The 56,255-nt window shown below is 71.0% G+C and carries 50 protein-coding genes and 1 pseudogene (1 of these 51 running past the window's edge); 21 read left to right on the top strand and 30 right to left on the bottom strand.

Going from position 1 to position 56,255, the window contains the following annotated elements; translation table 11 throughout:
• Positions 1-1,116: 1,116 nt before the first annotated feature.
• Genes miv_RS26040 through miv_RS26030 form a run of 3 tightly spaced genes read left to right on the top strand, consistent with a single transcriptional unit; the run spans position 1,117 to position 7,177 of the window.
• Positions 1,117-2,310, top strand: coding sequence for a DUF6361 family protein (locus miv_RS26040; RefSeq protein ID WP_207179731.1), 1,194 nt, complete (start codon positions 1,117-1,119; stop codon positions 2,308-2,310).
• Entirely contained in the window at positions 2,307-4,115 is a 1,809-nt protein-coding gene (locus miv_RS26035; RefSeq protein WP_207179729.1) for a phospholipase D family protein, read from the top strand. The genes miv_RS26040 and miv_RS26035 overlap by 4 nt, the downstream gene beginning before the upstream one ends.
• Positions 4,112-7,177 carry a DEAD/DEAH box helicase family protein gene (locus miv_RS26030; RefSeq protein ID WP_207179727.1) on the top strand — a complete coding sequence of 1,022 codons (3,066 nt, stop codon included), beginning with the start codon at positions 4,112-4,114 and terminating at the stop codon, positions 7,175-7,177. The genes miv_RS26035 and miv_RS26030 overlap by 4 nt, the downstream gene beginning before the upstream one ends.
• Before the next feature lie 966 nt (positions 7,178-8,143).
• Here miv_RS26030 and miv_RS26025 read toward each other — a convergent pair.
• On the bottom strand, positions 8,144-8,533 hold the full coding sequence (locus miv_RS26025; protein ID WP_207183692.1) for a hypothetical protein: 390 nt from the start codon (positions 8,531-8,533) through the stop codon (positions 8,144-8,146).
• Here miv_RS26025 and miv_RS26020 point away from each other — a divergent pair.
• From miv_RS26020 to miv_RS26010, 3 genes are all read left to right on the top strand, one after another.
• A complete protein-coding gene (locus miv_RS26020; RefSeq protein ID WP_244749084.1) occupies positions 8,523-9,185 on the top strand; it encodes an ABC transporter transmembrane domain-containing protein in 663 nt (220 codons plus the stop codon). The genes miv_RS26025 and miv_RS26020 overlap by 11 nt on opposite strands.
• Before the next feature lie 55 nt (positions 9,186-9,240).
• Complete coding sequence (locus miv_RS26015; protein ID WP_207179724.1) at positions 9,241-9,678, top strand: biotin/lipoyl-binding protein; 438 nt, start codon at positions 9,241-9,243, stop codon at positions 9,676-9,678.
• A gap of 72 nt (positions 9,679-9,750) precedes the next feature.
• Positions 9,751-10,695 (top strand): HlyD family type I secretion periplasmic adaptor subunit, encoded by a 945-nt coding sequence (locus miv_RS26010; protein ID WP_207183636.1) that lies wholly within the window; start codon positions 9,751-9,753, stop codon positions 10,693-10,695.
• A 72-nt stretch (positions 10,696-10,767) separates the two neighbouring features.
• Here the strand turns inward: miv_RS26010 and miv_RS26005 are convergent.
• A protein-coding gene (locus tag miv_RS26005) for an IS5 family transposase (protein WP_207179723.1) occupies positions 10,768-11,573 on the bottom strand; the annotation gives its coding sequence in 2 pieces (ribosomal slippage) (positions 10,768-11,231 and positions 11,231-11,573; 807 coding nt in all).
• A 47-nt stretch (positions 11,574-11,620) separates the two neighbouring features.
• A complete protein-coding gene (gene mtnA / locus miv_RS26000) occupies positions 11,621-12,718 on the bottom strand; it encodes an S-methyl-5-thioribose-1-phosphate isomerase (RefSeq protein ID WP_207179722.1) in 1,098 nt (365 codons plus the stop codon).
• 227 nt (positions 12,719-12,945) lie between these two features.
• Between mtnA and miv_RS25995 the strand changes: the two genes are divergently transcribed.
• Both miv_RS25995 and miv_RS25990 read left to right on the top strand, forming a co-directional pair.
• Positions 12,946-13,188, top strand: a complete 243-nt coding sequence (locus miv_RS25995) for an AbrB/MazE/SpoVT family DNA-binding domain-containing protein (RefSeq protein WP_048461746.1) — start codon at positions 12,946-12,948, stop codon at positions 13,186-13,188.
• Positions 13,185-13,469, top strand: a complete 285-nt coding sequence (locus miv_RS25990; protein WP_244748706.1) for a PIN domain-containing protein — start codon at positions 13,185-13,187, stop codon at positions 13,467-13,469. Before miv_RS25995 ends, miv_RS25990 begins: the two co-directional genes overlap by 4 nt.
• A 146-nt stretch (positions 13,470-13,615) precedes the next feature.
• Here the strand turns inward: miv_RS25990 and serA are convergent, their stop codons facing one another.
• Both serA and miv_RS25980 read right to left on the bottom strand, forming a co-directional pair.
• Positions 13,616-15,214: a phosphoglycerate dehydrogenase gene (serA, locus tag miv_RS25985; RefSeq protein WP_207179721.1), complete on the bottom strand. Its 1,599-nt coding sequence runs from the start codon at positions 15,212-15,214 to the stop codon at positions 13,616-13,618.
• A gap of 387 nt (positions 15,215-15,601) precedes the next feature.
• Entirely contained in the window at positions 15,602-16,777 is a 1,176-nt protein-coding gene (locus miv_RS25980) for a phosphoserine transaminase (protein ID WP_207179720.1), read from the bottom strand.
• A 158-nt stretch (positions 16,778-16,935) separates the two neighbouring features.
• On the opposite strand from miv_RS25980, the gene miv_RS25975 reads away from it, so the two are divergent.
• Complete coding sequence (locus tag miv_RS25975) at positions 16,936-17,640, top strand: ABC transporter permease (protein ID WP_207179718.1); 705 nt, start codon at positions 16,936-16,938, stop codon at positions 17,638-17,640.
• Here miv_RS25975 and miv_RS25970 read toward each other — a convergent pair whose 3' ends face one another.
• The 5 genes from miv_RS25970 to miv_RS25950 all read right to left on the bottom strand — a co-directional run bounded on the left by miv_RS25970 (position 17,641) and on the right by miv_RS25950 (position 21,889).
• Positions 17,641-18,474: an ABC transporter substrate-binding protein gene (locus tag miv_RS25970; RefSeq protein ID WP_425312941.1), complete on the bottom strand. Its 834-nt coding sequence runs from the start codon at positions 18,472-18,474 to the stop codon at positions 17,641-17,643.
• Between the two features lie 80 nt (positions 18,475-18,554).
• Positions 18,555-18,836, bottom strand: coding sequence for a hypothetical protein (locus miv_RS25965; protein ID WP_207179717.1), 282 nt, complete (start codon positions 18,834-18,836; stop codon positions 18,555-18,557).
• The gene (locus miv_RS25960) at positions 18,823-19,614 is read right to left on the bottom strand and encodes a Crp/Fnr family transcriptional regulator (protein ID WP_207179715.1); all 792 of its coding nucleotides are present in this window, start codon (positions 19,612-19,614) and stop codon (positions 18,823-18,825) included. Before miv_RS25960 ends, miv_RS25965 begins: the two co-directional genes overlap by 14 nt.
• Positions 19,615-19,747: 133 nt before the next feature.
• A complete protein-coding gene (trmD, locus tag miv_RS25955; RefSeq protein WP_207179713.1) occupies positions 19,748-20,452 on the bottom strand; it encodes a tRNA (guanosine(37)-N1)-methyltransferase TrmD in 705 nt (234 codons plus the stop codon).
• A 48-nt stretch (positions 20,453-20,500) separates the two neighbouring features.
• Entirely contained in the window at positions 20,501-21,889 is a 1,389-nt protein-coding gene (locus miv_RS25950) for a deoxyribodipyrimidine photo-lyase (protein ID WP_207179711.1), read from the bottom strand.
• 370 nt (positions 21,890-22,259) lie between these two features.
• Here miv_RS25950 and miv_RS25945 point away from each other — a divergent pair, with 370 nt between their 5' ends.
• The 3 genes and pseudogenes from miv_RS25945 (at position 22,260) to miv_RS25940 (ending at position 23,198) form a co-directional block, all read left to right on the top strand.
• Positions 22,260-22,451, top strand: a complete 192-nt coding sequence (locus tag miv_RS25945; protein WP_048429329.1) for a hypothetical protein — start codon at positions 22,260-22,262, stop codon at positions 22,449-22,451.
• Positions 22,452-22,559: 108 nt separating this feature from the next.
• A pseudogene (locus miv_RS33835) lies at positions 22,560-22,706 on the top strand (nucleotidyltransferase domain-containing protein); the annotation flags it as partial.
• Positions 22,707-23,198, top strand: a complete 492-nt coding sequence (locus miv_RS25940; RefSeq protein ID WP_342345238.1) for an amino acid transporter — start codon at positions 22,707-22,709, stop codon at positions 23,196-23,198. It abuts the pseudogene before it with no gap.
• 191 nt (positions 23,199-23,389) lie between these two features.
• Here miv_RS25940 and miv_RS25935 read toward each other — a convergent pair whose 3' ends face one another.
• On the bottom strand, positions 23,390-24,475 hold the full coding sequence (locus tag miv_RS25935) for a TRAP transporter substrate-binding protein (protein WP_207179708.1): 1,086 nt from the start codon (positions 24,473-24,475) through the stop codon (positions 23,390-23,392).
• Between the two features lie 204 nt (positions 24,476-24,679).
• On the opposite strand from miv_RS25935, the gene miv_RS25930 reads away from it, so the two are divergent.
• Positions 24,680-25,258, top strand: coding sequence for a tyrosine phosphatase family protein (locus tag miv_RS25930; RefSeq protein WP_207179706.1), 579 nt, complete (start codon positions 24,680-24,682; stop codon positions 25,256-25,258).
• Between the two features lie 697 nt (positions 25,259-25,955).
• Here miv_RS25930 and miv_RS25925 read toward each other — a convergent pair.
• Together miv_RS25925 and miv_RS25920 are read right to left on the bottom strand one after the other, a co-directional pair.
• Positions 25,956-26,780: a Cof-type HAD-IIB family hydrolase gene (locus miv_RS25925; protein ID WP_207179705.1), complete on the bottom strand. Its 825-nt coding sequence runs from the start codon at positions 26,778-26,780 to the stop codon at positions 25,956-25,958.
• 15 nt (positions 26,781-26,795) lie between these two features.
• Complete coding sequence (locus miv_RS25920) at positions 26,796-28,064, bottom strand: alpha/beta hydrolase (protein ID WP_207179704.1); 1,269 nt, start codon at positions 28,062-28,064, stop codon at positions 26,796-26,798.
• Positions 28,065-28,317: 253 nt separating this feature from the next.
• Here miv_RS25920 and miv_RS25915 point away from each other — a divergent pair, with 253 nt between their 5' ends.
• Entirely contained in the window at positions 28,318-29,487 is a 1,170-nt protein-coding gene (locus miv_RS25915; protein WP_207179703.1) for a polysaccharide biosynthesis/export family protein, read from the top strand.
• Positions 29,488-29,525: 38 nt separating this feature from the next.
• Here miv_RS25915 and miv_RS25910 read toward each other — a convergent pair whose 3' ends face one another.
• A complete protein-coding gene (locus tag miv_RS25910; RefSeq protein ID WP_207179702.1) occupies positions 29,526-30,494 on the bottom strand; it encodes a D-2-hydroxyacid dehydrogenase family protein in 969 nt (322 codons plus the stop codon).
• A gap of 325 nt (positions 30,495-30,819) precedes the next feature.
• On the opposite strand from miv_RS25910, the gene miv_RS25905 reads away from it, so the two are divergent.
• On the top strand, positions 30,820-31,929 hold the full coding sequence (locus miv_RS25905) for a branched-chain amino acid ABC transporter substrate-binding protein (RefSeq protein ID WP_048429320.1): 1,110 nt from the start codon (positions 30,820-30,822) through the stop codon (positions 31,927-31,929).
• Here miv_RS25905 and miv_RS25900 read toward each other — a convergent pair.
• The 6 genes from miv_RS25900 to dctP all read right to left on the bottom strand — a co-directional run bounded on the left by miv_RS25900 (position 31,913) and on the right by dctP (position 39,391).
• Positions 31,913-32,764, bottom strand: a complete 852-nt coding sequence (locus tag miv_RS25900) for a PhzF family phenazine biosynthesis protein (RefSeq protein WP_207179701.1) — start codon at positions 32,762-32,764, stop codon at positions 31,913-31,915. The two genes, miv_RS25905 and miv_RS25900, sit on opposite strands and share 17 nt — an antisense overlap.
• A 279-nt stretch (positions 32,765-33,043) precedes the next feature.
• Positions 33,044-34,567, bottom strand: coding sequence for a malonate--CoA ligase (locus tag miv_RS25895; RefSeq protein ID WP_207179700.1), 1,524 nt, complete (start codon positions 34,565-34,567; stop codon positions 33,044-33,046).
• A 253-nt stretch (positions 34,568-34,820) separates the two neighbouring features.
• Positions 34,821-36,227 (bottom strand): malonyl-CoA decarboxylase, encoded by a 1,407-nt coding sequence (locus miv_RS25890; protein WP_048429318.1) that lies wholly within the window; start codon positions 36,225-36,227, stop codon positions 34,821-34,823.
• A 148-nt stretch (positions 36,228-36,375) separates the two neighbouring features.
• Complete coding sequence (locus miv_RS25885; RefSeq protein WP_048429317.1) at positions 36,376-37,728, bottom strand: TRAP transporter large permease; 1,353 nt, start codon at positions 37,726-37,728, stop codon at positions 36,376-36,378.
• Positions 37,725-38,375, bottom strand: coding sequence for a TRAP transporter small permease (locus miv_RS25880; protein ID WP_207179699.1), 651 nt, complete (start codon positions 38,373-38,375; stop codon positions 37,725-37,727). Before miv_RS25880 ends, miv_RS25885 begins: the two co-directional genes overlap by 4 nt.
• On the bottom strand, positions 38,372-39,391 hold the full coding sequence (gene dctP, locus miv_RS25875) for a TRAP transporter substrate-binding protein DctP (RefSeq protein WP_207179697.1): 1,020 nt from the start codon (positions 39,389-39,391) through the stop codon (positions 38,372-38,374). The genes miv_RS25880 and dctP overlap by 4 nt, the downstream gene beginning before the upstream one ends.
• Positions 39,392-39,599: 208 nt before the next feature.
• Here dctP and miv_RS25870 point away from each other — a divergent pair, with 208 nt between their 5' ends.
• The 3 genes from miv_RS25870 (at position 39,600) to msrB (ending at position 42,077) form a co-directional block, all read left to right on the top strand.
• Positions 39,600-40,280: a GntR family transcriptional regulator gene (locus tag miv_RS25870; RefSeq protein WP_207179694.1), complete on the top strand. Its 681-nt coding sequence runs from the start codon at positions 39,600-39,602 to the stop codon at positions 40,278-40,280.
• A gap of 107 nt (positions 40,281-40,387) precedes the next feature.
• Entirely contained in the window at positions 40,388-41,548 is a 1,161-nt protein-coding gene (locus tag miv_RS25865; RefSeq protein WP_207183634.1) for a YihY/virulence factor BrkB family protein, read from the top strand.
• Between the two features lie 130 nt (positions 41,549-41,678).
• Positions 41,679-42,077, top strand: a complete 399-nt coding sequence (msrB, locus tag miv_RS25860; RefSeq protein ID WP_048429313.1) for a peptide-methionine (R)-S-oxide reductase MsrB — start codon at positions 41,679-41,681, stop codon at positions 42,075-42,077.
• A gap of 48 nt (positions 42,078-42,125) precedes the next feature.
• Here msrB and miv_RS25855 read toward each other — a convergent pair whose 3' ends face one another.
• The 7 genes from miv_RS25855 to miv_RS25825 form a co-directional block, all read right to left on the bottom strand.
• The gene (locus tag miv_RS25855) at positions 42,126-43,268 is read right to left on the bottom strand and encodes an iron-containing alcohol dehydrogenase (protein WP_207179693.1); all 1,143 of its coding nucleotides are present in this window, start codon (positions 43,266-43,268) and stop codon (positions 42,126-42,128) included.
• Between the two features lie 190 nt (positions 43,269-43,458).
• Positions 43,459-44,124, bottom strand: a complete 666-nt coding sequence (locus miv_RS25850) for an aspartate racemase/maleate isomerase family protein (protein ID WP_207179691.1) — start codon at positions 44,122-44,124, stop codon at positions 43,459-43,461.
• The gene (locus miv_RS25845; RefSeq protein ID WP_207179689.1) at positions 44,121-44,819 is read right to left on the bottom strand and encodes a GntR family transcriptional regulator; all 699 of its coding nucleotides are present in this window, start codon (positions 44,817-44,819) and stop codon (positions 44,121-44,123) included. Before miv_RS25845 ends, miv_RS25850 begins: the two co-directional genes overlap by 4 nt.
• A 34-nt stretch (positions 44,820-44,853) precedes the next feature.
• Positions 44,854-45,666, bottom strand: a complete 813-nt coding sequence (locus tag miv_RS25840; RefSeq protein WP_207179687.1) for an ABC transporter permease — start codon at positions 45,664-45,666, stop codon at positions 44,854-44,856.
• An 11-nt stretch (positions 45,667-45,677) separates the two neighbouring features.
• Positions 45,678-46,493: an ABC transporter permease gene (locus tag miv_RS25835; RefSeq protein WP_207183633.1), complete on the bottom strand. Its 816-nt coding sequence runs from the start codon at positions 46,491-46,493 to the stop codon at positions 45,678-45,680.
• A 295-nt stretch (positions 46,494-46,788) separates the two neighbouring features.
• A complete protein-coding gene (locus miv_RS25830) occupies positions 46,789-47,832 on the bottom strand; it encodes an ABC transporter substrate-binding protein (RefSeq protein WP_048430299.1) in 1,044 nt (347 codons plus the stop codon).
• Positions 47,833-47,858: 26 nt separating this feature from the next.
• Positions 47,859-48,989: an ABC transporter ATP-binding protein gene (locus miv_RS25825; RefSeq protein ID WP_207179685.1), complete on the bottom strand. Its 1,131-nt coding sequence runs from the start codon at positions 48,987-48,989 to the stop codon at positions 47,859-47,861.
• An 87-nt stretch (positions 48,990-49,076) separates the two neighbouring features.
• On the opposite strand from miv_RS25825, the gene miv_RS25820 reads away from it, so the two are divergent.
• Both miv_RS25820 and miv_RS25815 read left to right on the top strand, forming a co-directional pair.
• Positions 49,077-50,480 (top strand): amidase, encoded by a 1,404-nt coding sequence (locus tag miv_RS25820; protein ID WP_207179683.1) that lies wholly within the window; start codon positions 49,077-49,079, stop codon positions 50,478-50,480.
• Positions 50,477-50,827 carry a hydroxyisourate hydrolase gene (locus miv_RS25815; RefSeq protein ID WP_048430296.1) on the top strand — a complete coding sequence of 117 codons (351 nt, stop codon included), beginning with the start codon at positions 50,477-50,479 and terminating at the stop codon, positions 50,825-50,827. Before miv_RS25820 ends, miv_RS25815 begins: the two co-directional genes overlap by 4 nt.
• Here miv_RS25815 and miv_RS25810 read toward each other — a convergent pair.
• The 3 genes from miv_RS25810 to miv_RS25800 all read right to left on the bottom strand — a co-directional run bounded on the left by miv_RS25810 (position 50,790) and on the right by miv_RS25800 (position 55,597).
• Positions 50,790-53,387 carry a sensor domain-containing phosphodiesterase gene (locus miv_RS25810; RefSeq protein WP_207179680.1) on the bottom strand — a complete coding sequence of 866 codons (2,598 nt, stop codon included), beginning with the start codon at positions 53,385-53,387 and terminating at the stop codon, positions 50,790-50,792. The two genes, miv_RS25815 and miv_RS25810, sit on opposite strands and share 38 nt — an antisense overlap.
• 297 nt (positions 53,388-53,684) lie before the next feature.
• Positions 53,685-54,824, bottom strand: a complete 1,140-nt coding sequence (locus miv_RS25805; RefSeq protein WP_207179678.1) for an acyl-CoA dehydrogenase family protein — start codon at positions 54,822-54,824, stop codon at positions 53,685-53,687.
• Between the two features lie 11 nt (positions 54,825-54,835).
• Complete coding sequence (locus tag miv_RS25800) at positions 54,836-55,597, bottom strand: SDR family NAD(P)-dependent oxidoreductase (RefSeq protein ID WP_207179676.1); 762 nt, start codon at positions 55,595-55,597, stop codon at positions 54,836-54,838.
• A gap of 216 nt (positions 55,598-55,813) precedes the next feature.
• Between miv_RS25800 and miv_RS25795 the strand changes: the two genes are divergently transcribed.
• Positions 55,814-56,255, top strand: partial view of a CaiB/BaiF CoA transferase family protein gene (locus tag miv_RS25795; RefSeq protein WP_207179673.1) — the start only. It continues 680 nt past the right edge of the window; 442 of the gene's 1,122 nt are visible here — the first part of the coding sequence; it begins with the start codon at positions 55,814-55,816; its stop codon lies beyond the right edge, outside the window.

Raw genomic sequence — 56,255 nt, 5'->3', positions numbered from 1 at the left:
CAATGCGCGTGACGCGAGCATAGAGGCAGCGTCTTGGGAAATCCGGTGGCTCCGGCGGTGGGTAGAAGAAAAAATAGAAGACGACCTCCTCTCACTCAGCGCTATTCCACCGAAGTGGTAACGGATTTTGTCAGGCGAGGGGAGGGGACTGAATGCGGCGACGAAAGTGCCCACCCCGCTGCCTCATCGGATGAATTTCGTTTGCAGGCTTCGCCGAAACTTTTAGTAATATTTTACGATCTAAAATATTAACACAAGCGATTGCGCCAATAAAAAGCGCTAATTTTATAATACAAAGTATGCCCATTGGAACTGCAGGCGCCGGATCAGAATTTCCTACCAGAGCCAAGCAGGAATGGTCCCCTCCCCGTTACGCGAGACGCGGGAGGTTGCTATGAGACAAATCCTGATGAACGGCAAGGCTTCGCGCGAGTTGGCCGTGAGCTGCGTGCGGGAGCGCGACGTGGATTTCGGCACGCCCCGGTCGCCAAGATGCTGCGGGAGCCTCGTCAGATGGGGGTGTTGCGCGGGACGCTGAGGGGCTGAATGGCAGACCTCGATGTCGGACTCCCATTGTGCCAGTACGATCTGCGCCACGCAGCCGCAGCTCGTGCTCGGCGTATTTCATCAACCTTGATGCGGTCATCGTCAGTATCGAGTAGGCGGCTGGATTGGAGCACGATTGATCGAGAGGTATTTTCGGTAATTTAATTCCAGTGATATATTGTATGATCGCTGCGCGCCGCCACAAGTCGGGGACTCCAGTGCCTGTCTTGTAGTTTGGATCTTATCGAGGGCGGGTACGGGAACATCCCTTGACTGCGTCGGTCATAGCTCCAGTGTTCGTTGCGCTGCCAGTAGGCATGCGGTGCGGAGTCCGCTCGAAGCGGCAATGATTCAAATGCGGCCACAACTCCGCTTTTCAACTCGGCGAACCGATGATATCAGCCAGATTTGTTTATCGATCCCATAGCGCAGCCTGAGGCAATGATTGATCCGGCTGAAGGGAAAAGCATCGTATGAAGTGGTTGGTCTGGAAGATCGGGGCTTTCCTTGTGACGCCTGAATGATAACATTTTTAGTGGACATGAATTTTGGCGGCCGGAGCTTGCGCCATTGCCCTCGTTCGGACTGACCTTCCTCTCTCGTTCAGCCCTGCGCGAAGCCGAACAACTCATGCTCGGCGAGACCGCCGGCGTACGGGATGAGGTCGGTTTTCTCATCGTCCACCAGCGCTATGCGGATCGCTTCTTTCCGGGCACCTCTGTGCTCCATACTCGGCTGCGCTACTCCCTGTTTATCCCGTGGATCCTCGAACGCCTGAAGGCACGCGGTGCCGGCGGCGCCACGTTCACGGATGCGTTGCGCCGGGAGGAAACCGCACTGGCCGAGCGGCTGAAGGGGGAGAAATACGGGGTGATCGGCCGCCTGACCCTGCCGGAGGCCAGCAGCCAGCCGCCTTCCTATGCCTACTGGACGGCACTCTCGACCTGGGGGCTCGTCGACCTCAAGCCGAGCGGCCGCGTCTGGAGCCGTGTCGAGCTCGGCGCGCTCGCCGCCGCTTCTCGCGGGCGTACCCTGAAGGACGACGACGGCAGGCCGCTCGCGGAAGCGGTCTGGCCCGTGGCCGAACTTCCGCCCACTCCCGACGGCTGGGACTCCGACGCACCGCTCGGGTTCGGTCTGCTGCCGCGCGAGAAGCACCACCTCGCCAAGCTGCTCCGCGCGGTTCGCTGCCCGACGACCGACACACCCTCCCTGCTCGCGAGGCTGGTCGGGCATTCCATCTCTGATGCCGGTTCGTGCTGGGAACAGGCAATCCTCGACCTCGCCGGCGAACACCGTCCCGCCCTCCTGCGGGCCGGGCGGGCCGCCTCGCTCGCCGCGATCGGGCGAGGGGCCTACGCCGCCCTGGTGGAGATCCAGAAGGAGTGCGACGGTCGCGCCGCAGGCCATCGCCACCGCGACGCGCTCGCGGAGGTCCTAACGCGTCACGCCGATTGGGCCTCGGGGCTCGACCCGGACGATCTCGTCGCCGATCTGCAACCCGACCTGCCCAGCCGGGTCGAGGAAGTGCTGCGTCGAACGCTGGCCTGGATTCGCGGCGGCGGGACGCAGGTCTCGGACCTGCTCGAGGCCTATCGCCGGGCGGAAATCCAGCGCAAGGGCCCGAGGGCGCGGCTGGCCGAGGAGCAGCGCGGTGTCGACCGGCGCATCGAATGGGACGCCGCCAAGCACCCGTCGCCTGAGCCGCTCCACTATCGCTGGGATCGCGTGCGGCTGATGATGCGGGACCTCGAGGCCGCATGAGCACGTCCCGCCCGTGGAGGGGACAGCCCTACCTGGACGAGCTGAGGCCGGCACCGGGCTGGGACGTCGACCTCGCGCTGTTCGCGACCTACTCGCTCGATCTTTCGGCCCTCGGCGCGGCGCTGCTGACGCTCTGCGGACGCAACGACGGCGACGGCAGCGGATCCATCGCGGATTTCGCACAGGCCGTCGAGGCGCTCCGCGGCCGGGCCCGATTCATGGTTCAGCGCGGCAGGATCGCCCGCCCGTCGAGGCTGCCCGTGCTCGCCGGCATCCTCGACCAGTTCGTCGTCGAGATCCCTTACGACGAGGAGCATCGGAGCTGGCATCCGAAGGCGGCGCTCGTTCGCTACGCCTGCGATCGGGGCACGATGTGGCGTCTCTGGCTCGGCAGCCGCAACCTGACGCGTTCGACCGACCTCGATGTGGGGCTGCTCCTGGAGAGCACGACGGGGCGGCGCAAGGGCGGGCGCCGCGTCGCGGGCATCGGCACGGTCGGGCGATTGCTCGCGGGACGATCCGGCCTCCCCGACCTGGACGTCGATGCGATCGTCGTGGAACTCGAGGCCGCGCGCTGGCTCTCGCCGGATGGCGTGGAGGTAACCCGGATCGACGTCGCCGACGAGGGTACCGGGATGCGGCAGGCGCCCGCGCAAGGGCCCCTCGACGCGATCACCGTGGTGTCGCCCTTCCTCGACGCGACGTTCCTGCGACGGGCCGGCGCGTGGGGCGATGAGGGGACGCGACGGACGCTGGTGTCGACCCGGCAGGCGCTGACCGCCGCCGCGCAGGCGCGGAGTTCGCCGCTCCACCGGTTCGATCGCATCCTCGCCCTCGACGCGCCGATACCGCCGCTCGACGTCGCGGACGCCGCCGACGCTGCATCGCCCGCTCCCCTCGACGATGCGGATCCTCAGACACCGTCGCTTCACGCCAAGCTCTTCTGTTTCGAGCGGAACGGCAAGGCCACGCTCCTTGTCGGCAGTGCCAACGCGACCTCGCGGGCCTGGGAGGGACGCAATGCCGAGCTGCTCGCGGAACTGACGGGCGGAGCGGCCGTCACCGAGGGGCTCGGCCATCTCACCGGATCGGCGTCGCCCGTCGCGTTCGCGGACCTGAAAGAGGCCCCGCCTGCGGAGCCGGGCCCCCGCGAGGCGCTCGAACTCCTCCGTCGGCGGCTCGTCGGCGCGTGGTCGCCGAGGCTCGTTCGCGACGGCCCGGCATTCGCCGTCGAGACCGACGCTCCGATCCCGCGGCTGCCGGACGGCGCACGCCTGCTGGCCGGTCTCGCCACGACGGACCTGTCGCCTTGGCCGGAGGGCGCGACGCGCCTCCCGCTGGGTGACATCCCGGCAAGCCGACATACCGACCTGCTGCGGTGCGAGTTGCGCACCGACGCCGCCGCCGTCGGCTGGATGCAGCGGGCGCCCGTCTCGCCGCCGCTGGACTCGGACCGCGACGCCGTGGCGCTGTCGAGCCTGATGGGCTTCAGCGCGTTCCAAGCATGGATGCGCCAGCTCCTGTCCGGCGACCTCGTGCGGGACGGCGGCGGACGGTGGGACCGGCATGACGGGCAGGCCGACGAACCCGCCGATCGCCTCGGCGACCTCGAACTGCTGACCCTCGAGGACATCGTCGGGGCATGGGGGACGGACAAGGCCCGATTCCGCCGTGCGGATGCTCAATTCGATCGGTACTGCGATGCACTGTCCGCACAGGATGGCTTGCTCAGCGACGAGGAACTCGGAGCGCTCGGCGAATTGCGGGCGATCTGGCGATTGGCCCGGGAGCGCCTGCCGGCATGAGCGCGACCGCCAAGGCGTTCCAGGCCGCCACGGTACGCGCCGCTGTCGCGGCGCTGCGGCGAGAGGACGGGACGCGCCGGTTCCTGATCGCCGACGAGGTGGGGCTGGGCAAGACGCTGGTCGCCCGCGACGTCGTGGCCGCCCTGTCCGCGCGTCGCCGTCGACCGCTGGTCGTCTTCTACGTGACGAGCGGCAGCAGGGTCGGCGACCAGAACAAGCGCGACCTGCTCGCCTTTCTTCCCTCCGACGAGCGCAAGGCCGCACTCTCCGGGGCCGATCGTCTGGGACTGATCCCGTTCACGAAGCGCCCCGAGGGCAAAGTCCATCTCTATGCCTTCGCACCGGAGACGTCATTCCCCGCTGCGGGCGCCCGCAGCAGCCCGGGACGTGTCGTCGAGCGCGCCTTCGTGTCCAAGCTGCTCAAGGCCGCTCTGCCGCAGGTCCACCGCTCGTTGGGGACGGCGTTCTTCCAGCTGGCTGCGACAAGGAGCTGGCCGTCCGCGCTCAGGATGGCGAACGCGACGATGCGCGCGGGTGTCGGCCGGCTCCCGCAGGCCTTCCGCAAAGCCCTCGAGGCGGAGTTCGCGCCGCTCGACGTCCGGGAGGCGGTGGTCGCCGCGAAGGGCAAGCCCCACGCGCTGATCGCGCGGTTCCGTCGCGCGCTCGCCGAGGCGAGCCTCGCGGCCAACCCGCCCGACCTCGTCATCCTCGATGAATTCCAGCGCTACTCCCGGCTACTGTGGCCGGCGAAGGAGGATCGGATCGCGGCGCGGCTGCTCGGAGGCGCGACGGCGCCGAACCGCCGGCCTGCCGCGCTGCTGCTGTCGGCGACGCCCTACCGCTCCTATGCCGAACGCTGGGAGGTGGGTCCGCAGGCGCAGCCGCACCGAGAACTCTTCGACGTCGTCTCGTTCCTGGGCGGAGACGAGGCGGGGCGCGCGACCGCCGCGGCCTTCGAGCGGTTCGGTGGGCAGCTGAACGCGCTGGGGCGCCTGCCAGCGGGCGCGGACCATGGAAGGCCGCTCGCCGAGGCGAGGAACACCAAGGTCGAGATCGAGGCGCTGCTGCGGCCGTACATGTCGCGAACGGAACGGGCCGTGCACGACGATGGGGCAGAGGGCCCGCAGGACGCGACCGGCGTCGCCCTCGACGGACCCGATCTCGACGTCTACCGCCATTTTGCCGACCGGGTCGGCGACCGGTTCAAGACGAGCGCCATGGCCTACTGGCTGTCGGTCCCGCTGCCGGCGCAGGCCCTCGGGCAGAGCTACCAGATCTCCTGCAACGTGCACTTCGGCGTCCGAGCCGGGGTGCCGAAGGTGGTCTCCGGTCGCCTCTACTCGCCGTCGGCCGGTGGCTGGGGGAGCGCCAAGCTGCGCCGCCTCCACGAGATCGCCGATCCGGACGACCTCGCGCTGCCGTGGGTCCGGCCCTCTCTGCCCTGGTGGAGACCTGCCGGGCCCTGGACCGGGCTCGCCGCGCGCAAGCTGCTCATCTTCAGCCGTTTTCGCGCGACGCCGCCGGCGCTGGCGTCGCTTACCAGCCTCGAGGTGGAGCGGCGCCGATTCGGCCGGTCCGCGGAAAGCTACCGGAAGGCCTGGAGGACGCGCCGGCTCCAGCCCAAGCGTGGACAGGGCGCCACCGTCGCGCTGTTCCATCCCTCGCCGTTCCTGATCGGCGCGACCGACGTTCTCCTCGCGCCTGACGCAACGACGCCCGGTCGGGTCCGTGCCGCCGTGCGCCGCCAGCTCGTTCGCGCCCTCAGCGGGTTGAAGATCACGATCGATGGCGGGGGACGTCGCGGTGCCGGACGGCACCGGCCGGGATGGGAGATCCTTGCGGCGATCGAACGGCTGGCCGGTCACGACGTGGCCGTCGGCAAGGCCTGGAGTCCCCTGGCCGGCTGCGACAGCGCGCTCAAGGAACTCCTTGCCGAGCGCTCGTGCGCCCGGCCTCTCACCTGGGTAAGCCGCCGCGAACTCGACGACCTGGTCGCGATGGCGATGTCCGGACCGGCCGTCGCCCTCGGCCGCGCCTTGCTGCGCCACTATCCGGACGCACTTGGCCGGGGCCTGCCCGCGTTGACGAAGCTGTGCTGGTCCGGGCTGCGGACCTATCTCGACAACCCCGTGTTCTGGGCGCGCCTCGGCGAGGGAAAGCCGACGGAGACGCTGCAGCGGGCCGTTCTCGACGGTTGCTTCGAGAGCGTGATGGACGAGCATTTCTGGACGCGCAGCGCCAAGAAGGCCGGAGAGGAACTCGCCGACGACCTCCGGGCGACGTTCGCGGCCCAGATCGGCTGGTTCACCTTCCGCAGCCTGAGCAATCGCGATGACGGTGTCCGCGTCCGATGCCATGCCGCGGTGCCCTTCGGTGGAGCCGAGGCCGAGCCGGCCGCCGGCGAACCTGCCTCCAACGAGGGTCCTCCCCGGAGCGAGGGCATACGGGCAGCGTTCAACACGCCCTTCTGGCCGCACGTGCTCGCCACCACCTCGGTCGGCCAGGAGGGTCTGGACTTCCATACGTGGTGCGAGCGGATCGGCCACTGGGACCTGTGCTCCAGCCCCGTGGACCTGGAGCAGCGCGAGGGCCGCATCCAACGCTTTGCGGGTCTGGTCGTACGCAAACGACTGGGAGCGCAACTCGCGGCGGAGGGACGACGGGGCGGGGCCGCTGGAAAGTCACCGTGGACAGCGATCGCCGCCGAGGCCGAGCGCCAATTCGCGGACGCGTCCGGCCTCAGACCCTGGTGGACGCTTCCCGGCGCACAGATCGAACGCCACCTGTTCGCACTGAAACGGAGCCGCGACATCCATCGCTACGCGCGGCTCTGCCGTCAGCGCTCGCTGTACAGGCTCGCGCTCGGCCAGCCCAGACAGCAGGAACTCGTCGAGATGCTCGACGCCAAGGATCCAAAGGTAGTCGCCGAACTTGGCCGTCTCGCGCTCGACCTGTCAGCCTATAATGCGGAGCGTGCGTTCGCTTCGTCAGTGGCTGGGGACGCCATGAGCCGGCCTGTCTTTGAGTGCGAGGTTCGCGCGCCCGAAGATCGTCGACGATAGGCTCCGTTGCTCTGCCGGGCGAGGGCACTTCCTTGTTCGGGACACCCAGTTTCCGGCGATGCCGCGGAACTCTGGATTTCAGGTCGCGCCCGCTGATGCATGCAAACCATCCTTTGTTAAAAATCTGAATTGCGCCTGGAATGAGCATCAAATTCCATAATTAAACTTATGCGAATTGAAGTGTGTGGACCTTCGTGAGGAGTTCACTTCTCCTGTCCGGTACCGCCCACGTCTCAGGCGTGGCGAGCGCCGCGACGAACCGCTGCCCTGTCGCGAAGGTCCGCAGCTTGCGGGCGCCGGATGCGGGGCACCACGGCGAAGTCGAGCGACTACACTCGTCCGTCATAACAATACGACACAACACCAATTCTGGTGGAAATCAGCCATGCAGACCACTGTAAATTTAGTGATCAGGTGATACCTAAGGTCATTTGACGGCGAATTCATGCTAGCAAGGACCATGACACTCCGCCCCGCGACAGGCGCGGCCCGCGTCAGGGTCGTTTGGGGGCCGCGCTGCCGGCTGGACGAAATCCCGGTCGGCGCCCCCTGAAGGATCGGCTCCGACCACTCCCCCTCGACCGCTCGCATCCGCCGTCACGGCTCTTTCCTGCCGGGCCGTCGGCGTTACGCCGGGACCGGAGCCTGGAACCGGGTGCCCAGCCAACCGCCTCCATCGGGACGAGAACGGGATGCGGGAGTGGGACGACACCGGTGACGCGTGCACCGGACCGGCGACGGGCGGCCGCGGCGCGGCGCGGGCGGATGGATCGGGCGAGCCATGCCGCCTCCGCTGACCCCGCGATCCTCGTCGCTGACGCGCCCACCGGATCCGACGCGCTGCAGGCCTTCGTCCTGGTGGCGAAGTTTCTTGGCGTGCCGGCCGATCCGGGCCAGATCGCCCACGACCCCGGCACGCCGGGCGGCCGCTACCGGCTGGAGGATCTCGCCCGGATCGCCCGGCGCTTAGGGATCGGCGCGCGGATCAAGGCGGTCGGCCTGTCGACCCTGCCGAGGGTGCCGCTGCCGGCGCTCGCCGAGACGCAGCACGGCGAGGCGGTGATCCTGCTCAAGGTCGACCCCCAACCCGACGGGACGTGCGACCTCGTCCAGGGCGGCGGCGGGCGGCCGGAGGTCTGGACGCAGGACACCTTCGCGGCGCGCTTCTCCGGCCGCCTCCTCCTGATGACGACCCGCGAGCTGATGACCGGAATCGCCCGGCCCTTCGACGTCAGCTGGTTCATACCGGCGCTGGTGAAGTACCGCAGCCCCCCTGCGCGACGTGCTGATCGGCTCGTTCTTCCTCCAACTGATGGGCCTGGTCTCGCCGATCTTCTTCCAGTTGGTGATCGACAAGGTGCCGGTGCACCGGTCGCTGACGACACTCGACGTGCTGGCGATCGGGCTGATTGCCATCCTGACCTTCGAAACCAGCCTCTCGGCCCTGCGCAACTGGCTGCTCGCTCACACCACCAACCGGGTCGACAGCGAGCTGTCGGCGCGGCTGTTTCGCCCCCTGCTCAACCTGCCGCTCTCCTACTTCGAGGCGCGGCGGGTCGGCGACAGCGTCGCCCGGGTGCGCGAGCTCGAGCGAATCCGCGAGTTCTTGACCTCGAGCGCCGTCACGGTGGTGATCGACCTGTTCTTCACGGTCGTGTTCTTCGCGGTGATGTACGCCGACAGCCCGCTCCTCACCCTGATCGTCACACTGTCGATCCTACTCTACGTCGCGATCTCGGTCGTGGTGACGCCACCGCTGCGAGCGCGCCTCGACGAGAAGTTCCGGTGCGGCGTCGAGAACCAGGCCGTCCTGGTCGAGAGCGTCGCCGGCATCGGCATCGGCACGCTCATGGCGATGGCGGTCGAGCCGCAGATCAAGCAGAACCCCGCTGGCATCGCGCGAGGCCGCACGGTCCTCATCATCGCCTGTCGGCGGTGCGGCAATGCCGCCGGATCGTTACCGTCGAGGCCGGCGAGATCACGGAGGCCGGCGATCACGACGCGCTGATGCGCAGCGGCGGCCGCGACGCCAAGCTCTACGCCCAGCAGATGGGACACCGGACATGACCGCCTGGGTGGCAGACCGCTTCCCGGGCTTCGCCCGGCACCTCGCCGTGCTGCGCGCGGCCTGGGCGGCGCAGGACCGGACCGAGCACGCGCGGCGACCGATCTCCGACCACGAGGTCCTGCCCGCCGCCCTTGAGATCATGGAGCGGCCGCCGAGCCCTGGCCTGCGGGCGCTCCTGGAGATGATCCGCACCGTCTTCGCCGCGGCACTGCTGTGGTCGGTGCTCGGCACCGTCGACGTGGTGGCGGCCGGCAAGATCATCCCTTCGACCGAGGTCGAGGTGATCCAGCCGATGGAGATCGGCGCGGTGCGGGCGATCCCCGTCGCCAACGGCCAGCACGTCGCCGAGGGCGACCTCCTCGTCCAGCTCGACCCGACCTCGCCACCGCCGACGACGCGCAGGCCCGCCAGGCGCTGCTCGCCGCCCGGGTGACCGAGGCGCGCAGCGCCGCGCTCCTGGTCCTCTCTCGCGGGCAAGCCCGCCGCCTTCGCGGGCCCCGGGGGCCTGCCGGCGGCGACCGCGACGATCGAGGAGCAGTTCCTGCGCGCAAGCATCGCCGGGTACGAGGCCCTGGCCGCGAGCCTGCACCAGCAGACCGCGCAGCGCGCCGCCGAGTTCACCTCGGCCGAGGCCGAGGTCACCAAGCTGCGACGCACGCAGCCGCTGATCGACGAGCAGCTCGAGGCCCGCCGCCACCTGACCAACCAGGGCAGCTTCGCGCGCCTCAAGTTGCTCGAATACGAGCAGCAGCGCATCGAGCACATCCGGAACGTCGAGGTGCAGCTCGCCAACGCGACGCGGACGCGTCTCGCGTACACCGCGCTCGAGGCCGAGAGCCGCCGCCTGCGCGAGACCCTGGCGAAGACGGCCGTGACCGAGTTGCCGCAGGCCCGCGACAAGGCCCAGATCGCCGGCGAGGACCTGCGCAAGGCGGTGCGCCGGCGCGAAATGCTGCAACTGCGCGCCCCGGTCGCCGGGACGGTGCAGCAACTCGCGGTGGCGACGATCGGCGGCGTGGTGCAGCCGGCCCGACCCCTGATGGTCATCGTCCCCGACGGCGCCGAGATCGAGGTCGAAGCCCACCTCCTCGACAAGGAGGTCGGCTTCGTGCGCGTGGGCCAGCCGGTGCGGGTCAAGCTCGAGGCCTTCCCGTTCACCGAGTACGGCCTCGTGCCGGGCCTCGTCGAGGGCATCAGCCGCGACGCGATCGACCTCGCCCAGTCCGCCACGCCCCAGCAAGACGACAAGGGCCGCCCGCTCCAGTCCGGCCTCGTCTATGCCGCCCGCATCCGCCTGCTCCAGACCAGCTTCCGCGTCCGCGGACGCGACCAGCCCTTCGGCCCCGGCCTCTCGGTCCAGGCCGAGATCAAGACCGGCGAGCGGCCAATCATCCAATACCTGCTCTCGCCGATCACGCGGTCGCTGGATGAGGCGGGACCGGAGCGGTAGGCGCCCGTCGCGGTGGCATGCGCCTCGGTGTGGTCGATCGGTATGCCCGCCACGCGCAGGGCCTTAGAGCGCCTAACAGAACCGCTCGATCTGGCGGATGGTGATGAGGCTGGCCTGGAGGAATGTGAAGGCCTCGTAGATGTCGGCGCGGCGTTCGTAGCGGACGGGCAAGCGGCGGGCGCGGTTGAACCAGGCATGGCTGCGCTCGACCACCCAGCGATGCCGCCCGAGCCTGTCGCTCCGCTCGATGCCGCGCCGGGCAATCCGCGGCCTTATCCCACGCGCCAGGCACTCCAGCCGCCGCGCTTTGGCATCGTAGGCCTTGTCGGCGTGCAGCTTGTCGGGGCGCTGGCGCGGGCGTCCCCGCTGCCCGCTGCGCAAGGGCGGGATCGCGTCCAGCGTCGGGGCCATCAGCGGGCTGTCGTGGCGGTTGGCGCCGGTCAGAACGAGGCCGAGCGGCGTGCCACGCGCGTCGGTGACGAGGTGGCGCTTGGTCCCCGCCTTGCCCCGGTCCGTCGGGTTCGGGCCGGTGTCAGACCCCCTTTTTTTGCCGGCACGCTCGCGCTGTCGACGCTCGCCCGGCTCCAGTCGATCTCGCCCGCCGCGTGCAGGCGCTCAAGCAGGACCTGATGCAGTCGCCGCCACACGCCGGCGGCCTGCCAGTCGCGTAGCCGGCGCCAGCAGCTCATCCCGCAACCGCAATTCATCTCGGTCGGCAGCATCTCCCACGGGATGCCCGAGCGCAGCACGAACAGGATGCCCGTCAGGGCGGCGCGGTCGTCCAGCCGACGACGCCCACCCTTGGGGCGAGGTGGATGTGGCGGCAGAAGCGGGGCAATTGCAGCCCAGAGATCGTCGGGAAGAAGCGGGCGAGCCATACCAGACAACGCTCAACCGCCCCGATCGTACCGTTCTGTTAGGCGCTCTAAGCCGCCGCCCGGCGCTCCGGATAGAGCCCGAGCAGCCCCTCGGGCGTCGCTTCCGCCACGCCGCGCTCGGTGATGATCCCGGTGACGAGGCGCGCCGGCGTCACGTCGAAGGCCGGATTCGCCACCGGGCTGCCCGGCGAGACCACCGCGACCGTCGCGAAGGCGCCCTCGTCGGTGCGGCCGGTGAGATGGGTCACCTCGCGGGCGTCGCGCTCCTCGATCGGAATGCCGGCGACGCCGTCGGTGAGCGTCCAGTCGATGGTCGAGAACGGGAGGGCGGCGTAGAACGGCACGCCGCAATCGCGGGCGGCCAGCGCCTTCAGGTAGGTGCCGATCTTGTTGCAGACGTCGCCGGTCGAGGTCGTCCGGTCCGAGCCGACGATGCAGAGATCGACCTCTCCGTGCTGCATCAGGTGGCCGCCGGCATTGTCGGCGATGACGGTGTGGGGCACGCCGTGGGCGTTGAGCTCGTAGGCGGTGAGCGCCGCGCCCTGGTTGCGGGGCCGCGTCTCGTCGACCCAGACATGGACCGGTACGCCGGCATCGTGCGCCACGTAGATCGGCGCCAGCGCGGTGCCCCAATCGACCGTGGCGAGCCAGCCGGCATTGCAATGGGTCAGCACGTTGACCGGCCCGGATTTTTTGCGCGCGATCGCGGCGATCAGCGCCGCCCCGTGCTCGCCGATCGCCCGGCAGCTCGCCACGTCCTCGTCGGCGATGCGGGCGGCCTCCGCGAAGGCCGCGGTCTCGCGCTCGCCCGGCGACAGCGGTTGCAGCACCCCTGCCACCCGGTCGAGGGCCCAAGCCAGGTTGATCGCCGTCGGCCGCGTCGCCGCGAGGCGGGCCCGCGCCCCGTCGAGGTTGGCGTCGGACGGGTCCTCCCGCATCGCCAGCGCCAGGCCGTAGGCCGCGGTGGCGCCGATGAGCGGCGCGCCGCGCACGATCATGGTGCGGATCGCGATCGCAGCCTCCGCCTCGCTCTTCAGCGTCTTCGTCTCGAAGGCGAAGGGCAGGCGGGTCTGGTCGATGACGCAGATCCCCTCGCCGTCGGGCGCGGGGAAGATGGTGCGGTAGTGGCGGCCGTCGATCTTCATGGGCGGGGTTTAGCACGAATGGCGGGGGCGGGGAGGCCCGTCCCGTGGGTCGCCGCCATCCAGTGCAGACGATTCGCTCCTCGACACCGCGTCGAGCCAAAGCCCTGGCGGCGTGCGGATCGCCTGCGAATGGCCCGAACGGCTGATCGGCACTCTCCTCTCTCCAACGAGGCGATCACGGCACGCCCATTCGTGCTAGACTGGAAGGCGTGATCGGAGGATCGACCATGAAGGCTCTCGTCCTGCCTGATGGAAGCCTCAACCTTCCCGAGGCCTTGCGCGAGCGGCACGGCCTGACTCGGGGGGGAGAGGTGCTGGTGGAGGATACCGGCGAAGCCATCGTGCTCCGCACGCTCGACCAAGCCGTCGCCAGGGCGCAGGCCCTGAGCCGACGCCTCGTCGCGGGCCGGTCCGGGGCATCGGTCGACGATTTTCTTGCGGCGCGCATGGGTGACACGGGCGCCGAATGAGCGCCTTCGTTCTCGACGCATCGGCGTTGCTCGCGCTCCTGCTCGACGAACCGGGCGCCGATCGCGTCAAGGCCGTCCTCGACGGCGCCGCGATGGGTGCCGTCAACTGGGCCGAGGTCGTCAGCCATGACGCCAAGCTCGGTGCGGCGCGCACGGGCATCGAGGCGATGTTACGGCCGCTCCCGATCCGTGTCGTACCGGCCGATCGGGATCTGTCCGTCTCCGCCGGCATGCTACGGCCGATCACACTGCCGCTCGGGTTGTCGCTCGGCGACCGTTAATGCCTGGCTTTGACGAGACGAGAGGCCGCGACGGCGCTGTCGGGCCGAGCGGCGCTGGTGCGACATCGCCGCAGCCGTCGCCGTCGAGGTCGAGACCATCCGCTGACGGGGCGAGACGCCGACCGGGCATCCCGCCCCACGCGCCCTCAGAACCGCACCGCCCGCGCCCGCTTCACCTGGGGGATCGCCTCGATCGCCTCCAGCAGGTCGCCCGAGACCGGCTCGTCGACGGCGGCAAAGCAGATCGCGTCGCCGCCCGGCCGGTCGCGGCCGAGATGGAAGGTGGCGACGTTGACGCCGGCCTCGCCCATCAGCGTGCCGAAGCGGCCGATGAAGCCGGGCTGGTCGGCGTTGCGGATGTAGAGCATGTGCGGCGCCACCGCGGCCTCGAGCGCGATGCCGCGGATCTCGACGAAGCGCGGGCGACCGTCGCCGAACACCGTGCCGGCGGCGTCGCGGGGCATGTCCTCGGCCTCGACCGTCAGGTGGAGGCGCGACGCGTAGGGGCCCTCGACGGCGGTGCGGGTCGCGGTCTCGACCTGGATGCCGCGGGCCCGCGCCACCTCGATCGCCGAGACCATGTTGACGCCCTCCAGGAACGGCCGCAGCGCGCCCGTCACCGCGGCGGCGGTGAGCGCCTTGGTGTTCAGCTCCGCCGCCTCGCCCTCGTAGACGATGCGGATGCCGCGGATCGGCGCCTCGGTGAGCTGGCCGAGGAACGAACCGAGCTGCTCGGCGAGCGTCACGTAGGGCCGCAGCCGCGGCGCCTCCTCGGCGGAGATCGACGGGAAGTTGACCGCGTTGCGGATCGCCCCGTGGAGCAGGTAGTCGCTCATCTGCTCGGCGACCTGGAGCGCCACGTTCTCCTGCGCCTCGGTGGTCGAGGCGCCGAGATGCGGCGTGCAGACCATGTTGGGATGGCCGAACAGCACGTTGTCCTTGGCCGGCTCCTCGGTGAACACGTCGAAGGCCGCGCCCGCGACGTGGCCGGATTCGAGAGCGGCGCGCAACGCCACCTCGTCGACGAGGCCGCCGCGGGCGCAGTTGACGATCCGCACCCCGGGCTTCGTCCGCGCCAGCGCCTCGGCCGACAGGATGTTGCGGGTCTTGTCCGTCAGCGGGACGTGCAGGGTGATGACGTCGGCCCGGCGCAGGAGGTCGTCGAGCTCGACCTTCTCGACGCCGAGCGCCACGGCGCGCTCGGGCGTCAGGAACGGGTCGTAGGCGATGACCCGCATCCGCAGGCCGATGCCGCGATCGGCGACGATCGCCCCGATATTGCCGCAGCCGATCACCCCGAGCGTCTTGGCGGTCAGCTCGATGCCGAGGAAGCGGTTCTTCTCCCAGCGCCCGGCTTGCGTCGAGGCGTCGGCCTGCGGGATCTGGCGGGCGAGCGAGAGCATCAGCGCGATGGCGTGCTCGGCGGTGGTCACGGCGTTGCCGTGCGGCGTGTTCATCACGATCACGCCGCGGGCGGTCGCGGCGGGCACGTCGATCGTGTCGACGCCGATGCCGGCCCGGCCGATCACCGTGAGGTTGCCGGCGCGCTCCAGGAGGGCGGCGGAGACCTTCGTGGTCGAGCGGACGGCGAGGCCGTCATACTCGCCGATGGCCGCGGCGAGGGCTTCCTTGTCCTTGCCGAGCTCGGGGCGGAGATCGGCCTGGATGCCGCGCTCGCGGAAGATCGCGATCGCCGCGGGCGAGAGGGTGTCCGAGATCAGGACTTTTTTGATGGGGGTGGGCATGGCGAGCCTCGATAGGGGTCGCGCCATCGCCCCGCTGAGGGAGCGGGTCGGCCGGGGGCTCGCGTGGTCACACCGGGTTGTACGCATCCTCCTCTCCCCGCGGGCGGGGAGAGGGCTGTTGACCCCTTGTCGGGTCAACAGCGAGGCGGCAGCCGAGGGTGAGGGGGTGGTGCCGGAAGAGTCTCATCCGGAGACACCGCCTCACCCTCGCTCCGGCTGCGCCTGCGCTCGTCGCTTGCACACCAAGGTGCAAGCGACCCTCTCCCCGCCCGCGGGGAGAGGAGAGAGCCCGCGCTTCATTCGGCAATGTGTGATCGTCGTGGGCCACGCCCGGCCGACGCCGGCTCCCGCGGGGCTCCGGCGCCGAGAATACGGCGATGGTGGGTGTCAGGCCGCCTGCGTCAGGCGGGCCTTCTCCTGGGCGAAGGCCCAGTCGAGCCACGGCGTCAGGGCTTCGAGGTCGGACGCCTCGACGGTGGCGCCGCACCAGATCCGCAGGCCGGGAGGCGCATCGCGGTAGGAGCCGATGTCGAGGGCGACGCCCTCGCGGTCGAGCGCCGTGGTGATGCCCTTGGCCACCGCGGCCACGGCCTCCGGCCCGCGTCCGACCACGTCGGGATCGCTCACCACGAGGCAGACGCTGGTGTTGGACGCCGTCGCCGGGTCCTCAGCGAGGTTGGCGATCCAGGGCGTGCGGGCGACCCAGTCGGCGATGACGCCGGCATTGCGGTCGGCGCGGGCGCGCAGGGCCGGCAGCCCCCCGAGCTTGTCGGCCCACAGGAGCGCGTCGGTATAGTCCTCGACCGCCAGCATCGAGGGCGTGTTGATGGTCTCGCCCTGGAAGATGCCCTCGATCAGCTTGCCGCCCTTGGTCATGCGAAAGATCTTCGGCATCGGCCAGGCCGGGACGTGGCTCTCCAGCCGCGCGACGGCGCGGGGCGAGAGGATCAGCATCCCGTGCGCCGCCTCGCCGCCGAGCACCTTCTGCCAGGAGAAGGTCACGACATCGAGCTTTGGCCAGTCGAGGTCCTGCGCGAAGGCCGCCGAGGTGGCGTCGCAGATCGTCAGCCCCTCGCGGTCGGCGGCGATCCAGTCGGCATTCGGTACGCGAACGCCCGAGGTGGTTCCGTTCCAGGTGAACACCACGTCGCGGGTGCGGGTGTCGACGGTGGAGAGATCGGGCAGGCGGCCGTAGGGCGCCTTGATCACGCGGGCATCGAGCTTGAGCTGCTTGATCGCGTCGGTGACCCAGGTCTCGCCAAAAGATTCCCAGGCCAGCATGTCGACCGGGCGGGCGCCGAGGAGCGACCACATCGCCATCTCGACGGCGCCGGTGTCGGAGGCCGGCACGATGCCGATGCGATAGTCGGCCGGCACCTGCAGCACGCTGCGGGTCAGGTCGATCGCCTGTTTGAGCTTGGCCTTGCCGAGCTTCGCCCGGTGCGAGCGGCCGAGCGCCGCATCGGAGAGGGCCTCGGGGGTCCAGCCGGGGCGCTTGGCGCAGGGGCCGGAGGAGAAGAAGGGCGCGCGCGGGCGCACCTCGGGGAGGCGGGTCGTCGTCATGCTGTGTCCATCCTTCCAGATGGGCGCCTCTCGGTGGGGAGAGGTGTCCCGCCGCCGGGGATGCGCCGCGCCGGCCCCCGCGTCAAGCCTGTCGTCACCGCACCCTGGCCGGCCGGCGCCCGGCCGGATACGAGGGGAGCCGGTGACACGAGGGTGACATGGACGAGTTCGGGCGCGCCCTCGGGCTGGCGGTGGCGATGATCCTGCGGGGGGATGCCGACCTCGTCGCCATCGTCGGCCTGTCGCTGCGGGTGAGCCTGACGGCAGCGGCCCTCGGCTTCGTCCTCGGCGCGCCGCTCGGCGCGCTCCTCGCCGCGACGCGGTTTCCCGGCCGCGGCGCGGTGCTCGTCCTCATCAACGCGCTCCTCGGCCTGCCGCCGGTGGTGGTGGGGCTGGTGCTGTACCTGCTGGTCTCGCGCTCGGGGCCGCTGGGGAGCCTCGGCCTGCTGTTCACGCCGGGCGCCATGGTGATCGCGCAAGGGGCGCTCGCCCTGCCGATCGTCGCGGCCCTTTCGCACCGCACCTGCGAGGCCCTGTGGGCCGAATACGGCGACGCCCTGCGCGTCGACGGGGTCGGACCGGGACACGCGGCGCGGATCCTCCTCGCCATGGCGCCCGCGCCCCTCGTCACCGCCTTCCTGGCGGCGTTCGGGCGGGCCATCGCGGAGGTCGGTGCCATCCTGATGGTGGGGGGCAACATCCGCGGCTACACCCGCACCATGACGACCAGCATCGCGCTCGAGACGAGCCGCGGCGACCTGGCGCTGGCGCTGGGCCTCGGGCTCGTCCTCGTCAGCCTGACGCTGGTGGTGAGCGCCGCCGCCTTCGGGATCAGCCGGGTGGCGGCGGCGCCCCGCGGGTGATCACTGCGTCGGCATCGTGCCGGTCGGGAAGAACAGCTGCTCGCCGTTGATCGTGAACGAGGCGATGGCTGCGCGGCCGCGCTCGGAGGTCAGCCACTCGTGCCAGATCTTGGCGTCGGCCGCGTGGATCTGCGGGTTCTTCGACGGGTTCACCAGGATCGAGCCGTAGGGGTTGAACAGCGCAGGGTCGCCCTGGACCAGGATCACGAGGTTCTGGCGGTTCTTGAAGTTCGCCCAGGTCGCCCGGTCGGTCAGGGTGTAGGCATCCATCGCGGCAGCGGCGTTCAGCGTCGGGCCCATGCCCTGGCCGAGCTCGCGGTAGCCGCTCCCCAGGCCCCGGGCCTCGATGCCGGCCTTCTTCCACAGGCGCAGTTCGGTGCGGTTGGTGCCGCTGTCGTCGCCGCGGCTGGCGAAGGGCGCCTTGGCCTTGGCGATGCGGGCGAGCGCGTCCGTCGCGTCGCGTCCGCCCTTGATGCCGGCCGGGTCGGCGGCGGGGCCGACGATCACGAAGTCGTTCGCCATCACGTCCCGGCGGTCGAGGCCGTGGCCATCAGCGACGAACTTGTCCTCGCCGGCCCGGTCGTGGACGAGGAGCGCGTCGGCATCGCCCTTGGCGCCGATGGCCAAGGCCTGGCCGGTGCCGACCGCGACGACGCGGACCGCGATGCCGGTCTCGCGCTGGAAGATCGGCAGCAGATGGCCGAACAGGCCCGATTGCTCGGTCGAGGTGGTGGAGGCGAGCGTGATCGCCCGCTCCTGTGCGGTCGCGGGCAGGACGGGCGCAAGCGCGAGGAGCGCGGCGAGCGCGAGGCGGCGTGAGATCGGGAGGCTCAAGGGCGGGTCTCCGGTGGCGGTGTCGGCCAGCGATAGCCCGCGGCCCGGCCGCGGCGCCAGGACGATTCGCGCCCGGGGGATCACCTCTTCGCGGGCGGTGCCGCCGCCGCGAGGCTGTTGGCGATCGTCGTCAGCAGAGCGGCGGCCTGGGTCGCGACCGCGGGCTCCCGCCCGTCCGCCGCCAGCCGGCGCTTGGTCTCGATCACGGTCTCGACCGCCTCGACGAGGTCCGCCGCCGGGATCACCCGGCGCTCGACGAGGACCAGCATCAGGCTCTCGACCAGCATCAGGGCCGCCTGGGCCTCGGCGGCGTAGACCCGGTCCGACCCGGTCGGCGTCCCGTCGCGCTCAGGCTCCGGCATCGTCGTTACCCATCCGCTCGCCGCCGCCGGCCTCCCGCATGCCGACGAATTCCGGCCGGCCGCGCTCGGAGATGTCGAGAAGCGGCCCGGCGATCCGCACCAGGCCGTCGAGGTCGCCGATCGTCACCCGGCGCCCCCGCATCGCGACGACGCCGCTTTCCCGGAACGAGCGCAGCACCCGGTTCACATGGACGTTGGAGATGCCGAGATGGTCGCCGATCTGCTCCTGGGTCATCGGCAGGTCGAAGGCCATCGCCTCGGGGGCGAGGGTGCCCGAGAGGATCAGGCGGCCGCGGAAATCGACCAGCAGCATCGCCAAGCGCTCGTCGGCGCTGCCGCGGCCGAGGCCGACCACCCAGTTGTGCAACCGGCGCTCCTCCTCGATCACCTGCCACATGCAGCGGGTGGCGAGGTCGGGGTCGCGCTCGTAGGCCTCGCGCAGGGTCCGGTGGTCGACCTGCTCGACCAGGATCTCGGACAGGGCCTGCACGGCATCCGGACTGTGGGTCGCAAACAGGCTTTTGACCGCGAACAGGTCGCCCGGCAGGAAGATGAGGATGAACTGGCTGCGTCCGTCCTCCAGGGTGCGCAGGCGGCCGACCCAGCCCTTGCGCAGGCGGAAGACCGTGTCGTTCGGGCTGCCCGCCTCCACCAGCAGGCGGCCGGCCGGGTAGATCCGCCCGGACCCGGCCATCACCCGGTCGAGCGCCGCCTCGCCGCGTTGCAGGGCCCCCAGGATCTCGGGCCGGTGCAGCATGTAGCCGGCGGAATCGGGCATGGCGGCGGTGCGGTCCGGGGTGCGTCGCGACAGGACGGCGCCCGGAAGGACAGCGCCGATCACTGGGCTCTAGGGAGCCTCGGCGGCGGCGGCATTCACCTGCGTTGTGTTCCCGACAGAGTCCGGTGGACGATCAGCCGATCAGGTCCGGCCGGCGCTCGCGGGTGATCCGGGCCGCTTCCGCCGCGCGCCAGCGGGCGATGGCCGCGTGGTTGCCGCCGGTGAGCACCTCCGGGATCTCCCGCCCCTCCCAGTCCCGCGGGCGGGTGTAGTGCGGGTATTCGAGGCCGCCGCTCTCGAAGCTCTCTTCGACGCCGGACGCGTGCTTGCCCATCGTGCCGGGCAGGAGGCGCACGCAGGCATCGAGCACCACCAGCGCGGCGGGTTCGCCGCCCGACAGGATGTAGTCGCCGATCGAGACCTCCTCCAGGCCGCGCCCGGCGATCACCCGCTCGTCGACGCCCTCGAACCGGCCGCAGACCACGACCACCCCCGGCCCCTCGCTCAGCGCCCGGACGCGGGCTTGCGTGAGCGGGCGGCCCCGGGGGCTCATCAGCAGGCGCGGGCGGAGATCGTCGGGGGGGCAGGCGGCATCGATCGCCGCCGCGAGCACGTCGCAGCGCAGCACCATCCCGGCGCCGCCGCCGGCGGGCGTGTCGTCCACCGCCCGGTGCCGGCCGATCCCGTGGTCGCGGATGTTGCGCGCCTCCAGGCTCCAGGTGCCCCGCGCCAGCGCATCGCCAGCGAGCGACACGCCGAGATGGCCGGGAAACATCTCGGGGTAGAGGGTCAGGATCGTGGCGCGCCAGGGCGCGGCGGAGGATGCGTCGGAGATCATGCGGGTTGATGGCGCCGGAGGGGCGGGGCGGTCAACCGGCCCGGGCCCTCACGCCTCCTCGGCCCGGCACAACGCGTCGACGGTCTTCAGGTAGGCCTTGGCGTCGAACTTCTTCAGGGTGTTCGGGCCGAGATAGCGTACCGTACCGAAGACCTTGCGCCGGCCCCAGGGCCGGTCGTGCAGACCGAACAGCCAGGCGACGTTGGTGAAGGAGTTCGCATCGCGGCCGTCGAGGAAGTAGCGGTTGTTGAGACGCAGTGCCACCGCAAAGGCCTCCTCCGGCGAGGGCGACCATTCGAGGATCTTCTTGCCCCAGTACATGCGCAGATGGTTGTGCATGTAGCCGGTGACGCGCATCTCGCGCATCGCGGCGTTCCAGTACTCGTCGTGGGTGCGGCCCTCGGCGAGAGCCGCCTCGTCGTAGAGGTGGGGGCGCGGGTCGTCCGCGTGCTCGGCCAAAGCCTTGCGCGACCAGTCCGGCAGGGCCGTGGCGTAGGCCCCGTAACCCGGGTTGGTGTGGACGTGATTCATCGCCAGTTCGCGCCGGACGATCAGCTCCTCGAGATAGGCCGCCCGGTCCTCCGGGCCGCCGGTCTTGGCCGCCTGCACCTTGAGGGCGATCGCCACCGGCGAGATCTGGCCGAAATGCAGGTAGGGGCTCATGTGCGAGGCGGCTCCCGCCTCGGGCTTGTTGCGCACCGTGCCGTACTCGTCGAACGGCCCGGCAAGGTAGGCGGCGAGGCGACGATGCGCCTCGACCTCGCCGCCGCGGAAGCGCCGCACCGGCGGCACGTCGCGGTCGAGGGTCATCGCGGCGAGCGCGGCGTCGGAATCCGAGACGTCGAGGTCGCTCGTCAGGGACAGGTCGTCGGCCTTGTGCTTGACCCTGCGGGCCCGCAGGGGCGCGAGATAGGGCTCCCAGGTCCGGTGCAGCTTCGGCCGCAGGGTGCGGGCGGCGAATTCGTGCTTGCCCGAGGCGACCTCGAGCGGCACCACCACGTCGCCCTCGACCTGGACCAGGCGGCCGTCGAATCCCTTCTCGATCTCGGCGTACCACTGCTTCTGGATCGTCAGGTAGCCGCGGTCGAGGACCAGCATCGCCGCCTGCCTGCCCAAAGTCAGGGCAGCCTTGGCCGGGGTCGCCCGGCGCAGCACGAAGGCGATGCCGCGGTGCTCCAGGCCCGCCCTGGCATCGGCGAGGCCCTGGAGCAGGAAGGCGTAGTGCCGGGCATTGGCCTCGGGGAAATGCGCGCCGCCGTCGAGGAGGCCGAACCCCGCGACGACCGGAAGACCGAGGCGGTTGGCCTCCTCGACGGCGTATTCGAGGGCCGGGTTGTCGCGACTGCGCATTCCCTGCTGCATCAGGTAGAGCACGTAGGCGCCGTCCCTCGGCTCCACGTCCTTGAGAACCCGGATGCGCCCCGCCTGAATCGCCATGTCCATCCCCCGTCGGCCCAGCGAAACTAGGCCGTGGCGGGAGAGGGACCAGGGCGGCGCGCGGTCGCTGCCCGGAAAAGCGGCAGCGCTGCCACCAATGTCGTCTTGCCTTCCGGCAGGGCATCCCTATCTTGTTGCAATGCGGGAACGCGATGGCGTCGCGCTCCCGCTGCCCTCCTTGGGCGTTTCCTCCCTAGACTTCGGGCCACTCTCGCGAGTGGCCTTTTTTCTTGGGACATGTGCTGGCCCGACGGCTTTCGATTGCCGCGCGGCGGAGCTTATGGCCGCGCTCCGCGTTGACCCTCCGGTACTGGCCCGTCTCGTGCATCGCGGGACGATCGGAGCCGAACGTCAGGGGAGCGGTCGAGCGATGCGGCAATTCACGTTGCGGGTCGAGGAGAGCGGCGAAGGCCTCGTCTGCATCACCAGCCCGGAGATCAAGAGCCTGTTCGTGGCCGACGAGACCCTGGCCGGCGCGCTGGAAGCGGTGCCGAGCGTGGTCCGCGCCCTGATGCGCGAAGAGGGCCGCGGCACCCTGCCGGGCGAGGAGGCCGCCGAATAGGCGGCCCGCCGGGCCGAGCTGGAACGCCGCACGATCTCTTGGCGATCTCTTGGCGATCTCTTGGCGATCGGGCGTCGTTCTTCGCACGCGCTCGCTCCGGGGATTGCGATGGGCCCTCTCGACGACGATGCCTGGGACGCATGGTCTCCCGACGAACTCGGCCGGCGTCTTCGAGAGGCAGGACGCCCTTGGTACGTCGCAGGCGGATGGGCTCTCGACGTTTGGCATGGAAGGCCAACGCGCGAGCACGACGACTTGGAGTTCGTCGTCCTGCGCGATGATGCCGACCATTTCCGCGCCATCCTGAACGACCTTGAATTCTTTACCGTGCGAGACGGGATCCTCGAACATCTCCCCCCATCCGCCCACTTGCCCGGCGACGTCTGGCAGGTTTGGGGCGCAGACATGCAGCGCGGTCGCTGGCGGGTGGATATGATGAGGGAGCCGGGGACGCCGGACCGATGGATCTACAAGCGGGATCCAACGATTCAGATGGCCCGTTCCGCCGCTGTCCGCGTGAGCGAAACGGGTATCCCGTACCTGGCACCCATCAATGTCATGCTCTTCAAGGCCAAGTATCGCAGGGACAAGGACGAGCGGGATTTTGAAATCGCCCGGCAAAAAATCTCGCTCGCGGAGAGGAAGCAGCTGATCGCCTGGCTCGACGAACTGCATCCCGGCCACGACTGGATCGAGACGCTGCGCATCGGCGGGGGGCGGGACGCAGGCAGCACCGGAATGCGGTGACGGCGACGGAGGCGACGCAGCGGGCGAGCCTTATCCATCGGTGTCGGGGATCGTGCAGGAGCGTTCCGCGAGGGGCCGATCGCCTGTTCGCGCCACCCTTTTTTGCCATGGGCGGCGCGCTGGGCTTCGACGACGGTCGGGTCGCAAGAGGCAGCTTCGCCGGACCGCCGGGCCTCGCGCGGATGGTGGGTCTACCCCCTGGCGCGAGCCCGGATCATGAAGTTGTCGTAGGTATACTCCGCGACCTGGAACCAGAGATATTCCTCGTTGCGGAACGTCTTCAGTGCCTCGTAGACGCGCTTGAAGTCCGGGTTCTTGGCGCCGATCTCGGCGTAGATGTCGTTGGCGGCCTTGAGGGCGGCCTCCATCACCTCCTGCGGGAAGGGGCGGAGCTGGGCACCGCCGCCGACGAGCCGGCGCAGGGCCGCCGGGTTGCGGGCGTCGTACTTGGCCTGGAGGTCGCCGTTGACGGCCGCCGCCGCGCCCTGCGCGATCGCCCGGTAGGCCTTGGGCAGCTCGGCCCATTTCTGGGCGTTGAACCAGAAATGCAGCATGGAGCCGCCTTCCCAGAAGCCCGGGTAGTAGTAGAACGGCGCCACCTTGTTGAGGCCGAGCTTCTCGTCGTCGTAGGGGCCGATCCACTCGGCGGCGTCCAGGGTCTTTCCTTCGAGGGCCGCGTAGAGGTCGGCGCCCGGCAGGGTCTGGGCCGCGACGCCGAGCTTGCCCATCACCTGGGCGCCGAGGCCGGCGATGCGGAAGCGCAGGCCCTGGAGGTCGGCGAGGCTCTTCACCTCGCGGCGGAACCAGCCGCCCATCTGGGTGCCGGTGTTGCCGCCGGGCAGGGCGTAGAGCTTGCTCTTCGCAAAGATCTCGTTGAACAAATCGAGCCCCCCGCCCTGCAGCATCCAGGCATTCTGCTGGCGGGCGTTGAGGCCGAACGGCACCGCGGTGGCGAGCGCGTAGGTGGGGTCGCGTCCGACCTCGTAATAGGCGGCCGAATACGCCATCTCGACGGTGCCGGATCCGACCGCGTCGAGGAGGGCGGGGGATTCTCCCGCCGGCGCCGCCGCGACCTCGATCTGGAAACGGTTGTCGGTCGCCTCGGCGACGAGGCGGGCGAAGAGCTCGGCCGCGCCGTAGAGGGCGTCGAGGTTGCGCGGAAAGGCGGAGTGCAGGCGCCAGCGCAGCTCGGGAGTTCCCTGCGCGAGCGCCGGGGCCGCGAGGGCGCTGCCGCCGGCAAGGCCCAGCCCGGCCGTGAGAATGTCGCGACGCTTCATGCTCTCCTCATCGGAGGATCGATCCTGTTGACCGGGCAACAGGTAGAGCATCCGGCGCGAAAGCGCACCGGGGCGGCGATCGGGCAGCGTCCGCCCCCGCGCGGATGACCTCGTGCAGCCGGGGCCCTATGTTACGCTCGTCCCGATTCCGCGGCCCCTCGCCCGCGGGACATCCCTGCCGCCCTGCCGGAGCGCGACCCGACCGTGAAGCCCGAACCGATCTCCCTGCACACGGTCTGCGGCCTCGAGGAGCTGGGCCATCACTCCACCCGCGGCGTCACCCACGTCCTGTCGATCCTCGACCCGGCCTGGCCGGAGCCCGAGGCCTTCGGCACCTACGACGCGCATCACCGCGTCACGCTGCGCTTCCACGACATCATCGAGCCGACCGAGGGCCAGATCCTGCCCGAGCGCCACGACGTCGAGGCGATCCTGCATTTCGGCAAGGAGCTGGCGGCCGAGACCGCACGGCGCAAGACGCACCTGCTGATCCACTGCCATGCCGGCATCTCGCGCTCCACCGCCGCGATGACGATGCTGCTGGGCCAAGCCCACCCGAAGCTCGACGCCGAAGCCGTGGTGGCCAAGGTCCACGCGCTACGCGAAAAATCCTGGCCCAACGCCCGCATGATCGCCTTCGCGGACGAGGCGATGGGCTACGACGGCACGCTGACCGAAGCGGTGCGCCGGCTGCACGCCCTGCAGTTGCGAGTGCGCCCGAACCTCGTCGAGCTGATGCGCAGCCTCGGGCGGGGGCGGGAGGTGGATGCGGCCCTGGCCTGACCGGCGCCTCACCGAAGGTCGGTCCGCCTCGGCGTGCGAGACGGAACATCGGCCTGGATCGTCCAGGCTGATGTTCCGATGGTCGTATCGTGTATCGTCCTTGCGTCATCTCTTGTCGAGCTAGGATTGCCACGGCCGGTCGATCGTGAGTCCGAGCGACACGCGAGGTACGTTCGATGCGTGTTCGACCCATCCTCTTCACGGCCGGTCTCCTGTTTCTTCCGCCGACGAGCGCATTCGCCTGACAGAGGCCCGTTCCGACGGTCGACAAGGTCGTGGGACCCGGGCAGACCCTGAAGATCGGATGGTTCATCTCCGTCGATCCGAGCTGCCGATCGCCGGGGCCGATGACCGTCAATCTGATCGAGCCGCCGGAGAAAGGGCGGATCCTGGTCGAGCAGGGGCCGGAATTCTCGAGCGTCCCTCCCGGGAACCCGCGATCGGCCTGCAACGAGCGGAAGAGTTCGGCCACCCGCCCGATCTACGGCGCGCCGCCCGGCCCGGCGGACGACGACCGGTTCACCATCGAGATCGTCGATTCCCTGGGCGACGCGCGACGGGTCGACGACCACGTCGCCCTGCATCGACGGCGGCCTGACAGGCTCCGATCGATCCCGCATGATCGGGGATGCGGGGTTCCGGGCGCCGCCATGGACCCGGGACCGGCCGCGGAGCTTCCGAGCCCTTCAAAGGCCCGTCAAGCAGGCTCTCGACCCAGCACGTACGTCTCGATCGCCTCCGCGAACCCGTCCGCCTCGTTCGTCCCGGTCACTTGCGTCGCGGCCCGCTGCACCGCCTCGCTGGCGTTGCCCATCGCGATCGACAGGCCGGCGCGGGAAAACATCGCCGTGTCGTTCGCCATGTCGCCGAGCACCGCCACCGCGGCCAGCGGGATGTCCAGTTCCCCGGCGAGGCGGGCGACGAAGTGGCCCTTGTCGACGTGGGGCGGGGTCACGTCGAGATAGTAGGCCTGCGACCGGTGGACCGCCGCGCCCTCGCCGATCTCCTCCGCGAGGCGCGGTTCGAGGGCGGCGAGCGCGGCGTGGTCGCGCGAGACGCCGACGAGCTTCGCCGCGCGGCCGAGATGGGGCGCGAGATCGTCCACCACCCGCGGCTCGGCCTGGAGGGTGCAGCGCTCGAGGTCGGTATAGGCACCGGCGGGATCGGTCAGGAGCCAGACCCCCTCGGCGAAGACCCAGAGGGCGATGCCCTCGGCGGCGAACCGCGCGGCGGCCTTGCGCGCCGCCGCCTCGGGGATCAGCGTCTCGTCGACGAGGGAGAGGTCGGGCCGCACCACCGTCGAGCCGTTGAAGGCGCCCATCGGCAGGGTGAGCCCGAGCGGCGCGACCAGCGGGCGCAGGCCGATCGGCGGGCGGCTCGACGCCACCGTGAAGGCGATCCCGCGCGCGCGCAGGGCCTCGACGGCGCGGACGGCCCGCGGCGTCAGCCGCTTGTCGCCGGTGACGAGCGTGCCGTCGACGTCGGTGACGACGAGGCGGATGGGCGAGGGGGCGTTCGTCATGCCGTCGGGGCCTCCTCAGATTTCCCGGTGGACCGGCACCGGCTCGGGCGGCGTCTCGGGCCGCAGCGGGACGATGGCGGGGGTGAGCACCCGCTCGCGCAGGGCCTGCGGCCCGAGCGTCAGGGCGAAGAAGTCGTAGGCGCCGGGCAGGTCGTTGGCCATCAGGAACTGGAAGTGCATGCGGAACGGCCGGAACGAGATCCGCCGATAGACCTCCGGCACGATGATGTCGCGGAACTGCGTCGAGCGGATCACCGGGTTGCGGACCGGGCCCGCCGGGGTCTCGCCGAGGTCGCGGGCGGGGTTGAAGCCGGGAAAGTTCATCCAGTCCTGCGGCGCCTGATAATCGGCCCAGACCAGCCGGTCGGTGGCGACGAGGCTCATCAGCTCGGCCCGCACCCGGCGCGCCCGCGGGTTGATGGCGACGAGGGGCAGCCCGGCCCCGAGGGTGAGGAGCGACAGGCGCGGCCCCGCCGGGGTCCCGGCGGTCGCGGGCAGGACCCGGGCGGCGACCTCGGCGGCGGTGAGCCCGCCGGAGGAATGACCGACGATCAGGATCTCGTCGACCGCGCCGGCCTCGTGGATCCCGGCGACGTGGGCGGAAAACAGCGCGAGGCGGTCCTCGTAGTCCCGGCGCCAGCCGTTGCTGTGCTGCCAGTTGAACACCCAGTCGTTGATGAGCTGGCGCAGAAAGATCCGGTCGAGGAGCGGGGTCGCCGCGAGCACGAGGGCGATGCCGGCGAGCGCGCCGAGCACGCCCGCGGCGAGGCCCGGCAGCCAGCCCGCCGCGAGGTGGGCGACGCCCTGGCCGAGCAGAGCCGCCAGGGCGGCGAGGATCAGCGTCATGCCGAACGGGTAGAGGATGACGTTGCCGTATTTCCAGTTCAGGCCGTAGAGCCGGAAGAGCTTGCCGGTCGCCACGCCGTGCAGGATGCCGGCGGTGAGGAGCGCCATCGAAGCGATCAGCGGCCGGCGGAAATCCGCCCGCACGATGTCGTCCCAGAGCAGCACCTCGTAGGTGGTGTGCGTCTCGGCGCCGTCCCGCCCGGTCTCCACCGTCCAGGTCTGCACCAGGCCGTCGGGGCGGGTCTCGGCCCGGGTGAGGCTGCGCTTCACGAGGTCGAAGCGCTTGGCGTAGCGGGTGAACTCGCGGGTGAACAGCGCCCGGTAGCGCTTGCCCGCCTCCGGATCGTAGCCCGGCAGGTAGACGACGTGGCGCCGCCGCACCGGCCCGGGAGCCTGCGGCGCCAAATCCGGCGGCGTGAAGCCGATCTGTGTGGTCATCCCTGCCCCGTCATCCGCGCGTCGCTCCCGCTCCGTGACCTTGCCCGTGCCATCCTGGAGCCGCGATTTGGTAACCAGTGTCGTGAAGAGTCGACATGACCAGGGCCACGCCCCGGCACGCCGTTCCCTGTGTCTAGCGGGGAAGAGTGCCGGAGGGGAGGGCTCCCGGCGGTACTGTGACACGCCGGCCACGGACAGCGGCCCCCGACTCGGCTAGGGACCACTCTCAAGCGAAGGACGAGCAATCTCCCTGATGCGCGCATTCCCGATCGCCCTGTGCACCGCGCTCGCGGTCTCGGGCTGCTCCACGTTCCTCCCCGCCGCCGGCCCCACGGCGAGCGCGGTGGAAACGGGCGCCGACGTGGCGACCGACCAGGGCCTGCTCGCCCGCTACGAGATCATCGACGTCAACGCCGCGACGGTGGAGGCCCTGCGCGGCCGTCCCCTCGACAGCCTCCTCGCCTCGTTCGGCGATCGCCGCCCCGCCGTCGAACCGGTGATCGGCGTCGGCGACACCGTGGCGGTGACCATCTACGAGGCCAGCACCGGCGGCCTGTTTTCCGGCTCCCTGTCGATCGACCGGTTCTCCTCCGGCTCGAAATCGGCCACCATCCCGCCCCAGGTCGTCACCCGCGACGGTGCCATCACGGTGCCGTATGCCGGCCGCATCCAGGTGGCGGGCAAGCGCGTCCAGGACGTGCAGACCCAGATCGAGCAGGAACTCGCCGGCAAGGCGATCGAGCCGCAGGTCATCGTCACCGTCGTCCAGCCGACCAGCACCGCCGTGACGGTGACCGGCGAGGTGACGGCGGGCGCCCGCGTGCCGCTCTCCACCAAGGGCGACCGGCTGCTCGACGTGGTGGCGGGGGCGGGCGGCGTGCGCGCGCCGGTCTCCGAGACCTTCGTGCGGCTGTCGCGCGGCTCCACCACCGCGACGGTGCCGCTGACGGCGGTCGTGTCCAACCCGCGCGAAAACATCTTCCTGCGGCCGGGCGACACGCTCACCCTGGTGCGCGATCCCCAGACCTTCCTGGCGGTGGGTGCGCTCGGGGTGCAATCCGAGATTCCGTTCTCGGCCGAGGGCATTACGCTCGCCCAGGCGCTCGCCAAGGCGCGCGGCCTGTCGGACGGGCAGGCCGACCCGGCCGGCGTGTTCGTGTTCCGGTTCGAGCCGGCCTCCGTGGTGCGCCGCATGCGCCCGAACAGCCCCCTGCTCACGTCGAACTTCGTGCCGGTGGTCTACCGGATCAACATGCGCGATCCCAACAGCCTGTTCGTTTCCCAGGCGTTCCGGATGCGCAACCGCGATCTCGTCTACGTCTCGAACGCCCCCTTCACCGAGGTCCAGAAGGTGCTCAGCGTCTTCTCGACCATCACGGCGCCGGTCTCGGCCGGCGCCTCGGTCTACGCCGGCGTCCGGTAAGGGCGGAGGGGCGGGCGCCACGTGCCCGCCCTCTCGCGTCAGGCGGTCACCACCCGCACCGGCGCGCCCTGGCGCCAGGCCGCGATCGCCTCGACGGTATCCTCGTAGAACATCCGGAACGTGCTCTGCGTGACGTAGCCGAGATGCGGGGTCAGCACCGCGTTCGGCAGGGCGCGCAGCGGATGGTCGGCAGGCAGCGGCTCGCGGTCGAACACGTCGAGCCCGGCCCGGATCCGGCCCTCGCCGAGAGCCGCGAGCAAAGCCGCCTCGTCGATCAGGGGCCCGCGGGAGGTGTTGATCAGGATCGCGCCCGGCCGCATCCGGGCGATCTCGGCCGGCCCGACGATGCCGCGGGTCGAGGGCGCCAGCACCATGTGCAGGCTGATCACGTCGCTCTGCGAAAAAAGGACCTCGCGGGTGGCGAGCGTCGCGCCGCCGGCCTCGGCCCGCTCGGGCGTCAGGTTCGGGCTCCAGGCCGTCACCCGCATGCCGAGCGCGCGGCCCACCGCCGCGACCCGGGCGCCGATCCGCCCCAGCCCGACGAGGCCGAGGGTGCGCCCCTCCAGCCCCTCGCCGAGGGTCTCCTGCCAGCGCCCGCCGGCCATGTTGGCGAATTCCCGCGGCAGCGCACGGGCGCAGGCCAGCATCAGGGCGACCGTCAGCTCGGCGGTGGCGATCCCGCCCTCGCCGTTGCGGGTGTTGCAGACGGTGACGCCGCGGGCCCGCAGCGCCGCGGTGTCGACGGACGGGTTGCGGCCGCCGGTGAACACCACGAGCTTCAGGGCGGGGAGGGCGGCGGCCAGGGCCGCGTCGAGCGGCATGCGCTCGCGCATCAGGCAGAGCACGTCGTAGGGGGCGAGCCGCGCGGCGGCCTCGGCCGGCGGCACCGGCTCGCGAAAAACATCCACCGCGACGTCGGGGCCGAGGCCGGCCCAGTCGGCGAGCCCTGCCGCCACGCCCTGGTAATCGTCGAGCACCGCGACCCGGATGCCGTGAGCCTGTGTCATCGCGCGTTCCCTCCTGTTGATCCGTCACCTATCGCGGAGCCGGCGGGCGTTCCAGCGGCGCGGTCCGTGCTATGCTTCCCGCTGCACCCTGACGCGTCGCGGCCCCCTTGCGCCCCCGCGGGCTCGCGCCCGATAGAGCGGGCGCCGCCCCGGATCCGTCACGGACAGGGGGCGGGAGGCCGTGCTAGATGCGCCTCACGACCCTTCCGGTCGCCCCGGTCGCCCGCCACGGCGAACCAGGCATGGCGGAAGGATCGCGAGGGGCACTCACCAGCCGGCACGGAGCCGAGGACGGAGCGGGTCGAACCATGCGGGAGCGCCGAGGATGACGCGCAACGGGGCCGTCGCCGCCCTGTGGCTGGCGATCGCAGCGCTGCTGACCGGGACGGGCGCCGCCCGTGCCGACGTGACCGTCGGGGTCGCGGTCCCGCGCACCGGCGCGGTCGCGGGCATCGGCGAGCAGGTGCTGCAGGGCGTGCAGGCCGCCGTGCGGGACGCCAACGCCCGCGGCGGCATCAGCGGCGAGCCGATCGTGCTCGACGTGCAGGACGATGCCTGCGACCCGGGCCAGGCGATGGCGGTGGCCGAGCGCTTCGTGCGCGCCGGCGTGCGGCTGGTGATCGGCCATGTCTGCTCGAGCGCCTCGCTGGCGGCTTCCGACGTCTACGCGGCGGCGGGCGCCGTGATGATCAGCCCGGCCTCCAACGCCGCGCGCCTGACCGATCGCGGCCTGCCGACCATCTTCCGGGTCTCCGGCCGCGAGGACGACCAGGGCCGCCTCTCGGCCACGATCCTGGCCGAGCGCTTCCGCGACAAGAAGATCGCGATCCTGTACGACGACACGCCGCTGTCGCGGAACCTCGCCGAGTCGACCAAGGCCAACCTCAACAAGATCGGCCAGAACGAGACGCTGTTCGCGCCGATCGTGCCGGGGCAGACCGACGATGCGGCGCTGATCAAGCGCCTCCAGGGCGCGGGGATCGAGGTGGTCTATTACGGCGGCCACTACCAGGAGATGGGCAAGCTGGTGCGCAAGGCCGCGGAAGCCGGCTTTCGCCCGCAATGGTTCGGCACCTCCGGCATCGCCACGAAGGAATTCGGCGCGCTGGCCGGCCCGGCGAGCGACGGCGTGCTGATGACCTTCAACCCGGATCTGCGCCGCAAGCCCGAGGCCGCCGCCGCCGTGAAGGCGCTGACGGCCGACGGGATCGACCCCGCCGGCTTCACCCTCTACGGCTACGCCGCCCTCCAGGCCCTCGTCGAGGCGGGCAACTTCGCCAAGTCGACCGACCCGAAGGCCATCGCCGAGACCCTGCATGCCGAGCGCTTCACCCTGGTGCTCGGCAATGTCGGCTTCGACCAGAAGGGCGACGTGACCGCGCCCGGCTACGTCCTCTACGTCTGGCGCGACGGCGTGTTCACCTACGCGAATTGAGGTCGAGGGGCAGCGTGCCCTCCGCCACCGTGAGGGTGCGCCCGCCGATCCAGTCGGCGCCGTCGTAATCGACGAAGATCCGGCCACGGCGCCCGAGCCGCGTTCCCTGCGCGGCGATATAGGGACCGGCGGCGCGGCCGGTCTCCCGCAGCCAGCCGGCCACCGCGGCGTTGAAGCTGCCTGTCACCGGGTCCTCGACCAGCGCGCCGGTACCGTCGCCGAACAGGGTACGGATCTCCCAGGCCACCTCGGCACCCGGGGCGTGGGGACCGACGAGGCCGACATCGATGCGGTTCGCCACATGCCGGACCGGATCGACCGCCAGCACCTCTTCGGCGGACCGCAGCATCACCCCGACCCAGCCCGGGCCGTTGTCGCACCAGCGCGCCTCGACCACCTGCTCGGGCGCGATCCGCAGGACCGCCAGGATCTCCCGCATCTCGGCTTCGTCCACCGGCCCCTCGCGCAAGAGCTTCGGCGCAGCGAAGGCGAGGCGGTCGGCCTCCTGCCGGATCGGCACGAGGCCGGTGCCGCATTCCTGCACGATCCGCCCCGGCCGGCGCGGCACGCCGCCCAAGGCCAGCCAGGCGTGGCAGGCGCCCAGCGTCGGGTGGCCGGCGAAGGGCAGCTCGTGGGCGAGGGTGAAGATCCGTGCCCGGTAATCGGCCCCCGGATCGGTCGGCGGCAGCAGGAAGACCGTCTCCGACAGGTTGAACCACCGGGTCATCGCCTGCATCGTCGCGGTGTCGGGCTCGACCCCGCTCACCACGGCGAGCGGATTGCCGGTGAAGGCCCCGTCGTGAAAGACGTCGATCAGGGCGAATCGGGCGGTCATGGCAGGTCTCCGGGCGACGGATCGTGCCGCCGCAGGCCTGTTTGGCTGATTTTCTCAGATCTTCCCACCCAGGACTTCATCGAACCTCTAGGTCATCCCGAGGTTCGACGCAGGCGAGAACCCGGGATCCATCACCGCCGAGACATTCAGACCGAGGCGAACAGTTTTTCGCTTCGTCTCGCTTCGTCAGCGGTTATGGATCCCGGGTTCCGCTTCGCGGCCCCGGGATGACGTGGAGGGCTTGGCGCTGTTCAGTGGATCGAGGAGGGAGAGTGCAGATCAGCCCCCGTACAACCCCTTGTGCTCGTCCCGCAGCAGGTTCTTCTGCACCTTGCCCATGGTGTTGCGGGGCAGTTCGTCGGCGATGATGACGCGCTTGGGCAGCTTGAACTTGGCGAGCCGGCCTTCGAGCGCCGAGAGGATCGCCGCTTCGCTCGGGGCCTCGCTGCCGCGCGGCACCACCACGGCGGTGACGCCCTCGCCGAAATCCGGGTGGGGCACCCCGATCACCGCCGATTCGAGCACGCCGGGCAGCCCGTCGATCTCGGTCTCGACCTCCTTGGGGTAGACGTTGAAGCCGCCGGTGATGATCAGGTCCTTGCCGCGGCCGACGATGTGGACGTAGCCGCGCGGATCCACCTTGCCGAGGTCGCCGGTGATGAAGAAGCCGTCGGCCTTGAACTCGGCGGCGGTCTTTTTCGGCATGCGCCAGTAGCCCTTGAACACGTTGGGCCCGCGCACCTCGATCATCCCGACCTGATCCGCGGCAACCGCCCGGCCGGTCTCCGGGTCGACGACCCGCAGCGACACTCCCGGGAGCGGGAACCCGACCGTGCCGGCGACCCGGTCGCCGTCATAGGGGTTCGAGGTGCTCATGTTGGTCTCGGTCATGCCGTAGCGCTCGAGGATCGCGTGCCCGGTCCGCTCCCGCCACTCGCGATGGGTCTCGGCGAGCAAGGGCGCCGAGCCGGAGACGAACAGGCGCATGCGGGCCGCCGCCTCCCGGGTCAGGCCCGGCTCCTTGAGCAGGCGGGTGTAGAAGGTCGGCACGCCCATCAGCGCGGTGGCGCGGCCCATCAGCGACAGGATCAGCGGCGGATCGAGCTTCGGCAAAAAGATCATCGCGGCGCCCGACATCAGCACCGTGTTGGTGGCGACGAACAGGCCGTGGGTGTGGAACACCGGCAGCGCGTGGATCAGCACGTCGTCCGGCGTGAAGCGCCAGTAATCCACGAGGGTCAGCGCGTTCGACGACAGGTTGTCGTGGGTCAGCATCGCGCCCTTCGAGCGCCCGGTCGTGCCCGAGGTGTAGAGGATCGCCGCGAGATCGTCCGGGCGACGAGCCACGTCGGCGAAGTCGCCGGTCTGGCCGGCGGCCTCGGCCGCGATCGTGCCCTCGCCCTTGGCGTCGAGGGTGCCCACCTGCTTGACGCCGGCCTGCTCCGCCACGGGTTTCAGCGCGTCGAGCTTGCCCGGATCGCAGACGAACAGCGCCGGCTCGGCGTCGCCCAGGAAGTAGGCGATCTCGGAGGGCGTGTAGCCGGTATTGAGCGGCAGAAAGACCGCGCCGGCCCGCACGCAGCCGAGATAGAGCGCGATCACCGCCGGGCTCTTCTCGACCTGCACCGCCACCCGGTCCCCGGGGGCGACGCCGAGGCCGACGAGCGCCGCGGCGTAGCGGCCGGATTCGGCGATGAGATCGGCATAGCTCCAGCGCAAGCCCTCGGGAGTCTCGAGGAACGTCCTGCCCGACGGATCGGCGGGGAGGCGGGAGCGGACGATGTCGAAGAAGTGGTTGGACATGGGGGACTCTTCAGTCGTCGGCGAGATGGCGGCCGCGCCGTCCACTCGAAGAACGCGGGTCTCTACTCTCCCCGCGGGCGGGGAGAGGGCTGCATCTCCGTTCAGGAGATGCAGCAAGCCCGGAGGGCGAGGGTGAGGGGGTGTTTCCGGAGAAGCCACATCCGGCGCCTCCCCCTCACCCTCGGCTACCGCCTCGCTGCGCTCCCTGGACGGGAGCGCAGCCCTCTCCCCGCCCGCGGGGAGAGGGGAATGCTCACGCTTCCGCCAGCGCCACCGCCCGGGCCGGCGGCAGGTTCTGGCGCAATTCGCGGTTGACCGTGAGCGAGGCCGAGACGGTGCCGAGATTGGCGTAGGTCTCGTGGTTCTTCTCGATCGCCGCGAGGTCGTAGAGGTAGTTCACCATCAGGCCGTAGCCCTGCGACAGGCCCTTGGGCGAGACGTCGCCCAGGAAGTTTAGCCGCTCCAGCCGGGCGCCGTTGCCGAGGTGGAAACGGGCCACCGGGTCGACGGGCTTGCCGCGCGGAGTCTTGGCGCGCAGGAAGTAATAGGCGGCGGCCGAAAGCAGGGCTTTCTTCACCGCGTCGGCCTTGGCCTTGTCGGTGTGCCAGTCGGGCTGGTCGAGGACGCGCAGGGTCTCGACATCCTCGCGGGTGAGGCCCTGGGGAGCGTCGGCCCGGCGCTCGCGGTCGAGCCAGGAGCGGAAGGTCGGCACCGGCGAGAGCGTCACGAAGGTCTTCAGGGCCGGCATCTCGCGGCAGAGATCTTCGACCACCTGCTTGATCAGGAAGTTGCCGAAGGTGATGCCGGCCAGGCCCTTCTGGCAGTTCGAGATCGAGTAGAAGATCGCGGTCGTCGCCTCGCGGGTCGCGGTGTGCTGGCGCTCGTGGGCGAGGATCGGATCGATCGCCGCCGCGATGGCGGTGGTGAGCGCCACCTCGACGAAGATCAGCGGCTCGTCGAGGAGCGCCGGGTGGAAGAACGCGAAGCAGCGCCGGTCCGGCGGCTCGATGCGCCGGCGCAGGTCGTCCCAGCCCGAGATCGCGTGCACCGCCTCGTAGCGGATGATCTTTTCCAGGATGTGGGCCGGGGTGGTCCAGTCGATCCGGCGCAGGACCAGGAAGCCGCGGTTGAACCACGAGGCGAACAGGTGCTCGAAATCGGCATCGAGGCTGTCGACCGCCTCCGCCAGGGCCGGGTCCGGCTTGTCGGCCTTGCGGGCGGCGTCGCGCAGGGAAAACAGGTCCTCGCGCATCCGCACCAGGGCGATCGTGCCGTCGCGGGCGAGATTGAGTCGGCGGATCAGCTCCTGCGAGCGCGGCTCGGCCGCCTCGTGCAGGCGGCCCAGCGCGGCGCGGGACGGCGTCGTCTCGTAGGCCGCGATGGCGCTGGCGACCGCGTCGTGGTCGGCCCCGAATTCGAGGGCGATGCGGCGCAGGAAGTCGCGGCGGTCGTCCCGCCCGAAGCTGTCGTAGCGGTCGAGGATGATCCGGGCGAGCGCCACGCCCGAGGCCTCGCCGCGCCGCGAGATCAGGTCCTCGCAGAGCTTCACCACCTCGGCGACGCTCGCCTTGGCGGGGTCGTCGCGGCCGAAGGCGATCAGCCCGCGGCCCCGGTCCGAGATGCTCTGGAGGAGGTCGCCGAGGAACGAGATCGCCGCCATGGGGCCTTGCTCACCATCGGGTTGCGGGGGGCGGCCGCGGGCGCCGCCCGTCTTCAGATAGGGCGTCGCCGCCGCTGCGGAGAGAGAGACCGGGCGCCCCCCGGTATCGCGAACGGGGTCCGGAATCGCGTCCCGCATGGTGCCGCTCCTACTTGGTCGAGGGCAAGAGGAGATCCGGCAGCCAAAGGGCGATCCCGGGCATCAGGCAGAGCAGGAGGATTGCCACCGCCATCAGGATCACGAAGGGCAGGGTGCCCCAGATGATGTCGGAGAGCGGGATGTCGGGGGCGATGTTCTTGATGACGAAGATGTTGAGGCCGACCGGCGGGTGGATCAGCCCCATCTCCATCGTGATCGTCATGACGACGCCGAACCAGACCAGATCGAACCCGGCGGCCTTGAGCGGCGGCAGGATGATCGGGGCGGTCATCAGGATGATCGAGACCGGCGGCAGGAAGAAGCCGAGGCCGACGACGAGGAGCAGGATGGTCAGCAGCAGCAGCCAGGGCGAGAGCTGCATCGCCACGATCGCGGCGGCGGCGGCCTGCGAGATGTGGAGGTAGCTCATCACGTAGGCGTAGAGCAGCGACATGCCGATGATCAGCATCAGCATGGTCGATTCGCGCAGGGTCGCGACCAGGATCGGGCTCACGTCCCGGGCTCGCCAGACGCCGTAGATCGCCGCGATCAAAGCGAGTGCCAGGAGGCCGCCGAGGCCGGCCGTCTCGGAGGGCGTGGCGTAACCGCCGTACAGCGCCACCATCACGCCGGTGAGCAGCACCACGAAGGGCAGCACACGCGGCAGGGTCGAGAAGCGCTCCGCCATCGAGTAGCGGTCCTCGGCCAGGATCGGATGCCCGGTCCCGCCGGTCTCGTAGGCCGCCCGCGCGGTGGCGAATTCGCGCCGGAAGCGCCAGGCGGCGTAAGCCGCGAACAGCAGCACCAGGAGAAGCCCCGGGCCGATGCCGGCGAGGAAGAGCCGCCCGAGGGACTGCTCGGCCGCCACCGCATAGAGGATCATGGTGATGGAGGGCGGCAGGAGGATGCCGAGCGTGCCCCCCGCCGCGATGATGCCGGCGGCAAAGCCCCCGGAATAGCCGCGCCGGCGCATCTCCGGGATGCCGGCCGAGCCGATCGCCGAGCAGGTTGCCGGGCTCGATCCCGCCATGGCGGCAAACAGCGCGCAGGCGAAGACGTTGGCGATGCCCAAGCCCCCCGGGATCTTGTGCATCCAGGCATGCATCGCCGAGTAGAGGTCCTGGCCCGCCTTCGACCGGCCGATCGCCGCGCCCTTCAGGATGAAGAGCGGGATCGACAAAAGCGTGATCGAGGCCATCTCCTCGTAGACGTTCTGCGCCACCGTATCGAGGGAGGCGCCGGGCATGAAGGCCAGCATGAAGACGAGGGCCACCGCGCCGAGTGCGAAGGCGATCGGGATGCCGGCGAGCATCGCCCCGAGGGTGGCGCCCGCATAAAGCGTGCCGATGATCGCGGTGCTCATCGGGCGGAATCCTTCATGTCTTGCTTCTTCGCCCGGACGAGGTCGGGCCCGAGGCCGACCTTCGGATCGGCGAAGCCGGCGGCCGCCGGCCCGCGGGCGAGGGCTTCGGCGATCTGGAGCAGGAACTGCAGCGCGAGCAGGGTCATGCCGAGCGCCATCAGCGAGTAGGGGATCCAGAGCGGCGGCCCCCAGGTCGATTGCGAGATCTGGCCGTCGACCCAGGCCTCGTGCAGCAGCGTCCAGCTCTTCCAGGCGAAGAACGCCACGAATCCGAGGCTGACGATGTCGGCCACGATGAGCCGGATGCGGTTCGCCCGCGGCGAGAGGAGGCCGGTCAGCGCCTCGATCGCGACGTGGCCGCGCCGCGCCTGGACGCCGGCCGCCGACAGGAAGGTGGCGCCGACGATCAGGAACACCGCCGTCTCGTCCTGCCACTCGGTCGGGACCTTGAGGAGGTAACGGACGACGACGCTGTAGCTCAGCACCAGGCAGGCGGCGACGAGGGCGAGCCCGCCCATGAGCAGGATCACCCGGTTGAGGCCGCCCATCGCGGCCTCGATGGCCGCGAGCGGCCCGGGCAGACGGGCCCGCGCGGCAGGGCGCTCCGGCTCCGCGGCGGCGGAGGCCGCGTCGAAGGCGTGGCTCACGCGACCGCCTCCGCGAGCTTCAGCATCTCGGCGCAGGAGGCGGACTTCGCCGCGTAGTCCTTCCAGGCGGAGTCGCGGGCGATGTCGCGCCACTTGCCCAGCGTCGCCTCGTCCAGGGTCTCGACCTTGGCGCCGGCCTTCCCGAAGATCTGCTCGACCCGGCTGTCGTCGGCCTGCGCCCCCTCCTGGCCGAAGGATTCGAGCTCGGCACCGACCGCCATGATCAGCTCCTGCTGGTCCTTCGGCAGGGCGTCGAACACGGTCTTCGACATCATGATCGGCTCGAGCATGAACCAGTACGAGCGGCCCCGCCCCGAGGTGAGGGACTTCGACAGCTCTTCCAGCCGGAACGAGATCAGGCTGGTCGACGAGGTGATCACCGCGTCGCAGGCGCCGGTCTGCATCGCCGCGTAGGATTCGTTCGAGGGCAGGCTGAGCGTCGCGGCGCCGGCGGCCTTCATCATCAGGTCCATCTCGCGCGAGCCGCCGCGGACCTTCAGGCCCTTGGCGTCCTCGGGACGCACCAGCGGCCGCTCGCGGCTCGCGACGCCGCCCGCCTGCCAGACCCAGGAGACCAGCACGATGTTCTTGGCGAGCAGGATCTCGGTGAGCTTGCGGCCGACCGGCGCGGTCTTCCAGGCCATCGCCTGCGGGTAGGAGGTCACGAGCGCCGGCATCAGCCCGATATTGGTCTCCGGCACCTCGCCGCCCGCATAGGGCAGGGGATAGAGGCTCATGTCGAGCGCGCCCTTGCGCATCGCGCTGAACTGGGCGTTCGTCTTCATCAGCGAGGAGCCGGGATAGACCTGGACCTCGATCGCCCCCTTCGAGCGCTCCTTCACGGCGGCGGCGAACTTGCGGCACATCCGATCGCGAAAGTCGCCCTCGTCGATCGTGCCGCCGGGAAACTGGTGCGAGAGCTTGAGGGTCGTGGCGGCCTGCGCGGCGCGCCCGAGACCGATGAGTGCGGGCGCGGCGAGGCCGGCGGCCACGAGGGTGCGGCGGGTGAGAGCCATGGCGTTTCCTCCGGTCGGCGCGCGGATGCGTTGGGCCGCGTCTCGCGCAATCGGCGCCGGACCGGTCGTGTGCCCGCCACCTCGTGTACGCAGGTGACACCAATCTTGTATATTCTGTCAACGCCGGTGCATAATTACGCCGCAGGGGAAGGCGGGACCGGCCATGAACCAAACCCGGACGAAGGAAGCCCGTACGGACCAAGCCCGGATGAACCACGCCCAGCGGCTGCGGCAGACCATCGAGGACGAGATCGTGGATGGGGGCCTGCGCCCCGGCGACCGGCTCGACGAGTGCCAGCTCGCCGCCCGCTTCGGCGTCTCGCGCACGCCGATCCGCGAGGCGCTGCTCCAGCTCGCCGTGACCGGCCTGATCGAGATCAAGCCGCGGCGCGGCGCGGTGGTGAGCACCCCCGAGCCCGCCCGCCTCGTCGAGATGTTCGAGACCATGGCGGAGCTGGAGGCGGCCTGCGGGCGCCTCGCCGCCCGGCGCCTGACCGACGAGCATCACCGCGCCCTCGCGGCGGCCCTCGACGCCTGCCGAACCGCGGCGGCGGACGGCGACATGGAAGCCTATTATGCCGAGAACGCTGTCTTCCACGCGGTGATCTACCGGGCGTCCGGCAACGGTTTCCTGTGCGAGCAGGCCCTGACCCTGAGCCGGCGGCTGGCGCCGTTCCGGCGCATCCAGCTGCGCGCCCGCAACCGGCTGCGCCAGTCGCTCGCAGAGCACGAGGGCGTGGTCGCGGCGATCCTGGCCGGGGACGAGGCGACCGCCGGCGAGCGCCTGCGCGCCCACGTCCTGGTGCAGGGCGACCGGTTCGCCGAACTCATCCGCAGCCTGCCGGGCGGCAGCGCGGCGGCGCGCGCCTCCGTCGCGTCAACCCTTTGACGCGCCGGCATTTTATCGGATTCGGAACGACCCGTGGGGCGCGACGTTGAGACTTGGTGCGCTCACGCTTGTGGGCCGCCGAGATCCTGCCCCAGCCCGGTGTCGTGATGCCGCCCGAATCCCGCCCCGGTCCCGCCGCCTCCGGCGCGACCTCGATCCTGTGGACCGCCCTCCTGGGCATCGCCCTGGTGCGCCTCGTCACCGCGCGGCGGCCGGCGGGCGTCGCCGAGGCCGAGCCGGACCCGACCGGCCATCTCGGCCAAGGCGCCAAGTCGTATTCCGGGCGCCCGGCCCAGTGGGTCGCCGATACCGAGGGCGATCGCGGGCGCAAGGCCGAGACGCCGATGGACATCCCGGCCAAGGGCTGGAAGGACGTGCTCACCCGCGTCTACCTCGAATTCCAGAAGGACCGGGTGCTGTCGGTGGCGGCCGGCGTCACCTTCTACACCCTGCTCGCCATCTTCCCGGCGGTGGCGGCGCTCGTCTCGCTCTACGGCCTGTTCACCGATCCGAGCACCATCAACGACCACCTCTCCCTGCTCCAGGGCGTGCTGCCCTCCGGCGCGCTGGAGATCATCGGCGATCAGGTCAAGCGCATCACCGCGAAGGGCAGCACCACCCTCGGCATCACCTTCTTCACCAGTCTGGCGATCTCGCTGTGGAGCGCCAATGCCAGCATGAAGGCGATGTTCGACGCGCTGAACATCGTCTACGAGGAGCGGGAGAAGCGCAGCTTCATCCAGCTCAACCTACGCTCGCTCGCCTTCACCTTCGGGGCGCTGGTCTTCGTCATCGTGGCGCTCGGCGGCATCGTGGTGCTGCCGGTGGCGCTGAACTTCCTCGGCAATTTCGGCATCAGCATCAGCCCGACGGCCTGGTACGTCGCGCTGCTGCGCTGGCCGGCCCTTCTGGCGGTCCTGCTGTTCGGGCTGGCGCTGCTCTACCGCTTCGGCCCCAGCCGCGACCTGCCGCGCTGGCGCTGGGTCACGCCCGGCAGCCTCACCGCCGGGGTGGTGTGGCTCGCGGCCTCGATCGGCTTCTCCTGGTACGTCGCGCATTTCGGCAGCTACAACGAGACCTACGGCTCGCTCGGCGCCGCGATCGGCTTCATGACCTGGATCTGGATCTCCTCGACGATCGTGCTGCTCGGCGGCGAGATCAACGCCGAGCTCGAGCACCAGACGGCGCGGGACACCACGGTCGGCCCCGAGGAGCCGATGGGCACGAGGCGCGCCCGCATGGCCGACACGGTCGGGGCGCCGGCTTGAGCGGCCGGCGGGCGACGGCCCGGGCACGGTTCCGGCGCCGCAGCCTCTCGCCAGATGCGGCGTGTGCCACCATCTTGGGGCTCAGGAGAATCAGGCAATCTTCGAGGAGCGGCCCGTGGCCAGCCAAGACATGTCCGACACCGCCGAGACCCGTACCGAGGCGGAGTGGCGCCGGGAGCTGACGCCCGAGCAGTACCGCGTGCTGCGCGAGCACGGCACCGAGCGGGCCGGCACCAGCCCGCTCAACAACGAGAAGCGCGCCGGCACCTTCGTATGCGCCGGCTGCGGCCAGCCCCTGTTCGAATCCGGCACCAAATACGAGTCCGGCTCCGGCTGGCCGAGCTTCTTCGCGCCGATGGAGGGCGCGGTGGAGACGCAGACCGACCGCTCGTTCTTCATGACCCGCACCGAGGTGCATTGCGCCCGCTGCAAGGGCCATCTCGGCCACGTCTTCGAGGACGGTCCGGCCCCGACCGGCCTGCGTTACTGCATGAACGGCGCCGCGATGGGCTTCGAGCCGCAGGAATGAGCCGGTCCGGGAGGGAACACCCTCCCGGTCGGTGCCCCGGGACGCGGGCTACGCCGCTCCGTGCAGCGAGACCCGGAACAGCTCCCGGAACTCCTCCGCCCCGACCGGCCGGCCGTTGGTCGCCGTCGAGTGGTCCGCGACCGCCCGGGGCACCAGGGCCTCGCACTCGGCCTGCGTCACCCCCATGGCGGCGAGGTCGGTCGGCAGGCCGAGGTCGCGGTTGAGCGCCTCGATCGCGGCGGCGAGGTCGGCCCCCTCGGGCAGGCCCATCGCCCGGCGCAGGGCCGCGTACTTGTCCTCGCAGGCCGGCGCGTTGAAGCGCAGGAGGTGCGGCAGGATCACCGCGTTGAGCGTGCCGTGGTGGAGCCGCTTCGCCTTCAGTCCGCCGAGCGCGTGCGACATCGAGTGGACGGCGCCCAGCCCCTTCTGGAAGGTCATGCCGCCTTCGAGCGCGGCCATCATCATGTCCTCGCGCGCCGCGATGTCGGCGCCGTCACGGACCGCGCGGGCGAGCGAGCGGACGGCGCGGCCCAGGCCGTCGAGGGCGATCGCCTCGGCCGGCGGGTTGTGGCGGGGGCTCAGGTAGGTCTCGATGCAGTGGGTCAGGGCGTCCATGCCGGTCGCCGCGGTGAGGCCGGGCGGCAGGCCGAGCGTCAGCTCGGGGTCGCAGATCGCCACGTTCGGGATCAGGTGGGGCGAGATGAAGCCGAGCTTGCGCCCGTCGGCGAGCGTGATCAGCGCCGCGCGGCCGACCTCGCTGCCGGTGCCGGCGGTGGTCGGCACGGCGATCACCGGGGGCTGGTCGGCCCGGATGCGCGGAATGCCGCCCAGGATCGCCGCGTAGATGGCGAGCGGTTCGTCGTGGGTCGCGAGCAGCGCCACGCCCTTGGCGAGGTCGAGGGGCGAGCCGCCGCCGACCGCGACCACGCAATCGCAGCCCTCCGCCAGGAAGCGGTCACGGGCCTCGATCGTCGCCTCCTCGGTCGGGTTCTCGGGCGTCCCGTCGAAGACCGGGGTGGAGGCGGGGAGGCCGGCGGCGTCGAGGACGCGGGCGATCAGACCGGCCGCCACCACGCCGCGATCGGTGACGATCAGGGGCCGGCGCACGCCGAGGAGCGCCAGCTCCTCGCCGAGAAGCCGGACGGCGCCGCGCTCGAACTGGATCCGGGTGAGATAGGTGATGAGGCTCATGGGGGACGCTGCCTGTGGGGACCGGGCCCGGCTCGGCGCGCGCGAGCGACCGGAGGACGCCGCGAAGCCCCCATCCGCTCCTCCTGCGCACCTCTTGTCCGGGCGTCGGCCGCCAGCCTAGGCCGCAGGGGCGTCGTGCGGCAAGGGTCCTGCAAGTAGTCCTGCAAGGGTCGGGGCGCGCCGCTCCGCGTCAGGCGCAGGCCAGCCCGGCCGCCTCCAGCAGAGCTTGCGTGCCGAGGCTCGTCGAATCGAGGAGCGGCACGCCGGCGAGGGTGGCCGGCAGGCGCCAGCCCGGCAGGTTGGTGCTCCAGATCAGCACCGCGTCGGCGCCCTCGGACGCCTCCCAGGCCGCCGCCGCGAGGCGGGCCGGCGCGACCGCGGCGGCGTCGCGATTCTCGGTGATGCCGAGATGGGCGGTCGCCCCGATGCCGATTCCGGCCTCCGCGAACCGGCCGGCCACCAGAGCGGCCTCGTCGGCATCGCCCTGGACCACGAGGCCGACGCGGCGAAAGCCCTCGCGGTGCATCCGGTCGCGGGCGGCGAGTGCCGTCGTCACCATCGGCAGGCCGGTGCGGGCGGTGACGGCCCGGCACAGGTCCTCGTCCGGGATGAAGCCGAGGGCGGCGCCCCGGGTGGCGTTCCAGCACAGGGCGGCGACGCCGGCCTCGGCCAGAAGGTCGGCGGCATTCAGGAACACCGCCTCGTCGTAGCCCGCCCCCCTGAGCATGCCCCGGTAGGGCACCCGGGCGTAGCAGGCGTCGGCGCGGCCGGCGAGGCGGGCCTCCGTCGCCCGCTCCACCACCCGGTTGGAGGAGGGGAGGATCACCCCGAGGGCCGGGAGGAGCGGGCTCGTCATCGCGGGCGTCCTTCGGTCAGCCGGGCCACCATCACGGCCTGGGTGCGGGCGACGTGGCCCTGCATCAGGGTTCGGGCGCGCTCGGCCTCCCGTGCCCGCAGGGCCTCGAGGATCGCCCGGTGCTCGCCTAGCGATTCGGCCACGCGCCCGTCGGCCGCCAGCGCGAAGTTGCGGGCCCGTTCGAGGCGCGGGAAGGCGCGGCCGTGGGCCTCGGCGATGGCCGGGCTGCGGGCGGCGGTCACGATCAGCCGGTGGGCCTGGCGGTTGAGGCGCGTATAGGCGTCGCGGTCGTCGCGCGCGGCTTCCAGCGCGTCCTGGATCCGGGCGAGGCGATCGAGCTCGGCGGCGGTGATCCGCGCGGCGGCTAGCCCCGCGCAAAAACTCTCCAGCGCCACTTCCAGTTCGAACAGCGGCACGAGGTCGGCGGGATCCAGCGGCGTCACCAGGGCCGCGCGGTTGCGCCTGAGGGTCACGAGCCCCTCGCCGGCCAGCAGCTTCAGCGCCTCCCGCACCGGCGTGCGCGAGACGCCGAGGCGGGCCACGAGGTCGGGCTCGTTCAGCACCTCGCCGGGGCCGAGCAGGTTGAGCAGGATCAGCCGGCGTAGGGCGGCCGCCGCCTGCTCGGTCAGGGAGCGTTCGGGACGCGAGGGGCGGGGAGGAGCATCGTGGGATGAGGTGGGAAGCGAGTCGGCCAAAACGCCCTCTCGTGATGACGCCCTGTTGCGATCGTCAGACCAACCGCCGCGACAGGCCGGTCAGCCGCTCCATCACGGCGATGCCTCCGATCGTGGCGACGATCAGCACGCCCGAGAGCGCCGCGATGGTCACGTCGAGGCGGCCCTCCAGGTCCTGCCACATGCGGATCGGCAGCATGTCGGTGGCGGCGTCGCGTAGGAAGAGCGAGACCGGGATGTTGTCGAACGAGGCCATGAAGGCGAGGAAGCCGCCGGACAGGATGCCGGGCCGGATCAGCGGCAGGGTGATGCGGCGGAACGTGTAGAGCCGCGACGCGCCGAGGCTCGCCGAGCCTTCGAGCAGACTGGGCTGGAGCTGGGTCAGGGCCGCCACGGTGTTGCGCACCACGTAGGGCACGCAGACCACCGTGTGGCCGAGCACCAGCGTGAACACCGAGACCGGCCAGCCGATGAGCGAGAAGAACATCAGGCTCGACAGGCCGAAGGCGAGGGCCGGCAGGATCAGCGGCGAGAGGAAGAAGCTGTCGAGGAGGCGGGCCGAGAGCCGCGGCGAGCGCGCGACCGCGAGCGCCGCCAGCACCCCGAGCCCGATGGCGAGCACGGTCGCCAGCACCGCCACCGTGAGGCTGTTCTTCAGCGCGTAGTGGAGCTGCCAGGCCTCCATCAGCTCGCCGTACCAGCGGAAGGAATAGCCCGGCGGCGGGAAGCGCAGCGACAGCCCGTCGGTGAAGGACACCACCAGCACGATCACCGTGGGGGCGAGCAGCAGCACCACGGCGAGAAGCGCCATCAGGTGCAGGAGGATCTCGAAGCTGAGGCGGTCGAGGGCGGCGGCGAGACGCGACATCGAAAGGGACCTCAGGTCTGGGCGTAGCCGCGGGCGAGCCGCCCGAGCGCGTTGAAGGCCAGCACCACGGCGAGCACCGCGACGAGGAAGATCACCGACATCGCCGCCGCGAAGGGCCAGTTCTGGAGGGCGATGGCCTGCTGGTAGATGTAGCCCGGCATGAACAGCATCTGCCCGCCGCCGATCAGCGACTGGGTGATGAACCCCGAGATCGCCGCCGCGAAGGTGAGGACCGAGCCGGCGATGAGGCCCGGCAGGCAGAGCGGCAGCGTCACGCGGAGGAAGGTGCGCCAGCGCCCGGCGCCCAGCGCCTCCGAGGCGTCCCACAGGCTCGGATCGATGCGCGCGAGCGCCGTCATCAGCGGCAGCACCATCAGGGGCATCTGGACCTGTGCCAGAGCCGCGACGAGGCCGCCCTCGGCGTAGAGGAGCCGCAGCGGCGTCTCGATGAGGCCGAGGGACGACAGGAGGCTGTTGAGCACCCCCTGCCGCCCCAGGATCACGATCCACGCGAAGGTGCGGATGACGACGCTGGTGAGGAGCGGCGTCAGCACCGCCAGGATGATCACGCCCCGCACCCAGCCCCCGGCCCGGGTGGCGACCAGCGCCAGCGGCAGGCCCAGCACCAGGCAGGCCGCCGTGACCTTGAGCCCGAGCCAGAGCGTGCCGAGGAGCACGCCGAGGCTGAATCCGTCACCGAGGAACGCCGCGTATTGCGACAGGCCGTAACCGCCATCCGCGCCGCGGAGCGACAGGGCCAGGAGCGCGACGAGCGGCGCGGCGAAGAACGCCGCGAAGAACACGGCGAGCGGGCTCGCCAGCCGCATTGGGTAGGTGGTGACGTCCGGCGGGGCCACGGAAAGAACTCCTTCGACGGCTTCGACGTGATCCGTACAGTCGAGGTAGAGCGCGTCTCCCCTCTCCCGTGCGGGAGAGGGGCCGGGCGATCGAAGATCGCGCGTGAGGGTGCTACGCGTCCGCAGAATGCTGAACCGTTCCGCTGCCAGCACGACGCTCAGCGCTCGACATTGAAGCGTGTCACCCTCACCCCAACCCCTCTCCCACACGGGAGAGGGGATCCCGCGCTTTATCGTGAAAGCAGCAGATCACGAAGAAGCGACATTACAACTTGATCTCGCGGTTGAACCGCTCGATCCAGGCCGGGCGCTGGGCGTTGATGGTCTTCCAGTCCTGGAACACGAACTTCTTCTTCAAATCGTCGGTGTCCTTCGCCAGTACCTTGGCGATCTCGCCGGTCATCTTTACCTTGGCGTTGGTCGGCACGATCAGATAGGGCGCCTGCATCAGCCGGGTCTGGACCGGCTCGGAGATCGCCGCCTCGATCAGCTTGAAGGCGAGCTCGCGGTTGGGCGAGTTCTTGACGATCTGGATGGCGGTCTTGAAGGCGATGGCGCCTTCCTTGGGCGCCACGAATTCCACCGGCACGCCCTTGGCCTTCAGGATCTGGATCGCGTTGAAGTTGCCGGGCGAGATGTCGACCTGGCCCTGCTGAAAGAGGGTTGCGAGCGCGCCGGGATTGGCCGCCACCGCCGAGAGGTTGGGCTTCAGCTTGTCCATCGCCTTGAAGGCGGGGTCGATATTCGCTTCCGAGCCGCCATGCATCTTGGCGATCTCGACCATGAAGCCGGTGCCCAGCGTCGAGTTCATGTTGGTGATGCCGACCCGGCCCTTGTATTCGGGCCGCCACAGGTCGGCCCAGGAGGTCGGCGGGGTCTTCACCGTGTCGGGGTTGTAGGTCAGGCCGACGACCTGAAAGAAGGCCGCCGGGCCGTGCGGGTCCTGCGCGTCGGGGATCAGGTCCTTGAACGCGGCGCTGCGCTCGACGGGGAAGGGCTCGACCAGATCCTGGGCCAGCGCGGTGAGGGCCGGGCCGGGATCGTGCAGCATCACGTCGATCGGCGGGTTGGCCTTGGCGGCCGAGACCTTGGCGATCTGGTCGACCGACAGCATCGGGTCGAGGACGATCGGCGCGTTGCCCGTCTCCTTGCGGAAGGCCGGGACCAGCACGGCCTTGTGCGCCTCCTCCCAGCTCCCCGTGAAGGTGGCGAAGACGAGGGGCCGCGCCTGCGCGAAGGACAGGCCGGGAAACAGCTCCATCGCGCCGAGCGACAGGGCGGTGGTGAGGAGGGTGCGGCGATCGAGCATCGAGAGGGCTCCGTGGTCGGAAAAAATCAGGCGGCGGCCGGGAAGGCGGAGGCGAGGCCGGGGGCGACGGCGATGCGCACCGGCGTGCCGGGCGCGCGCAGGGCTGCGCCGCCGAGGCGCGGCTCGGCGATCTTGAGCGGGCGTCCGGCGCCGACCCGGATCTCGTGGACGACGGTGGGACCCAGCGGCAGCGCCATCTCGACGACGCCCGCGATGCCGTCCTCGCCCTCGGTGAGGCGCAGGTGCTCGGGACGCAGGCACAGGGTCACCCGCGACCCCGGGGCGATCGGGCGGGCGAGCGGGCGCGCCACCACCTCGCCGCCGGCATCGAGGGCGATGCGCGGGCCCTGCGCGTCCCCGCCGACGAGCACGCCCGGCACGGCATTGGCCGAGCCGACGAAGGTGTTGACGAAGAGGGTGTCCGGCGCGTCGTAGACGGTGGTCGGGGCGGCGAACTGCTCGAGCCGCCCGTTCGAGAGCACCGCCACCCGGTCGGAGAGCGACAGGGCCTCCTCCTGGTCGTGGGTGACCAGGAGCGTGGTGACCCCGGCGACGCGCTGGAGCCGCTTCACCTCGATCTGCATGTCGAGGCGCAGGTTCTTGTCGAGGGCCGCGAAGGGCTCGTCGAGGAGCAGCACCGCCGGGCGGATGGCGAGGGCGCGCGCCAGCGCCACGCGCTGCTGCTGCCCGCCCGAGAGCTGGCGCGGGTAGCGCGCCCCGGCATGGCCGAGCTGCACGAGGTCGAGCAGGCGACGCGCCTCCGCCGCCTGCTCCGCTCGCGGGGCGCCCCGGGCCGCGAGGCCGTAGGCGACGTTCTCGGCCACCGTCAGGTGCGGGAAGAGGGCGTAGTTCTGGAAGACGATGCCGACGGCGCGCCGGCTCGGCGGCAGGGCGTCGATGATCTCGTCGCCGACGATCACCCGCCCCTCGGTCTGGCGCAGGAAGCCGGCGACGATGCGCAGCAAGGTGGTCTTGCCGCAGCCCGACGGCCCGAGCAGCGAGATCAGCTCGCCGCCGCGGATGTCGAGGTTGATGTTTTCGACGGCGACCGCGCCGCCATACCGGTGGGTGATGCCGTCGAGCACGACGGAGCGGCCCTCCGCCTGACCCTGGCTGCGTCGTCCGGTTGCTGTCACGGTGAGGCCTTCCTGCGGCATCGATCTTGCTGCCGGATGGCTCGCAAATCGTATGCCATTTTCGGGAAAGCCCATGTCCAGCTGTCACTTGAGCAACGGAGCGACCGCATGAGCACGGAGCTGTGGCGCCTCTCGGCGATCGAGCTCGGCCGGCTCTTCGCCGATGGGCGGGCCTCGCCGGTCGATGCCCTGGAGGCCGCGCAGGCCCGGGCCGCCGCCTGGGAGCCGCACCTGAACGCGCTCTCGCGCGACAATCCCCGCGCGCGATCGGAGGCCGAGGCGAGCGCCGCGCGCTGGCGGGCGGGCGCGCCGCTCTCGCCCCTCGACGGGGTGCCGATGACCGTGAAGGAATTTCTGGTCACCGAGGGGATGCCCTCGACCTATGCCGAGCCGGGCGAGGCGCCGGCTGCCGGCGAGGACGAACTGCCGGTCGCCCGCATGCGGCGGGCCGGCCTCGTGACGCTCGCCAAGACCACGATGCCGGAATTCGCCGTGCAGGGTTTTACGGCATCTGCCCGTTTCGGCGTCACCCGCAACCCGTGGGACACGCGCCTCACCCCCGGCGGCTCGACCGGCGGGGGGGCCGCCGCGACGGCCGCCGGCTACGCGCCGATCGCGCTCGGCACCGATGGCGGCGGCTCGCTGCGCCGGCCCGCGGCGCATACCGGCCTCGTCGGCCTCAAGAGCAGCCTCGGCCGGGTGCCGCGGCTGGGCGGCCTGCCCTCGCCGCTCCTCGATTTCGAGGTCGCGGGCGCGCTCACCCGCACGGTCGCCGACACCCGGGCGGTGCTGCACCTGATGCAGGGGGCCGACCCGCGGGTGCTGTGGTCGGGCTTCGCGGCACCGCCCCGGCATGACCGCCCGTTGCGCGCCCGCTACGTCGAGCGCATCGGCGACGCTCCCCTCGATCCGGTCATCGCGAGCGCGTGCCGACGGGCGCTCGCCGACCTCGACGCGATCGGCGTCGCGGTCGAGGAAGGCCCGCTGCCCGTCGAGATCGCCGGGCTGAACGCCCTGTGGCCCGAGATCGGCAAGATCGGCATCGCCCGGCTGTTCGCAGCCGATCCGGCGCTGGCGGCACGGGCGAGCGCGCCCTACCGGGCGATGGCCGAGGAGGGCGCACGGGCGCCCGCGACGCTGCTCTGCGACATCCTCGATCGGGTCCAGGCCCTGCGCAACGCCGCGAACGCCGCCCTGACCGAGATCGACCTCGTCGTCACCCCCGCGGCGGCGGCGATGCCCTGGACGGCGGACGCGGTCTATCCGGAGGTGATCGACGGGCGGCCGGTCGGCCCGCGCGGCCACGCGGTCTATTCGGGCTGGGTCAACGCCGCGGCGCTGCCGGCCTTGAGCCTGCCGGTCGATCCCGCGCCGGACGGCCTACCGATCGGCCTGCATCTCGTGGCGGGTTTCGGCCGCGACGACCTGCTTCTCGACGTGGCGGAGGCGCTCGAAACCCGCCGGCCCTTCGCGGATCGCTGGCCGGTCCTGCCCGGGGAGGTCTCCCGATGAGCGGCGGCATCTCGGTCCACGCCGTCGACGTGGCGGAGGGCCGCCCGGCGCTCGGCCTGACGGTGACCCTGGCGGTGATCGAGGCGGCGGGTCCGCGCGTGATCGCCCAAGGGGTGATCGGGCCGGACGGCAGCTTCGACCATCCGGTCGTGCGCGGCGTCGGGATCGGGCCCGGCACCTACGAGGCGGTGTTCCATCTCGGCGACTACTTCACCGCGCAAGGGAAGCCGGGGCCGCACTTCCTCGACCGGGTGCCGTTCCGCTTCACGGTGGTGGAGGCGCGCGAGCACCACCACCTGCCGCTGAAGTTCACGCGCTTCGGCTACGCGGTGTTTCGGGGCGTCTGACCCCACCGCGGAGCAGGGGAGAGAGCTCGCCGAAGGGCGCGGGCCGGCCGAACAGGAAGCCCTGCGCCGCGACGCAGCCCGCCTCCCGCAGGGCGGCGAGCTGGGCGTCGGTCTCGACGCCCTTGGCGGTCGCCCGCATGCCGAGCGCGCCCGCCAGGGCGACCACCGCCCGCACGAAATCCGCCGTCTCCGGCGTCGCCACCGAGGCGGCCAGCGCCCGGTCGAGCTTGACCTGGCCGAAGGGCAGGCGCCGCAGGGCGCCGAGGGAAGAGGCGCCGGCACCGAAGGCGTCGAAGGCGATCCCGACCCCGAGGGCGGCGAGGTCCTTCAGCCGTCCGCTCTCCGCCGCGATGGCCGCCTCGGCGACGTCGAGTTCGAGGCGCTCCGGGGGCTGACCCGTCGCCAGGAGCGCGTCCCGGACCGCGGGGACGAAGCCCGCCTGGCGCAGCTGTCCTCCTGCGACGTTCACCACCAGGCGGATCTCCGGCGGCATCGCTGCGCTCTCGGCGAGGGCGGTGCGCAGGATCCATTCGCCGAGCGGCGCGATCAGCCCGGTCTCCTCGGCGAGCGGCAGGAAGGCGGCCGGCGCCAGGGTGCCGCGGGTCGGGTGGTGCCACCGCGCCAGCGCCTCGAGCGCGGTCACCCGCCCGGTCGCGAGGTCGAAGACCGGCTGGTAGTGCAGCGAGAACGCGCCGCCGCGCAGGCCCTCGCGCAGATCCGCCTCGTTGCGGCGGCGCTCCTCCGCGGCCCGGTCCATCGCGGCGGCGAAGTGCCGGTAGGTGTTGCGGCCTTCCGATTTCGCCCGGTAGAGCGCGAGGTCGCCCCGCTTGAGCAGGGTGTCGCCGTCGAGCCCGTGCTCGGGTGCGAAGGCGATGCCGATGCTGACGCCGATCACCGCCTCCTGCCCGCCGAGATCGACCGGCCGGCGCAGGGCCGCGACCAGCCGCTCGGCGGTGGCGGCGGCACTGTGGGCATCCGCCTCGCCGCCGAGCAGGATCGCGAACTCGTCGCCGCCGAGGCGCGCCGGCAGGTCCTCGCGGCGCAGGCAGGCGCGGATGCGCCCCGCCACCTCGCGCAGCAGGGTATCGCCGGCGAGGTGGCCGAGCGTGTCGTTGACCGCCTTGAAGGCGTCGAGGTCGAGGCAGAGCAGGCCGCAGGTCCCGCCGTGGCGCCTCAGGGCGGCGAGGCGCTGGTCGAGGCTGTCGCGAAACAGCGCCCGGTTCGGCAGCCCGGTCAGGGCGTCGTGCCGGGCCATGTGGGTTACCTGGGCCTCGGCGGCCTTGCGGGCGGTGATGTCGGTATAGGTCCGCACCGCGCCGCCGGTCGGCAGCGGCACGGTGCGGATCTCCAGCACGGTCCCGTTCGCCCGCTCGTGCTCGTAGGTGCGGGGCTGGATCGCCAGCGGGGCGTGCGCCAGGACCTCGCGCAGCGTGCCGTCGCACCGCGCGAAGTCGTCCTGTGCCAGCTGGTGTCGGCGCACGGCGTCGAAGCTCGGGGCCGCGCGCATCATCTCCCGCGGCAGGTCGAGGAGCGCGAGGGCGCGCTCGTTGCAAACGCGGACCGCCCCAGCCTCGTCGATCATCAGAAGGCCCTGGTCCATATGCGCCAGGGTGGCGTCGAGGAGGGCGGTGCTGGCGCGCAGCTCGGCCTCCGCCCGGTCGATCTCGGTCACGTCCTGGACGCTGCCGAACAGGGCGACGACCGTGCCCGCCTCGTCCTCCTGGCAGATGCCATGCGAGACGACGACCCGCTCCTCGCCGTCCCGCCGCACCAGCCGGGCCTTGAAGTGGAAGCCCGTCCGCCGCTCGCGGGCCTCCACCACGAGGCCCGCGATGCGTTCCCTGTCATCCGGATGGTAGTAGGTCAGGGCCTCCTCGATGCCGGAGGCGGGGTCGCCCGGCGCCCTCCCGTGCAGGCGGCAGACCTCGTCCGACCAGGTCATGGCTCCGGAGGCGAGATCGACGCGCCAATGGCCGATATGGGCCATCTGCTCGGCCAGACTCAGGTTGCGGTTGGCCTCCGACAGGGCCGCCTCGCTCGCCCGCCGGCGTGCGGCCTCGGTCTCGCTGGCGACGCGGGCCTCGTAGTGGCGCAGCTGGGCCACCACCACCTCGCCGAGATCGCGCAGGCGCTCCAGCTCCGCGGGCGGCAATTGCCGCGGAACCGTATCGCCGATGCACAACGTGCCGAGGGGCAGGCCCGGCCGGAGAAACAGGGGAATGCCGGCATAGAACCGCATGCGGAACGGGCCGTTCACGATCGCCCGGTCGCGGAAACGGGGATCGGCCGTGGCATCCACGACCACCAGGGGGGCGTCGCTCAGGATGGCGTGGTCGCAGAAGGCCGCGCCCCGGGGCGTCGGACCGAAGGTGATGCCCGAGGCGGCCTTGCACCAGAGCCGATCGGCATCGACCAGCGATACCCAGGCATGGGGGACGGAGAACAGCGTGCACGCCAGCCGGCAGACCGCATCGAAATGCGCCTCGGGCGGCGTATCGAGGATGCCGAGGGCGTGCAGGGCGGAGAGGCGCTCGGCCTCGCGGGGGGGAACGAGATGCACCGCGACGCTCCTGTCCGACCCGGAAGGCCGGAACGCGATCCGTGGGCAGTCCAAGAATAGCCAAAACCCTAAGGCCGCGTTAATCTGCGCCGGATGCCCGCTTTCGCAAGAGCGTCGCCGCCGGTCAAGATCCCCCGGCCGCCGGGGAAGATCCAGCCTGGACCGAGGATCCGGGATGCACGGCGCCTCACGGCACCGCGACACGCAACCGACCCCCGGAGCTAGGCGGTTGGACTGGTCTCTACCTCCGGCTGGGGCGACGCGATTGCCCGGCCGCACCCAGCCATTTCCCCTTCGTCACGACGCTTGCGCCGTCAGCGCCCGGCTGATCACGATGCGCTGGACGTCGCTCGTCCCCTCGTAGATCTGGCACACCCGCACATCGCGGTAGATCTGCTCGACCGGGTAGTCGGCGAGATAGCCGTAGCCGCCGTGGATCTGGATCGCATCGGAGCAGACGGCTTCCGCCATCTCGGAGGCGAAGAGCTTGGCCATCGCCGCCTCCTTGAGGCAGGGCTGCCCGGCATCGCGCAGGCGCGCCGCGTTCAGCACCAGCAGTCGCGCCGCCTCGATCTTCGTCGCCATGTCGGCAAGCCGGAAGGCGACCGCCTGGTGCCCCGTCAGCTTCTGGCCGAAGGTCTCGCGCTCGTTCGCGTAGGCCAGAGCCGCCTCGAACGCCGCGCGGGCCATGCCGACCGCCTGGGCGGCGATGCCGATGCGCCCGCCCTCGAGATTGGCGAGCGCGATCTTCAGCCCCTCGCCCTCCTGGCCGAGCATCAGGTCGGGGGTGAGCTCCATGTCCTCGAACACGATCTGGGCCGTGTCCGAGCAGCGCTGGCCGAGCTTGTGCTCGATCCGCGCCACCTTGTAGCCGGGGGTCTTGGTCGGCACGATGAAGGCCGAGATGCCGCGCTTGCCCGCCTCGGGGTCGGTCACCGCGAACACGATGGCGAGGTCGGCATTCGCCCCCGAGGTGATGAACTGCTTGGTGCCCGAGAGCACCCAGGCATTGCCGGAGCGGCGCGCCCGGGTCTTGAGCGCGGCGGCGTCCGAGCCGGCGCCGGGCTCGGTCAGGCAGAAGGCGCCGAGCTGCTCGCCGCGGGCCAGCGGTCCGAGGAACCGCGCCTTCTGCTCGTCGCTGCCGAACTTCAGGATCGGCATGCAGCCGACCGAGTTGTGCACGCTCATCACGGTCGAGACCGCGCCGTCGCCCGCCGCCACCTCCTCGATGGCGAGCGCGTAGGCGACGTGGTCGGCCGCCGCGCCCCCGTGCTCCTCGGGCACCAGCATGCCCATGAAGCCGAGCGCTCCCATCTCGGCGATCGCCTCGCGGGGAAAGCGCGCCTCCCGGTCCCATTCGGCCGAAAAAGGCTTCAGCCGCTCGCGCGCGAAGCTGCGGGCGGTGTCGCGGATCAGGATCTGGTCGTCGCTCAGCATCGCCCGATCCTCTACTTCGGCTGCATGCGTAGCGCCCCGTCGAGGCGGATGACCTCGCCGTTGAGCATCGGGTTGTCGATGATCGCCATCGCGAGCCTCGCATATTCCTCCGGCTTGCCGAGGCGCGAGGGGAACGGCACCGCGGCGCCGAGGGAATCCTGCACCTCCGGCGGCAGGCCGCGCAGCATCGGCGTCTCGAAGATGCCGGGCGCGATGGCGCAGACCCGGATGCCGGCGGGGGCGAATTCCCGCGCCGCCGGCAGGGTCAGGCCGACGATGCCGGCCTTCGAGGAGGCGTAGGCCGCCTGGCCCACCTGGCCCTCGTAGGCCGCGACCGAGGCGGTGGAGATGATGACGCCGCGCTCGCCGCCCTCCAGCGGATCGAGCGCGAGGGCACCGGCCGCCACGAGCCGCATCAGGTTGAAGCTGCCGATCAGGTTGACCTGGATCACCTTCGCATAGGCCTGGAGATCGAGGGGGCCGTTGCGCCCGACGATCCGGCCGGCGGTGGCGACGCCGGCGCAATTGACCAGGACGCGGGCGGGGCCATGCGCCTCGGCCGCGCGAGCGACCGCCGTCTCCGCGCTCGCCGCATCGGCGACGTCGCAGGCGAGGGCGATCCCGCCGATCTCGCCGGCGACCTCCGCGGCGGCGCCCTCGTTGAGATCGAGGAGCGCGACCCGCGCGCCCGCCGCCGCCAGCGCCCGACCGGTCGCCGCGCCGAGGCCCGACCCGCCGCCCGTGACGATCGCGGCTACGCCGTTGACGTTCATGCCTTGTCCTCCCGTATCGCGGGCCCCACTCGTCCGGTGGATGTGCCCCGTCGTGCCTTCGCGCCGCCTCGTCTCCCGCCCATGGCGACGGGCGGACCGGTCTGCTACGCGATGGCATCGTTGCCCCATCGCTATGGGGCGGACCTGCCATCGTCAAGGCGCGCCGGATCAGGCGACGACAAGCGCCGGGCGGAGGAGGTCAGGGGAGGACAACGCATGGACCCGTCGCACCAGGCCGGGCAGGGCGGACCGCTCGCCGGCCTTCGCATCGTCGAATTCGCGGGCATCGGCCCCGGCCCGTTCGCGGCGATGCTGCTCGCCGATATGGGCGCCGATCTCGTGCGGCTCGACCGGCCCGGGGGCAGCGACCCCTACTCGAAGAACGTGGTGGCGCGGGGGCGCCCGAGCGTGACGGTAGACCTGAAGGATCCGGCCGACCTCGCCGGCACCCTGTCGCTGCTCGATCGTGCCGATGCCCTGATCGAGGGGTTTCGCCCCGGCGTGATGGAGCGGCTCGGCCTCGGGCCCGACGTGGTACTCGCCCGCAACCCGCGCCTCGTCTACGGCCGCATGACCGGCTGGGGCCAGGATGGGCCCCTCGCCAAGGCGGCGGGGCACGACATCACCTATCTGGCGGTGACCGGTGCGCTGGCGGCGA

The organism is Methylobacterium indicum, from assembly GCF_017347565.1.
Classification (GTDB): domain Bacteria; phylum Pseudomonadota; class Alphaproteobacteria; order Rhizobiales; family Beijerinckiaceae; genus Methylobacterium; species Methylobacterium indicum.
This window is presented reverse-complemented; position numbering and strand designations above follow the sequence as displayed.

Bases quoted from the DNA above. Each gene is read 5' to 3' on its own strand.
- miv_RS26035 (WP_207179729.1), top strand. From the start codon at position 2,307: ATGAGCACGTCCCGCCCGTGGAGGGGACAGCCCTACCTGGACGAGCTG.
- miv_RS26030 (WP_207179727.1), top strand. From the start codon at position 4,112: ATGAGCGCGACCGCCAAGGCGTTCCAGGCCGCCACGGTACGCGCCGCT.
- miv_RS26015 (WP_207179724.1), top strand. From the start codon at position 9,241: ATGACCGCCTGGGTGGCAGACCGCTTCCCGGGCTTCGCCCGGCACCTC.
- mtnA (WP_207179722.1), bottom strand. From the start codon at position 12,718: ATGAAGATCGACGGCCGCCACTACCGCACCATCTTCCCCGCGCCCGAC.
- miv_RS25995 (WP_048461746.1), top strand. From the start codon at position 12,946: ATGAAGGCTCTCGTCCTGCCTGATGGAAGCCTCAACCTTCCCGAGGCC.
- miv_RS25990 (WP_244748706.1), top strand. From the start codon at position 13,185: ATGAGCGCCTTCGTTCTCGACGCATCGGCGTTGCTCGCGCTCCTGCTC.
- serA (WP_207179721.1), bottom strand. From the start codon at position 15,214: ATGCCCACCCCCATCAAAAAAGTCCTGATCTCGGACACCCTCTCGCCC.
- miv_RS25980 (WP_207179720.1), bottom strand. From the start codon at position 16,777: ATGACGACGACCCGCCTCCCCGAGGTGCGCCCGCGCGCGCCCTTCTTC.
- miv_RS25975 (WP_207179718.1), top strand. From the start codon at position 16,936: ATGGACGAGTTCGGGCGCGCCCTCGGGCTGGCGGTGGCGATGATCCTG.
- miv_RS25965 (WP_207179717.1), bottom strand. From the start codon at position 18,836: ATGCCGGAGCCTGAGCGCGACGGGACGCCGACCGGGTCGGACCGGGTC.
- miv_RS25960 (WP_207179715.1), bottom strand. From the start codon at position 19,614: ATGCCCGATTCCGCCGGCTACATGCTGCACCGGCCCGAGATCCTGGGG.
- trmD (WP_207179713.1), bottom strand. From the start codon at position 20,452: ATGATCTCCGACGCATCCTCCGCCGCGCCCTGGCGCGCCACGATCCTG.
- miv_RS25950 (WP_207179711.1), bottom strand. From the start codon at position 21,889: ATGGCGATTCAGGCGGGGCGCATCCGGGTTCTCAAGGACGTGGAGCCG.
- miv_RS25945 (WP_048429329.1), top strand. From the start codon at position 22,260: ATGCGGCAATTCACGTTGCGGGTCGAGGAGAGCGGCGAAGGCCTCGTC.
- miv_RS25935 (WP_207179708.1), bottom strand. From the start codon at position 24,475: ATGAAGCGTCGCGACATTCTCACGGCCGGGCTGGGCCTTGCCGGCGGC.
- miv_RS25925 (WP_207179705.1), bottom strand. From the start codon at position 26,780: ATGACGAACGCCCCCTCGCCCATCCGCCTCGTCGTCACCGACGTCGAC.
- miv_RS25920 (WP_207179704.1), bottom strand. From the start codon at position 28,064: ATGACCACACAGATCGGCTTCACGCCGCCGGATTTGGCGCCGCAGGCT.
- miv_RS25915 (WP_207179703.1), top strand. From the start codon at position 28,318: ATGCGCGCATTCCCGATCGCCCTGTGCACCGCGCTCGCGGTCTCGGGC.
- miv_RS25910 (WP_207179702.1), bottom strand. From the start codon at position 30,494: ATGACACAGGCTCACGGCATCCGGGTCGCGGTGCTCGACGATTACCAG.
- miv_RS25905 (WP_048429320.1), top strand. From the start codon at position 30,820: ATGACGCGCAACGGGGCCGTCGCCGCCCTGTGGCTGGCGATCGCAGCG.
- miv_RS25900 (WP_207179701.1), bottom strand. From the start codon at position 32,764: ATGACCGCCCGATTCGCCCTGATCGACGTCTTTCACGACGGGGCCTTC.
- miv_RS25895 (WP_207179700.1), bottom strand. From the start codon at position 34,567: ATGTCCAACCACTTCTTCGACATCGTCCGCTCCCGCCTCCCCGCCGAT.
- miv_RS25890 (WP_048429318.1), bottom strand. From the start codon at position 36,227: ATGGCGGCGATCTCGTTCCTCGGCGACCTCCTCCAGAGCATCTCGGAC.
- miv_RS25885 (WP_048429317.1), bottom strand. From the start codon at position 37,728: ATGAGCACCGCGATCATCGGCACGCTTTATGCGGGCGCCACCCTCGGG.
- dctP (WP_207179697.1), bottom strand. From the start codon at position 39,391: ATGGCTCTCACCCGCCGCACCCTCGTGGCCGCCGGCCTCGCCGCGCCC.
- miv_RS25870 (WP_207179694.1), top strand. From the start codon at position 39,600: ATGAACCACGCCCAGCGGCTGCGGCAGACCATCGAGGACGAGATCGTG.
- miv_RS25865 (WP_207183634.1), top strand. From the start codon at position 40,388: ATGCCGCCCGAATCCCGCCCCGGTCCCGCCGCCTCCGGCGCGACCTCG.
- msrB (WP_048429313.1), top strand. From the start codon at position 41,679: ATGTCCGACACCGCCGAGACCCGTACCGAGGCGGAGTGGCGCCGGGAG.
- miv_RS25855 (WP_207179693.1), bottom strand. From the start codon at position 43,268: ATGAGCCTCATCACCTATCTCACCCGGATCCAGTTCGAGCGCGGCGCC.
- miv_RS25850 (WP_207179691.1), bottom strand. From the start codon at position 44,124: ATGACGAGCCCGCTCCTCCCGGCCCTCGGGGTGATCCTCCCCTCCTCC.
- miv_RS25840 (WP_207179687.1), bottom strand. From the start codon at position 45,666: ATGTCGCGTCTCGCCGCCGCCCTCGACCGCCTCAGCTTCGAGATCCTC.
- miv_RS25835 (WP_207183633.1), bottom strand. From the start codon at position 46,493: ATGCGGCTGGCGAGCCCGCTCGCCGTGTTCTTCGCGGCGTTCTTCGCC.
- miv_RS25830 (WP_048430299.1), bottom strand. From the start codon at position 47,832: ATGCTCGATCGCCGCACCCTCCTCACCACCGCCCTGTCGCTCGGCGCG.
- miv_RS25825 (WP_207179685.1), bottom strand. From the start codon at position 48,989: ATGCCGCAGGAAGGCCTCACCGTGACAGCAACCGGACGACGCAGCCAG.
- miv_RS25820 (WP_207179683.1), top strand. From the start codon at position 49,077: ATGAGCACGGAGCTGTGGCGCCTCTCGGCGATCGAGCTCGGCCGGCTC.
- miv_RS25815 (WP_048430296.1), top strand. From the start codon at position 50,477: ATGAGCGGCGGCATCTCGGTCCACGCCGTCGACGTGGCGGAGGGCCGC.
- miv_RS25805 (WP_207179678.1), bottom strand. From the start codon at position 54,824: ATGCTGAGCGACGACCAGATCCTGATCCGCGACACCGCCCGCAGCTTC.
- miv_RS25800 (WP_207179676.1), bottom strand. From the start codon at position 55,597: ATGAACGTCAACGGCGTAGCCGCGATCGTCACGGGCGGCGGGTCGGGC.